This is a genomic window from Vibrio sp. 10N.286.55.E10, assembly GCF_002872555.1.
GTDB lineage: Bacteria > Pseudomonadota > Gammaproteobacteria > Enterobacterales > Vibrionaceae > Vibrio > Vibrio crassostreae.
Genome location: NZ_MCSD01000005.1, coordinates 1 through 51338 on the forward strand (window position 1 = coordinate 1; position 51338 = coordinate 51338).

Annotated in this window: 58 protein-coding genes and 2 tRNA genes; 47 read left to right on the forward strand and 13 right to left on the reverse strand. The window is 44.6% G+C overall.

The genetic code is table 11. The features are described from left to right. Positions 1-8 precede the first annotated feature (8 nt). A tRNA-Met gene (locus tag BCV39_RS04740) sits at positions 9-85 on the forward strand. A gap of 75 nt (positions 86-160) precedes the next feature. Then, a tRNA-Gly gene (locus tag BCV39_RS04745) sits at positions 161-236 on the forward strand. Between the two features lie 632 nt (positions 237-868). On the opposite strand, the gene queG is transcribed toward BCV39_RS04745, so the two are convergent. Then, positions 869-2029, reverse strand: coding sequence for a tRNA epoxyqueuosine(34) reductase QueG (gene queG / locus BCV39_RS04750; RefSeq protein WP_102433509.1), 1161 nt, complete (start codon positions 2027-2029; stop codon positions 869-871). A gap of 240 nt (positions 2030-2269) precedes the next feature. On the opposite strand from queG, the gene tsaE reads away from it, so the two are divergent. From tsaE to hflC, 8 genes are all read left to right on the forward strand, one after another. Next, entirely contained in the window at positions 2270-2734 is a 465-nt protein-coding gene (gene tsaE, locus BCV39_RS04755) for a tRNA (adenosine(37)-N6)-threonylcarbamoyltransferase complex ATPase subunit type 1 TsaE (RefSeq protein WP_004735870.1), read from the forward strand. Next, positions 2728-4443 carry an N-acetylmuramoyl-L-alanine amidase gene (locus BCV39_RS04760; RefSeq protein WP_102433510.1) on the forward strand — a complete coding sequence of 572 codons (1716 nt, stop codon included), beginning with the start codon at positions 2728-2730 and terminating at the stop codon, positions 4441-4443. The genes tsaE and BCV39_RS04760 overlap by 7 nt, the downstream gene beginning before the upstream one ends. 51 nt (positions 4444-4494) lie before the next feature. Continuing rightward, positions 4495-6666 carry a DNA mismatch repair endonuclease MutL gene (gene mutL / locus BCV39_RS04765; RefSeq protein ID WP_102433511.1) on the forward strand — a complete coding sequence of 724 codons (2172 nt, stop codon included), beginning with the start codon at positions 4495-4497 and terminating at the stop codon, positions 6664-6666. A 97-nt stretch (positions 6667-6763) separates the two neighbouring features. Continuing rightward, positions 6764-7696 (forward strand): tRNA (adenosine(37)-N6)-dimethylallyltransferase MiaA, encoded by a 933-nt coding sequence (miaA, locus tag BCV39_RS04770; protein ID WP_048661597.1) that lies wholly within the window; start codon positions 6764-6766, stop codon positions 7694-7696. A 193-nt stretch (positions 7697-7889) separates the two neighbouring features. After that, positions 7890-8153 carry an RNA chaperone Hfq gene (gene hfq, locus BCV39_RS04775; RefSeq protein ID WP_017059927.1) on the forward strand — a complete coding sequence of 88 codons (264 nt, stop codon included), beginning with the start codon at positions 7890-7892 and terminating at the stop codon, positions 8151-8153. 44 nt (positions 8154-8197) lie between these two features. After that, positions 8198-9505 (forward strand): ribosome rescue GTPase HflX, encoded by a 1308-nt coding sequence (gene hflX / locus BCV39_RS04780; RefSeq protein ID WP_017059928.1) that lies wholly within the window; start codon positions 8198-8200, stop codon positions 9503-9505. A 27-nt stretch (positions 9506-9532) separates the two neighbouring features. After that, positions 9533-10735, forward strand: coding sequence for an FtsH protease activity modulator HflK (hflK, locus tag BCV39_RS04785; protein WP_102433512.1), 1203 nt, complete (start codon positions 9533-9535; stop codon positions 10733-10735). A 2-nt stretch (positions 10736-10737) separates the two neighbouring features. After that, positions 10738-11715, forward strand: coding sequence for a protease modulator HflC (gene hflC, locus BCV39_RS04790; RefSeq protein ID WP_055320231.1), 978 nt, complete (start codon positions 10738-10740; stop codon positions 11713-11715). A 158-nt stretch (positions 11716-11873) separates the two neighbouring features. Here hflC and BCV39_RS04795 read toward each other — a convergent pair whose 3' ends face one another. Continuing rightward, a complete protein-coding gene (locus tag BCV39_RS04795) occupies positions 11874-12062 on the reverse strand; it encodes a DUF2065 domain-containing protein (RefSeq protein ID WP_010434105.1) in 189 nt (62 codons plus the stop codon). A gap of 172 nt (positions 12063-12234) precedes the next feature. Here BCV39_RS04795 and BCV39_RS04800 point away from each other — a divergent pair, with 172 nt between their 5' ends. Then, positions 12235-13551: an adenylosuccinate synthase gene (locus tag BCV39_RS04800; RefSeq protein ID WP_010434108.1), complete on the forward strand. Its 1317-nt coding sequence runs from the start codon at positions 12235-12237 to the stop codon at positions 13549-13551. Positions 13552-13608: 57 nt separating this feature from the next. Here BCV39_RS04800 and BCV39_RS23260 read toward each other — a convergent pair whose 3' ends face one another. Continuing rightward, on the reverse strand, positions 13609-13779 hold the full coding sequence (locus tag BCV39_RS23260) for a hypothetical protein (RefSeq protein ID WP_155410753.1): 171 nt from the start codon (positions 13777-13779) through the stop codon (positions 13609-13611). A 73-nt stretch (positions 13780-13852) separates the two neighbouring features. Here BCV39_RS23260 and BCV39_RS04805 point away from each other — a divergent pair, with 73 nt between their 5' ends. Further along, on the forward strand, positions 13853-14488 hold the full coding sequence (locus tag BCV39_RS04805; protein WP_048661600.1) for a tetratricopeptide repeat protein: 636 nt from the start codon (positions 13853-13855) through the stop codon (positions 14486-14488). A 128-nt stretch (positions 14489-14616) separates the two neighbouring features. On the opposite strand, the gene BCV39_RS04810 is transcribed toward BCV39_RS04805, so the two are convergent. Further along, positions 14617-16026, reverse strand: a complete 1410-nt coding sequence (locus tag BCV39_RS04810; protein ID WP_102433513.1) for an amidohydrolase — start codon at positions 16024-16026, stop codon at positions 14617-14619. 247 nt (positions 16027-16273) lie between these two features. Here BCV39_RS04810 and rnr point away from each other — a divergent pair, with 247 nt between their 5' ends. From rnr to rplI, 5 genes are all read left to right on the forward strand, one after another. Continuing rightward, complete coding sequence (gene rnr, locus BCV39_RS04815) at positions 16274-18775, forward strand: ribonuclease R (protein ID WP_050647227.1); 2502 nt, start codon at positions 16274-16276, stop codon at positions 18773-18775. Positions 18776-18947: 172 nt separating this feature from the next. Further along, positions 18948-19688 carry a 23S rRNA (guanosine(2251)-2'-O)-methyltransferase RlmB gene (gene rlmB, locus BCV39_RS04820; RefSeq protein ID WP_017063180.1) on the forward strand — a complete coding sequence of 247 codons (741 nt, stop codon included), beginning with the start codon at positions 18948-18950 and terminating at the stop codon, positions 19686-19688. A gap of 269 nt (positions 19689-19957) precedes the next feature. After that, a complete protein-coding gene (gene rpsF, locus BCV39_RS04825) occupies positions 19958-20347 on the forward strand; it encodes a 30S ribosomal protein S6 (protein ID WP_004741278.1) in 390 nt (129 codons plus the stop codon). A 112-nt stretch (positions 20348-20459) separates the two neighbouring features. Further along, the gene (gene rpsR / locus BCV39_RS04830) at positions 20460-20687 is read left to right on the forward strand and encodes a 30S ribosomal protein S18 (protein WP_000090472.1); all 228 of its coding nucleotides are present in this window, start codon (positions 20460-20462) and stop codon (positions 20685-20687) included. A gap of 38 nt (positions 20688-20725) precedes the next feature. After that, positions 20726-21178 (forward strand): 50S ribosomal protein L9, encoded by a 453-nt coding sequence (gene rplI, locus BCV39_RS04835; protein ID WP_010434182.1) that lies wholly within the window; start codon positions 20726-20728, stop codon positions 21176-21178. A gap of 181 nt (positions 21179-21359) precedes the next feature. On the opposite strand, the gene BCV39_RS04840 is transcribed toward rplI, so the two are convergent. Beyond that, a complete protein-coding gene (locus tag BCV39_RS04840; protein ID WP_102433514.1) occupies positions 21360-22244 on the reverse strand; it encodes a DUF481 domain-containing protein in 885 nt (294 codons plus the stop codon). A gap of 176 nt (positions 22245-22420) precedes the next feature. Between BCV39_RS04840 and BCV39_RS04845 the strand changes: the two genes are divergently transcribed. Genes BCV39_RS04845 through BCV39_RS04855 form a run of 3 tightly spaced genes read left to right on the forward strand, consistent with a single transcriptional unit; the run spans position 22421 to position 26133 of the window. Continuing rightward, the gene (locus BCV39_RS04845; RefSeq protein WP_016767560.1) at positions 22421-23812 is read left to right on the forward strand and encodes a replicative DNA helicase; all 1392 of its coding nucleotides are present in this window, start codon (positions 22421-22423) and stop codon (positions 23810-23812) included. Positions 23813-23818: 6 nt separating this feature from the next. Continuing rightward, complete coding sequence (gene alr / locus BCV39_RS04850) at positions 23819-24904, forward strand: alanine racemase (protein WP_102433515.1); 1086 nt, start codon at positions 23819-23821, stop codon at positions 24902-24904. 23 nt (positions 24905-24927) lie between these two features. After that, positions 24928-26133 (forward strand): BamA/TamA family outer membrane protein, encoded by a 1206-nt coding sequence (locus tag BCV39_RS04855; protein ID WP_102433534.1) that lies wholly within the window; start codon positions 24928-24930, stop codon positions 26131-26133. 117 nt (positions 26134-26250) lie between these two features. Here BCV39_RS04855 and BCV39_RS04860 read toward each other — a convergent pair whose 3' ends face one another. Next, positions 26251-26670 (reverse strand): secondary thiamine-phosphate synthase enzyme YjbQ, encoded by a 420-nt coding sequence (locus tag BCV39_RS04860; RefSeq protein WP_102433516.1) that lies wholly within the window; start codon positions 26668-26670, stop codon positions 26251-26253. A gap of 326 nt (positions 26671-26996) precedes the next feature. On the opposite strand from BCV39_RS04860, the gene pgi reads away from it, so the two are divergent. Next, complete coding sequence (gene pgi, locus BCV39_RS04865) at positions 26997-28649, forward strand: glucose-6-phosphate isomerase (RefSeq protein ID WP_102433517.1); 1653 nt, start codon at positions 26997-26999, stop codon at positions 28647-28649. A 147-nt stretch (positions 28650-28796) separates the two neighbouring features. On the opposite strand, the gene BCV39_RS04870 is transcribed toward pgi, so the two are convergent. The 4 genes from BCV39_RS04870 to BCV39_RS04890 all read right to left on the reverse strand — a co-directional run bounded on the left by BCV39_RS04870 (position 28797) and on the right by BCV39_RS04890 (position 31478). After that, entirely contained in the window at positions 28797-29258 is a 462-nt protein-coding gene (locus tag BCV39_RS04870; protein ID WP_017059940.1) for a chemotaxis protein CheX, read from the reverse strand. A 17-nt stretch (positions 29259-29275) separates the two neighbouring features. Then, positions 29276-29734: a zinc uptake transcriptional repressor Zur gene (gene zur / locus BCV39_RS04875; RefSeq protein ID WP_048661606.1), complete on the reverse strand. Its 459-nt coding sequence runs from the start codon at positions 29732-29734 to the stop codon at positions 29276-29278. A 698-nt stretch (positions 29735-30432) separates the two neighbouring features. Beyond that, the gene (locus BCV39_RS04885; protein WP_017071571.1) at positions 30433-30852 is read right to left on the reverse strand and encodes a type II toxin-antitoxin system PemK/MazF family toxin; all 420 of its coding nucleotides are present in this window, start codon (positions 30850-30852) and stop codon (positions 30433-30435) included. A 20-nt stretch (positions 30853-30872) separates the two neighbouring features. Continuing rightward, the gene (locus tag BCV39_RS04890; protein WP_102433519.1) at positions 30873-31478 is read right to left on the reverse strand and encodes a S24 family peptidase; all 606 of its coding nucleotides are present in this window, start codon (positions 31476-31478) and stop codon (positions 30873-30875) included. A 134-nt stretch (positions 31479-31612) separates the two neighbouring features. Between BCV39_RS04890 and BCV39_RS04895 the strand changes: the two genes are divergently transcribed. The 19 genes from BCV39_RS04895 (at position 31613) to BCV39_RS23120 (ending at position 41107) form a co-directional block, all read left to right on the forward strand. Continuing rightward, on the forward strand, positions 31613-31867 hold the full coding sequence (locus BCV39_RS04895; RefSeq protein WP_016787890.1) for a pyocin activator PrtN family protein: 255 nt from the start codon (positions 31613-31615) through the stop codon (positions 31865-31867). Positions 31868-31876: 9 nt separating this feature from the next. After that, positions 31877-32107: a hypothetical protein gene (locus BCV39_RS04900; protein WP_102433520.1), complete on the forward strand. Its 231-nt coding sequence runs from the start codon at positions 31877-31879 to the stop codon at positions 32105-32107. A 9-nt stretch (positions 32108-32116) separates the two neighbouring features. Then, positions 32117-32311: a hypothetical protein gene (locus BCV39_RS23310; RefSeq protein ID WP_054542926.1), complete on the forward strand. Its 195-nt coding sequence runs from the start codon at positions 32117-32119 to the stop codon at positions 32309-32311. Then, entirely contained in the window at positions 32311-34140 is a 1830-nt protein-coding gene (locus tag BCV39_RS04910; protein WP_102433521.1) for a replication endonuclease, read from the forward strand. The genes BCV39_RS23310 and BCV39_RS04910 overlap by 1 nt, the downstream gene beginning before the upstream one ends. 64 nt (positions 34141-34204) lie before the next feature. After that, on the forward strand, positions 34205-34522 hold the full coding sequence (locus tag BCV39_RS04915; RefSeq protein ID WP_059021666.1) for a hypothetical protein: 318 nt from the start codon (positions 34205-34207) through the stop codon (positions 34520-34522). Further along, positions 34515-35054 (forward strand): hypothetical protein, encoded by a 540-nt coding sequence (locus BCV39_RS04920; RefSeq protein WP_102433522.1) that lies wholly within the window; start codon positions 34515-34517, stop codon positions 35052-35054. The genes BCV39_RS04915 and BCV39_RS04920 overlap by 8 nt, the downstream gene beginning before the upstream one ends. Next, positions 35041-35508, forward strand: coding sequence for a hypothetical protein (locus tag BCV39_RS04925; protein ID WP_102433523.1), 468 nt, complete (start codon positions 35041-35043; stop codon positions 35506-35508). Before BCV39_RS04920 ends, BCV39_RS04925 begins: the two co-directional genes overlap by 14 nt. A 79-nt stretch (positions 35509-35587) precedes the next feature. After that, positions 35588-36232, forward strand: coding sequence for a hypothetical protein (locus tag BCV39_RS04930; protein WP_170960831.1), 645 nt, complete (start codon positions 35588-35590; stop codon positions 36230-36232). A gap of 131 nt (positions 36233-36363) precedes the next feature. Further along, positions 36364-36492 carry a hypothetical protein gene (locus BCV39_RS23415; protein WP_256099348.1) on the forward strand — a complete coding sequence of 43 codons (129 nt, stop codon included), beginning with the start codon at positions 36364-36366 and terminating at the stop codon, positions 36490-36492. A gap of 12 nt (positions 36493-36504) precedes the next feature. Beyond that, positions 36505-37320 carry a major capsid protein P2 gene (locus BCV39_RS04935; protein ID WP_102433525.1) on the forward strand — a complete coding sequence of 272 codons (816 nt, stop codon included), beginning with the start codon at positions 36505-36507 and terminating at the stop codon, positions 37318-37320. A gap of 9 nt (positions 37321-37329) precedes the next feature. Then, positions 37330-37602, forward strand: a complete 273-nt coding sequence (locus BCV39_RS04940) for a hypothetical protein (protein WP_004735826.1) — start codon at positions 37330-37332, stop codon at positions 37600-37602. Between the two features lie 2 nt (positions 37603-37604). Then, entirely contained in the window at positions 37605-37751 is a 147-nt protein-coding gene (locus BCV39_RS23115; protein ID WP_170960258.1) for a hypothetical protein, read from the forward strand. Beyond that, the gene (locus BCV39_RS04945; RefSeq protein WP_004735824.1) at positions 37751-37957 is read left to right on the forward strand and encodes a hypothetical protein; all 207 of its coding nucleotides are present in this window, start codon (positions 37751-37753) and stop codon (positions 37955-37957) included. Before BCV39_RS23115 ends, BCV39_RS04945 begins: the two co-directional genes overlap by 1 nt. Further along, on the forward strand, positions 37938-38861 hold the full coding sequence (locus BCV39_RS04950; RefSeq protein WP_102433526.1) for a hypothetical protein: 924 nt from the start codon (positions 37938-37940) through the stop codon (positions 38859-38861). The genes BCV39_RS04945 and BCV39_RS04950 overlap by 20 nt, the downstream gene beginning before the upstream one ends. Continuing rightward, on the forward strand, positions 38858-39508 hold the full coding sequence (locus tag BCV39_RS04955) for a hypothetical protein (RefSeq protein WP_054542934.1): 651 nt from the start codon (positions 38858-38860) through the stop codon (positions 39506-39508). The genes BCV39_RS04950 and BCV39_RS04955 overlap by 4 nt, the downstream gene beginning before the upstream one ends. Next, on the forward strand, positions 39508-40191 hold the full coding sequence (locus BCV39_RS04960) for a hypothetical protein (RefSeq protein WP_050621042.1): 684 nt from the start codon (positions 39508-39510) through the stop codon (positions 40189-40191). The genes BCV39_RS04955 and BCV39_RS04960 overlap by 1 nt, the downstream gene beginning before the upstream one ends. A 73-nt stretch (positions 40192-40264) precedes the next feature. Beyond that, positions 40265-40693, forward strand: a complete 429-nt coding sequence (locus BCV39_RS04965; RefSeq protein WP_050621050.1) for a M15 family metallopeptidase — start codon at positions 40265-40267, stop codon at positions 40691-40693. A 36-nt stretch (positions 40694-40729) separates the two neighbouring features. After that, positions 40730-40948: a hypothetical protein gene (locus BCV39_RS04970; protein WP_102433527.1), complete on the forward strand. Its 219-nt coding sequence runs from the start codon at positions 40730-40732 to the stop codon at positions 40946-40948. After that, complete coding sequence (locus BCV39_RS23120; protein WP_198591321.1) at positions 40949-41107, forward strand: hypothetical protein; 159 nt, start codon at positions 40949-40951, stop codon at positions 41105-41107. A gap of 23 nt (positions 41108-41130) precedes the next feature. On the opposite strand, the gene BCV39_RS04975 is transcribed toward BCV39_RS23120, so the two are convergent. The 3 genes from BCV39_RS04975 to BCV39_RS04985 all read right to left on the reverse strand — a co-directional run bounded on the left by BCV39_RS04975 (position 41131) and on the right by BCV39_RS04985 (position 43687). Next, positions 41131-41613, reverse strand: a complete 483-nt coding sequence (locus BCV39_RS04975) for a hypothetical protein (protein ID WP_102433528.1) — start codon at positions 41611-41613, stop codon at positions 41131-41133. Beyond that, positions 41606-42535 (reverse strand): endonuclease/exonuclease/phosphatase, encoded by a 930-nt coding sequence (locus BCV39_RS04980; RefSeq protein ID WP_206748274.1) that lies wholly within the window; start codon positions 42533-42535, stop codon positions 41606-41608. Before BCV39_RS04980 ends, BCV39_RS04975 begins: the two co-directional genes overlap by 8 nt. Positions 42536-42619: 84 nt before the next feature. Next, a complete protein-coding gene (locus tag BCV39_RS04985) occupies positions 42620-43687 on the reverse strand; it encodes a site-specific integrase (RefSeq protein WP_102433530.1) in 1068 nt (355 codons plus the stop codon). A 104-nt stretch (positions 43688-43791) separates the two neighbouring features. Here BCV39_RS04985 and dusA point away from each other — a divergent pair, with 104 nt between their 5' ends. The 7 genes from dusA to BCV39_RS05020 all read left to right on the forward strand — a co-directional run bounded on the left by dusA (position 43792) and on the right by BCV39_RS05020 (position 50933). After that, positions 43792-44796, forward strand: coding sequence for a tRNA dihydrouridine(20/20a) synthase DusA (dusA, locus tag BCV39_RS04990; protein ID WP_019822275.1), 1005 nt, complete (start codon positions 43792-43794; stop codon positions 44794-44796). A gap of 206 nt (positions 44797-45002) precedes the next feature. Beyond that, positions 45003-45224, forward strand: a complete 222-nt coding sequence (pspG, locus tag BCV39_RS04995) for an envelope stress response protein PspG (protein ID WP_017059950.1) — start codon at positions 45003-45005, stop codon at positions 45222-45224. A gap of 135 nt (positions 45225-45359) precedes the next feature. Beyond that, complete coding sequence (locus BCV39_RS05000) at positions 45360-46025, forward strand: TIGR04219 family outer membrane beta-barrel protein (protein ID WP_102433535.1); 666 nt, start codon at positions 45360-45362, stop codon at positions 46023-46025. Positions 46026-46217: 192 nt separating this feature from the next. After that, positions 46218-46448: a hypothetical protein gene (locus tag BCV39_RS05005; RefSeq protein ID WP_004735813.1), complete on the forward strand. Its 231-nt coding sequence runs from the start codon at positions 46218-46220 to the stop codon at positions 46446-46448. 123 nt (positions 46449-46571) lie between these two features. After that, positions 46572-48437, forward strand: a complete 1866-nt coding sequence (locus BCV39_RS05010) for an assimilatory sulfite reductase (NADPH) flavoprotein subunit (protein WP_102433531.1) — start codon at positions 46572-46574, stop codon at positions 48435-48437. Beyond that, a complete protein-coding gene (gene cysI, locus BCV39_RS05015; RefSeq protein ID WP_102433532.1) occupies positions 48437-50164 on the forward strand; it encodes an assimilatory sulfite reductase (NADPH) hemoprotein subunit in 1728 nt (575 codons plus the stop codon). The genes BCV39_RS05010 and cysI overlap by 1 nt, the downstream gene beginning before the upstream one ends. Next, a complete protein-coding gene (locus tag BCV39_RS05020; protein ID WP_102433533.1) occupies positions 50157-50933 on the forward strand; it encodes a phosphoadenylyl-sulfate reductase in 777 nt (258 codons plus the stop codon). The genes cysI and BCV39_RS05020 overlap by 8 nt, the downstream gene beginning before the upstream one ends. Positions 50934-51338: the final 405 nt, after the last annotated feature.

The following is a 51338-nucleotide window of genomic DNA, read 5'->3' on the forward strand; positions in this document are numbered from 1 at the left end:
CATCCGGACGCGGGATGGAGCAGTTTGGTAGCTCGTCGGGCTCATAACCCGAAGGTCGTCGGTTCAAATCCGGCTCCCGCAACCACATTACAGTTAAGCGCTATCTGTTGCCCAAGGCGGTAAGAGCTGCCCAAGGCAGTAAGAGCAGCGATTAACTAATGCGATACTAGCTCAGTTGGTAGAGCGCAACCTTGCCAAGGTTGAGGTCATCGGTTCGAACCCGATGTATCGCTCCAGCTTTCTTCTAAAAAGCTATTAAGACTCTTTAAACCACCGTGTTTTTCTTTAGATCACAGAGTTTAAAGGCGACCTTAAAGGTCACGCTCTTTCTTTAATGCTGCGAAGCATAATCTCCCCAAAAAGCAAATAATCCTCCATCATGGTGGATATTTTTTTGTCTTAAATTTTTCTTAGCAACTGGAATGCTAGTAAACATCAGGTCTCTGAAGCAGATACTTGAGGTTTTTCACATCTATAAACAGACTTATCCACAAAATGTTAGGTGTGGATAACTTGGTTGATAAAGTTATTTCAGGCTTAATTCTTTACCTATCCCTAAAAGATCTTTCTTGTTTTCAATATATTAGATGAATTGTGGCGATCGTAACTTATTGTTTTTTATCAAGTTGGATGCTTATCTTGGATTTGATAAAAGATCGTTAACTTGTTGTTTTTTGATCTTAATCATTTATCGGTACTGTGTTTAACTTTGTGCGGGTGTCGGAAGTTTACGAGAGTTCTGAATTTTTTCCACATTGCTAGAATTGAGAACAAGGTCAAACATTGTTCTAAAATTATGTGCAACGAGTTGTCTTAAATGTTGGACTGTTAGTGGGGGCTCGCCTGCCATACATTGGTATATAAAGCGTTAAGCGTCTCTTGGTAGTCCTTTCTCAACAATACGTATCAGTCTGTGCTTTTTGGTGGAGATTTTGCTGTTACTTTTTTGCACACAGTTATCTTGTTGCACGCCGCTAGCGTTAGGTAACTGTTGTAGTTGTTTATTCAAAGCCCACTCAATATGGACATCTAGCATTTCGTTTTTGCCTTGATGGGACTCCAGGGTTTCAACAATGCGTTGTTGAAATGGCGCATTGCCCATCGCAACAAAGATATTGCGCAACCACTGGGTGTGGCCGATACGTCTTATTGCGGAGCCTTCCATTTTCTTTAGGAAGGTCGCTTCGTCCCAACTTGAAAGTGCAACCAGGTCAGCCTCTTGGAAGTCTTCTCTGCGGTGAAAGTCGGTTTGTTCTGTGAGTTCGGCATGACGGTTCCATGGGCAAACTAACTGACAATCATCACAACCGTAGATACGGTTACCAATGGCGTCTCTAAACTCTTCCGGGATCACACCATCATATTCAATGGTTAAGTACGATATACATTTGCGCGCATCCACCACGCCATCATCAATAATGGCACCCGTTGGGCAAGAAGTGATACATGCGGTGCATTTGCCGCACTCATCGACACTGGGTTCATCCGTTGGAAGAGGGATGTTAACTAACAGCTCCCCGAGAAAGAACCAAGAGCCAGCGTCTTTATCAAGAATTAATGAGTGTTTACCTGTCCAACCCAACCCTGCTTTTTGAGCGAGCGGTCTTTCCAAAATAGGCGCTGAATCAACGAAAGGTCGTGAGTCTAAACCTTCGACCTCTTTTTCAATTCTTTGTCCCAGCTTTTTCAACTGGTTACGGAACAATTTGTGATAGTCGCGGCCTAAAGAATAGCGGCTGATGTAGCCTTGAGTAGTATCGCTTAGGTTAGAGGCAAACTGAGCTTCCGGTGGTAGGTAGTTCATTCGAGCGCTGATCACTCGAATTGTACCAGGGTGAAGTTCATCAGGGCGTGCACGCATCATCCCATGCCGAGCCATCCAATCCATTTCGCCGTGGTGACCCGCATCTAGCCATGCTTGAAGGGAGGCTTCGTGTTCACTTAAATCAATATCGCAGATGCCAACTTTTTGAAAGCCTAGCTCTTTTCCCCAGATTTTAATTTTTTCAGCAAGATGGTCTAGATTCATGGCTTAATTCTTATTTTCTCTGTTTTACAATTAGAGATAAGGCTAATTAAAATTAGGTTCGGCAAAAATGGGGGCGGATCTTAACGGATCTTAGTGGTGTTGACCAGAACAGACGCGTTTTGAGCAGTATTTTTCATAGAACTTACACTTGAGTGCTTGTCTCCCAAAAGCATCACGGTTTACTATTCTTGTTCTTTTGATTTTTATATAGTCAACGATCGATTTTTAGAGAACGTATTCATGAGCACGAAACAATTTACTTTGAAAGATGAACAAGCAACGATTCAATTAGGAACGGAGCTTTCTAATCTTTGCTCACAGCAGACGACGATTTATCTGCATGGTGATCTTGGCGCAGGTAAAACGACCTTCAGTCGTGGCTTTGTAAAAGCACTTGGCCATCAAGGAAATGTAAAGAGCCCAACGTATACTCTAGTCGAACCTTATCAACTTGCCGATTGGCAGGTGTACCACTTTGACCTTTATCGCCTAGCCGATCCTGAAGAGTTAGAGTTCATGGGAATTCGTGACTACTTTACTCCGGATGCTATCTGTTTGGTTGAATGGCCTGAGAAAGGTTATGGGATGCTACCAGAAGCCGATTTGGATATTGATATTCGTTACCAAGACGATCACCGTATTGTTTCTTTAACCGCTAATAGTGAATACGGACAGCGCTTACTTAGTCAGTTGGAGTTATGTTGATTTCTAAACGCCTTATTTCAGCAGTGGCCATAATGGCTGCTGTTTTTTCTATACTGTTTTCTTCACTTGTTTCTGCAAACTCACTGAAAAGTTTAAGGGTTTGGCCTTCTCCAGAAGAAACTCGTGTGGTGATCGACTTAAAATCAGAAGCGGACTTTAGCTATTTCACCCTGAGTAGCCCGAGTCGTTTAGTGGTCGATTTAAAGAACACTAATCTTGCGACTAAGTTACCGGTCGTGGTGAAAGATAGCCCTGTTCTATCTAAGATTCGTAAGAGTTCACCGCCAGACAAAAACACCTATCGCTTGGTTTTTGAATTAAAGAAGTCGTCTAAAGCAGAGTTGTTCAAACTGAGCCCGACTCCGGGTGGTCAGTATGGGCACCGTTTGGTGATCGACTTACCTCATGGTGCGGCAAGTAAAGCGACATCGAAGCCAAGTAAGCCAACGGTAAGTAAGAACATTAATCAGGTTAAACGTCAGAAAGACATTTTGATCGTGATTGACCCTGGCCACGGTGGTGAAGATCCTGGCTCAATCGGCCCATCTCGTAAATATGAGAAGAATGCGACTCTGAGTATTTCTAAGAAGTTAGCAGCTCAATTGAATGCGATTCCGGGGATCAAAACCCGTATGACTCGTAATGCTGACTATTTTGTAAACCTGAATCGACGTGTCGCGATTGCTCGTGAAAACGAAGCTCATCTGTTTATCTCTATTCACGCGGATGCCTTTACTACCCCTCAACCAAGAGGTGGTTCGGTGTTTGTGTTGAATACTCGACGCGCAAATACCGAGATCTCTCGATGGATCGAGAACAAAGAGAAGCAGTCTGAATTACTCGGTGGTAGCGGTGCGGCTTTCACTGGCAATATTGATGATAAGAACGTAAATCAAACTCTGCTTGATCTGCAGTTTAGTCACTCTCAAAAAGAGGGTTATAAACTGGCAACGGCGATTCTGTCTGAAATGGGTAAAGTCGCGAAGCTGCATAACAGTAAGCCGATTAACACCAGCTTAGCGGTATTACGCTCACCACAGATTCCATCGGTATTGGTTGAGACAGGCTTTATTTCGAATCCGACGGAAGAGAAGCTGCTCTTCCAACGTTCGCACCAAGACAAGCTGGCCCGTTCTGTGACTAAAGCCGTTGTTAAGTATTTGAAAGCTAACCCGCCAGAAGGGATTATCTTATCGAATGCGACATCATCAACGGGCAGCGTGAGCCAACATAAAGTCTCTCGTGGTGAGTCTTTGTCTGTGATTGCGAGCAAATATGGTACGTCGACACAGACGTTGATGAAGTTCAACAATCTGAAATCGAGTAGCCTAGCTATCGGCCAAATACTTAAGATTCCAGGCAGCGCTTCAAGTTCATCATCAAGCAGTGCTGTTAAAACGAAAACTATCACTCACACGGTTAAGTCTGGAGAGTACCTAGGTAAGATCGCCAGCCGCTATAAAGTGTCGGTGGCTGATATTAAACGTGAGAACCGTTTGAAATCAGAGACGGTGAGAGTGGGCCAAAAGTTACGTATTACGGTTGAAGTAAAAGATGTTCCTCTGCGCAAACACAAAGTTGCAAGGGGCGATTATCTTGGCAAGATTGCGTCGAAATATGGCGTGAGCGTTAACAGCATTCGCCAAGCAAATAAGCTACGATCTGACAGCCTCGCGGTGGGGCAGGTGTTGATTATTCCGCACAAATAAGTTTTTTAACACAGACATGTTTCCATCAATGGCAGTAAGGTAGCTATAAATATGACGATCAAAATACTGCCAGCTCGGCTAGCTAACCAAATCGCAGCGGGTGAGGTGGTAGAAAGACCCGCTTCTGTTGTGAAAGAGTTGGTTGAGAACAGTTTGGATTCCGGCGCGACACGTATCGATATCGATATCGAGAAAGGTGGCGCTAAGATGATCCGCGTTCGTGACAACGGCAAGGGCATCGTTAAAGATGAGCTCGCCTTGGCGCTGAGCCGTCATGCTACCTCTAAGATCCATACCCTTGATGACCTTGAGGCGATCGTCAGCCTCGGTTTCCGTGGTGAAGCGCTCGCGAGTATTAGTTCAGTTGCGCGCTTAACCATGACTTCACGCCCTGCTACTCAAGATCAAGCTTGGGCGGCACACAGTGAAGGCCGTGATATGCAGGTGAAACTGCAGCCTGCAGCGCATCCCATTGGTACTTCGGTTGAGGTGTTGGACCTGTTCTTTAATACGCCAGCACGTCGCAAATTCTTACGCACCGAGAAAACCGAATTCACGCATATTGATGAGTTGCTTAAACGCATCGCATTGAGTCGCTTTGATGTGACGATCAACCTTCGTCATAACGGCAAAATGATTCGTCAGTACCGCGCTGCTAAAACACAAGTTCAAGCAGAAAAGCGCATCGCTGCAGTATGTGGTAATCCTTTTGTTCGCCATATGCTTAAGATCGAACTTGAGCACCAAGGTCTAAAACTTCATGGCTGGATCACCACGCCAGAAGGAGCAAGACAACAAAGCGATCTGCAATACTGCTATGTAAATGGTCGTATGATGCGTGACAAGCTGATCAACCATGCGATTCGTCAAAGCTACGAAACCAGCCTACGCCCAGACCAATTTGCAACTTATGTGTTGTTCATTGAGCTAGACCCGCATCAAGTCGACGTGAATGTTCACCCTGCCAAACATGAAGTACGTTTCCATCAAGCTCGCCTTGTGCATGACTTTATTTACCAAGCATTGAGTGACGGTTTAGCACAGAGCAAGCAGATTGATGCGGCGCCTATTAATCAATCCGCTTTCCACCAATCAGAAGCCCCTAATTATCAACAGGATAGTTCGGTGCCTGAAGTGGAAGAGACGACGAGTTTTAGCGCTCCAGAAAGCGATGCCCCAGCTCATTCGGAACAATCGCAGGTTTCTGAAAGAGTGCGACATGCGATTGAACAGACTCCAGCCTATCCGAGAAAAGCAGAATCTGAACAAGCCTATAACCAGCCTCAACACAGCGTTAATGATGGCGGGCAGCGCTACAGCTCACCAGCCAACCGAAGTTCATCGCCGAGCGGAGGCTCGTCGGCTCGCGAAACCAGTTTTACCGGTTCTCCTCGCCAAGAATGGATAGAGTCTCGACCTGAACCTAAAAAAGAGAAAGAGTCACATCAACATCATGCTGAGCCAGCACCCTCAAAGCGCGAAGTTAAGGCCTATAAAGAGCTTTTAAAAACGCCAGACTTTGATGAGCACACCGTGGATCTCACCCCTCCTCAAGAACAGGTGGCACAAACAGCGCCAACAGAAGCTAAGCCTGCCCAACAGAATCCCGTTAACTCGAAGCTAAGAGCACCTGTAACGGACTTGGGCAAAGCCGTCTCGATTGTGGAACGTCAGTATCTGGTGATGGGTAATAAGAACGGCAGTGTGTTGGTTTCTTTGGCTAAGGCTGAATTGTTGCGTGTTGTTGGTCAGCTTGATACTCGAGGGGGGGCGTTAAAAAGCCAACCACTATTGGTACCCTTATCGATTAAGCTTGGCAGTGAGCTTGTCGAAGTTGCAAAGGCGTTGAACCAAACACTGGCATTATTGGGGATTGAGCTTAAGGCGCGAAACAGCGAGGCGGTAATGGTGATGGGCGTACCTTCTCCTTTAAGGCAGCAAAACTTACAAATTTTGATCCCAGATCTGTTATCTTACACGGCTTCATTAAATGCTCAGATTGTCGATAATCACTCGGCTAATGTTTCCAGTGACCTGTTGCTATCATTGGTTAACTGGATCGGGATTCAAACCGCACAAGTAAAAAGCGACTACACTTTATCTGAAGCGGTTCAACTAGTTGGGGAACTTGAACAACTTTGGCATGGTCTACTTCCATTAGATGATCCTGAGTTTGTTAATCCTATCGACTTTTCAGCGACTATAGCCGCGTTTACGGTTTAATTTTTTCGCGACGACATTTGTCTTTTTAGCTGAATACGTCGCGACACAAAGCCCTTTGCTAAAAAGCGCTAAAACAGAGAAGCAAATACAAAATATCATGACTGAAAAATTACCTTTAGCGTTGTTTTTAATGGGCCCAACGGCGTCAGGAAAAACAGATTTAGCTATCCGCTTACGTCAGAAATACCCAGTAGAGATCATCAGCGTCGATTCGGCACTTATCTACAAAGACATGGATATCGGCACCGCTAAACCGGATGCGCAAGAGCTTGCACTTGCACCTCATCGCTTGATTGATATTTTGGATCCAAGCGAAGCATATTCTGCGGCAGATTTTCGTCGTGATGCGATCAATGAAATGAATAAGATTGTAGCGGAAGGCAAAATTCCGCTACTTGTTGGTGGCACAATGCTTTACTACAAAGCATTGTTGGAAGGTTTATCGCCATTACCCGCAGCGGATCAAGAGATTCGTAAGCAGATTGAAGCTGAATCTATCGAACAAGGTTGGCAGGCATTGCACGATCAATTAAGAGAGATAGATCCCGTATCCGCTGAAAGAATACACCCAAATGATCCACAAAGGCTTTCAAGGGCATTGGAAGTTTACCGAATTTCGGGTAAAACATTAACAGAGCTAACTCAAACGAAAGGCGATAGCCTGCCATTTCGTGTAAAACAATTTGCAATAGCTCCCAAGGAAAGGAAAGAACTCCATCGCCGCATTGAGCTGCGTTTCGAGAAGATGATAGAAGCAGGATTTGAAGAGGAAATGAAGGCGTTGCACGCCAGAGAAGATCTTCATCCTGAACTGCCATCGATCCGATGCGTTGGTTATAGGCAGATGTGGGATTATTTAGACGGTAATTGTGATTTAGACGAAGCGGTTTTCCGTGGTGTTTGTGCAACCCGTCAGTTGGCCAAGCGACAAATCACCTGGTTGCGCAGTTGGGATGATTTAACTTGGTTAGATAGCGAAAACATTGATCAAGCGTTAGAAACTCTTTCAGATGCAATAGCATCTGATTAGTATTGCTGTGTATAATGTGATCGCTTTTGCGTGAATATACTCTGGAAAGGATCCGTTATTGAGGCTTTTAAAAAATCACAGCCTTTCAATAACAACGGAGTTTTTTTATTCATTTAGCTCAGATGCAAAGGCCGCACCTTTTTGTGCACCACTAGCTAAATAATTACAACAAAATACAAATAAGGAAAATAAAATGGCTAAGGGGCAATCGCTACAAGACCCATTCCTAAATGCACTCCGTCGTGAGCGCATTCCAGTCTCTATCTATCTTGTCAACGGCATTAAGCTGCAAGGTCAGATCGAGTCTTTCGATCAATTCGTGATCTTATTGAAGAACACAGTAAACCAAATGGTTTACAAGCATGCGATTTCTACTGTGGTACCTGCACGTGCAGTTAGTCACCACAGCGGCGAGCAACGCACGCCATCTGATCGTCCAGAGAAGACTGAAGATTAATCGTTCAATTGATACAGCTTACGCTGTAATAAGGAGTTGGTTGCTTGTTTGACCGTTATGAATCCGGCGAGCGAGCCGTACTTGTTCATATCAACTTCACGCAAGAGGGAGAGTGGGAAGACCTAAGTGAATGTGAAATGCTGGTCTCCTCAGCGGGGGTAGAAACGCTACAAGTGATTACTGGTAGCCGACAATCCCCACTCCCTAAATACTACGTTGGAGAAGGTAAAGCCCTAGAAATCGCACAAGCTGTTCAGCTAACCGGTGCTGAAATTGTGATTTTTAACCACTCCCTATCTCCTGCCCAAGAGCGAAACCTCGAGCAATTGTGTAAATGTCGTGTGATTGATCGCACGGGTTTGATCTTAGATATCTTTGCACAACGTGCGCGAACTCATGAAGGTAAGCTACAAGTTGAGCTCGCTCAACTTCGTCATATCTCTACCCGATTGATTCGTGGTTGGACTCACCTTGAAAGGCAGAAAGGTGGTATTGGTCTTCGTGGTCCAGGTGAAACTCAACTGGAAACCGATCGACGTTTGTTGCGTGACCGTATAAAGGCAATACTGCGTCGTTTAGCGAAAGTCGCTAAGCAGCGTGAACAAGGACGACGTGCTCGTAATCGAGCTGAAATCCCAACAATTTCTTTGGTTGGTTATACCAACGCAGGGAAATCAACACTTTTCAATCGCATCACAAGTGCGGGTGTTTATGCGGCAGACCAACTGTTTGCAACCTTAGACCCAACACTACGTAAGATTGATTTGGCAGATGTCGGTCCTGCAATTCTCGCAGATACCGTAGGTTTTATCCGTCATCTACCACACGACTTGGTCGCTGCGTTCAAGGCAACATTACAAGAGACGCAGGAAGCTGACATTTTGTTACATGTTGTTGATGCCAGTGATGACCGTTTTCGTGAGAACATTCAGGCTGTTCATGAAGTATTAGAAGAAATCGATGCTCATGAAGTGCCAACCCTTGTAGTCATGAACAAAATTGACTGCATGGAAGACCAAAAACCTCGAATTGAAAGAGACGAAGAGGGCGCACCTCGCGCTGTTTGGGTTTCTGCAATGGAAGGAGAAGGTATTGAACTGCTGTTTGAAGCTTTAACTGAGCGTTTAGCTAGCCAGATGGTTCAATTCCGGTTGTGTATTCCACATCAACATCAGGGCCGTATTCGCAGCTTATTCTTTGAGATGAAATGTATTCAACAAGAAGAGTATGATGAAAATGGTAACTTGTTGATAGATATCCGAATGCAACAAATAGATTGGTCTAAACTTGAAAAAAGAGAAGGGGCGCTCTTAGGTGACTTTATCGTTACCAAAGAGACTGCTACAGTATAACGTCATATCAAATGATGGAGCTTTCTAATGGCGTGGAATGAGCCTGGAAATAATAACAACGGCGATAATAACGGCCGCGATAATGACCCTTGGGGTAATAAAAATAATCGCGGCGGCCGAGATCAAGGACCGCCAGATCTAGACGAAGTGTTTAGTAAACTAAGTCAAAAGTTAGGTGGCAAGTTTGGTAAAAAGGGTGGCAACGGTAACGGGCCATCTATCGGTGGTGGCGGTGCAATTGGCTTTGGTGTCATTGCCGTTATCGCGATTGCTATCTGGTTCTTCGCTGGTTTCTACACCGTTGGCGAAGCAGAAAGAGCAGTAGTACTTCGACTGGGTCAATTCGACCGTATCGAAGAACCTGGTCTTAACTGGCACCCACGCTTCATCGATGAAATCAAAGATGAGCAGCTAGTAAACGTTCAAGCGATTCGTTCTCTACGCGCGTCAGGCACCATGCTGACTAAAGACGAAAACGTTGTGACCGTTGAAATGGGTGTTCAATACCGTGTTTCTGACCCATACAAGTACTTGTATCGTGTAACGAATGCGGATGACAGTTTACGCCAAGCAACCGATTCTGCGCTTCGTGCGGTAATTGGTGACTCACTAATGGATAGTATCCTAACAAGTGGTCGTCAGCAGATTCGTCAAAGCACTCAAGAAACGTTGAACCGTATTATTGATAGCTACGACATGGGTATTCTGATTGTTGACGTGAACTTCCAGTCAGCACGTCCACCTGAGCAAGTGAAAGATGCATTTGATGATGCTATCGCGGCTCGTGAGGATGAAGAGCGTTTTGAACGTGAAGCTGAAGCTTACCGAAATGATATTCTTCCAAAAGCAACAGGTCGTGCTGAGCGTTTGAAGAAAGAAGCGGTGGGTTACTCAGAGCGCACAGTTAATGGTGCTCTAGGTCAAGTAGCTCAGTTCGAGAAACTGCTACCTGAATACCAAGCAGCTCCTGAAGTAACACGTAACCGTATGTATCTAGATACAATGGAAAAAGTGTACTCAAGCACATCGAAAGTCCTGATTGATTCTGAATCAAGCGGTAACTTGCTATACCTACCAATTGATAAGCTAGGCGCACAAGGTGGTTCTCAGTCAGGCACTCGCCCTGCAAAAGCATCATCAACTTACGATCAAATTGAATTAGAAAAACAAGCGGATCCAAAGTCTAGCACTCAAACTCGTTCAGACAGTTCACGTCAAGGGAGATACTAATAATGCGTAAATTAATGATCCCTGTATTAGTTGTGACGATTGCCCTTCTATTGATGTCACTGTTTGTGATTCAAGAAGGCGAGCGTGGCATGGTAATTCGTTTTGGTCGAGTTCTCGATGACAACGGCGTATCACGAATCTATGAACCAGGCCTGCACTTTAAGCTGCCACTGTTTGATCGCGTAAAAGTACTTGATGCTCGTATTCAAACGATGGATGGTCGTTCTGACCGTTTCGTAACGTCAGAGAAAAAAGACGTTCTAATTGATACCTACGCAAAATGGCGTATTGCTGATTTTGGACGTTTTTATCTGAGTACTGGCGGCGGCAATATCATGACGGCAGAAGCACTTCTTGAGCGTAAAGTGACAGATGTTCTTCGTTCTGAAATTGGTTCTCGTGAAATTAAGCAGATCGTGTCAGGTCCTCGTAATAAGGACATCCTGCCAGACTCTGCTGATAGCGAAGTCGTCACAACGGTAGCGGCTGCAGAAGCTCTAGAAGTTGATGGCGAACGCGATAAGATCATGGAAAACGTTTTGTCTGGAACGTCAGAAAGTGCTATGGCTGATTTAGGTGTTGAAGTTGTTGATTTCCGAATGAAGAAGATTAACCTTCCTGACGAAATCAGTGAATCTATCTACCGCCGTATGCGTGCAGAACGTGAATCGGTTGCTCGTAGACACCGTTCTCAAGGTCGTGAGCGTGCTGAAGTTATCCGTGCTCAAGCTGAACTAGAAGTGGCAACAGTTCTTGCTGAAGCTGACCGTACAGCTCGAATCACTCGTGGTGGCGCGGATGCAGAAGCAGCGAAGATTTACTCTGATGCTTTCAGCAAGGATCCTGAGTTCTATGGCTTCATGCGCTCATTGCAAGCTTATGAGACATCATTTAGCGATAAGAGCGACATTCTAGTACTGGATCCGAAGACTGACTTCTTCCAATACATGAATCAAGCAAGCGGCGCTCCAGCAAAGTAAGCTGATGCGTTAGTAAATGCTTAGCTCAATAAGCAAAATACGTTAAAACTTAAAAGGCTCCCATAACGGGAGCCTTTTTGTTTTCTATTGTTTTCAGATCTACGATTGGGGGCGCGAGGGAAGGCGCTCAATAGCGTTCTACTTATAGAAACCTAAACCTAACGGTAGGTCATGAAAGCGATAACCGCTCCTGCCACCACAAGACAACCGCCAATGCGACGCAGTTGTGTGTCCGGTTGTTCGCTCAGTTGCGCGACCATGTTTCTCCAGCCATTGGGTGCAATTAAGGGGCCGAGCCCTTCAACAATAAGTACGAGCCCAATAGCGAGCCAAATTGATTGAGACATGGTTCTGCCTTTTGTCTGTAAAAAAGCAATGATATCAGTATCTTCATACATTCGCCCTCAGTTATCGCTGGTTTATTTTTGTACAGCGTTAACGTTTATGGACAAAAAGTGACTGCAAGAAGTGTGATTCAGTGCTAGAATCCATTTTTAATTAGCAACAGAAATTGGAAAGATGGGAAATAACGTAGTCGTTCTAGGCACCCAATGGGGTGATGAAGGTAAAGGTAAAATCGTTGACCTTTTAACTGAAGATGCAAAATACGTGGTTCGCTACCAAGGCGGTCACAATGCAGGTCACACACTTGTAATTGACGGTGAAAAAACCGTTCTTCACTTAATTCCATCAGGTATCCTACGCAATAACGTTAAATGTGTTATTGGTAACGGTGTAGTATTATCGCCTGACGCACTTCTAAAAGAAATGAAGCCTCTTGAAGATCGCGGTATCCCAGTACGTGAGCGTCTTTTCATCTCTGAAGCTTGTCCTCTAATTCTTCCGTACCACATTGCAATCGACAACGCGCGTGAAATCGCTCGTGGCGCTAAAGCTATCGGTACAACGGGTCGTGGTATCGGTCCAGCTTACGAAGATAAAGTTGCTCGTCGCGGTCTACGCGTTGGCGACCTTTTCGATAAAGAAGCATTTGCTGAGAAGCTAAAAGAAGTTATGGAATTCCACAACTTCCAACTAGAGCACTTCTACAAAGCTGAAACAGTAAGCTACGAAGAAGTTCTTGAGCAAGCGATGAGCTACGCAGACATGTTAACTGCGATGGTTATCGACGTAACTGACGAACTAGACGCAGCACGTAAGCGCGGCGACAAGATCATGTTCGAAGGTGCTCAAGGTACGCTACTAGATATCGACCACGGTACTTACCCATACGTAACTTCTTCTAACACGACTGCTGGTGGTGTTGCTGCAGGTTCTGGTTTCGGTCCTCGTCACATCGGTTACATCCTTGGTATTACTAAGGCTTACTGTACTCGTGTTGGTTCAGGTCCATTCCCAACTGAGCTATACGATGGCCTTGAGAAGCAAGACCCAGTTGGTAAGCACCTAGGCGATGTTGGTCACGAGTTTGGCGCAACAACTGGTCGTCTACGTCGTACTGGTTGGTTCGATGCTGTTGCTATGCGTCGTGCAATCCAAATCAACTCTCTATCTGGTATGTGTCTAACTAAACTAGACGTTCTAGATGGCCTAGAAGAACTAAAAATCTGTACTGGTTACAAGATGAAAGATGGTTCTATCCTAGAAGTTTCTCCAATGGCTGCTGAGTCATTTGAAGAAGCGACGCCAATCTACGAAACAATGCCTGGTTGGTCTGAAAACACATTTGGTGCTAAATCTATCGACGCGCTTCCACAAGCTGCTCTAGATTACATCAAGCGTATCGAAGACCTAACTGGCGTTCCAATTGATATTGTATCAACTGGCCCAGATCGTAACGAAACTATCATCAAGGTTCACCCATACGGCGCGTAATGCCCGCTGAGTGATTATTACCAGGCACTAACCGTGCTCTGATAATGAAATAGTTTTCTAAAAGCCGACTTTATTAAGTCGGCTTTTTTGTACCTGTAATTTGAAAACGAAGCCGTCTTTGGTGATCTTTTGAACGCCATCTGGCAAAATATTGCCCATTAGCGGCAAGTTTTGTCTAAAGCCATCAGGGTTATTGCCGATACAGATATCATGGAAAGTGAAGTTCACCCTATTTTGTGCGTGTAGAAATCCTCTGCACCCCTCAATAGATAACTTTAGCGACAGACAATAGAGTGCAGGTATGAAGCTACGAATTGTAGCAGCTTCATTGATAATGGCGCTGAGCTCATCCTTGAGTCATGCTAATTTGGCTGATGTGGGAGAGCCCGTTCCAATATATACAGAAGCTGAACTGATTAATTTAATCGAAAATAATCAACATCTAGAGCGAGTGAAAGCTGATAAGTGCCAGTTAGTTGAAGATATCGTAGCTCGTGCAACGCGTATTAGCTTGCCTTCTTATGAGTTTTTATACGGCGATATGTTGGCTTGGGGTGTGTGTGTTCCACAAGATGTAGAGCTTGGCCTTTACTATATGGAAAACGCGGCACATCAAGGTTTACCCGCTGCATTAGAGCAGTTAGGTCGTTATTACTCTCGTGGTACTTTGGTACAACAAGACAAAGAGCGGGCGATTCCGTATCTACGTGAAGCGGCTTCGATGGGGAATCTAAGTGCGAGTATTCACTTAGCTGAACTCTTGTTACGTGACTACGGTAGTCCATTGGATTATGAAGATGCTTACCGTTGGTTGTATAACTCGGTAACGGCAGACCAAAGACAACACAGACGTATCACTGTGCTTCGTAGTGGTCTGGAACAGAGAATGCCAGACAATATTATTGCTCGAGCAAAACGTCGAGACGTGTTCTGGTAATACCGAGCAAAAAAACTGTAATGATCTCTGCACTCATTGTTACAGGAAATAAGATTTAAAAAGCCCCGCCTAATTGAATTAGTGCGGGGCTTTTTACGTTTAGATGGTCATGCTATTCGATAGCGAGCTTATTGAACAACCTCACCAGACTCAATGACCGTTTCACGAACAACCTTGGTGAAATCGAGTGCTTCTTGACGAATCTTGTCTTCGTCTACCGTTAGCATGTCGCGGTCTTGCATGATGATCTTGCCATCAACGATGGTGTGGCGAACGTTACCCGAGTTTGCTGAGTACACTAATGCTGAGTATGGGTTGTATACCGGAACCATGTTTGGCGCTTTGGTGTCGATCACTATGATGTCGGCTAGCTTGCCAGCTTCAAGAGAACCAATCTTATCTTCCATATGCAGTGCTTTAGCAGCGCCCATTGTTGCCATGTCGATCACTTTGATCGGAGGCATCGCGGCACGATCTTTATTCACTAGCTTGTGAACTTTAGCGACTTGGTTGAACTCATCAATGGTGCTCAGTGTGTTACCAGACATTGGGCCATCAGTACCTAAACCGATACGTACATTCTCGTCATACATCTTAAGCGCAGGTGATACGCCTTTTGCTGACTTGATGTTAGCACTCATGTTGTGAGCTACGCCCATATCCGATTTCTTCACCAGTTCGATATCATGATCGTCTACTAGGATCATGTGTGCACCCACCAAGTTTTTGTTGAGTGCGCCAATGCTGTCCATGTATTGAACTGGAGATAACCCATCAGAACGCTCTGCGATTTTGTCTTCTTCACGATGTGATTCTGCAAGGTGAATCATTACTGGTACATCTAACTCTAGAGAGAGCTTAGATATTTTCTGCAGGATCTCTGTGGTGTTGGTGTAAGGCGCATGCGGGGCAAACGCTGGTGTGATGCGTGGGTGATCTTTGTATTCTTCAATGAAGTTCAACGCGTACTTAATACCTTCTTCGGCGTTAGCTGCATCGGCTACAGGGAATTTAATCACCGTTTCACCTAGGATGGCACGCATACCAATCTTATCGACGGTTTTTGCGACTTCATCTTCGAAGTAGTACATGTCGGCGTAAGTCGTCACACCGCCTTTGACCATTTCAACGTTACCTAGGTTCGCACCAATGCGTACCATGTCTCGCGATACTAGCTTCTTCTCTAGTGGGAAGATGTAGCGGTGCAGGCGATCTGGCACATCATCGGCCAGTGAACGGAAAACCGTCATTGATACGTGAGTATGAGTATTGATGAGACCTGGCATCACGATATCGCCATCAACGTCTAACACTTGTTTCGCTTGGTACTGCTTCTCTAGCGAAGTATCACCCACCGCAATGATTTTGTTGTCTTTGACGACAACAGTACCGCTTTCATAAACCGTTTTGTCTTGGTTCATGGTTAGAACCATGGCATCGGTAATCATCAGGTCAGCTTTTTCCATTGCCGAACTCGCAAATGGAAATAGAGCTAGGCTTGCCATTGCTGAAGCCAATAAAGTGCGTTTTAGTTTCATATCATACTCAGAACAGGAGTTGGTAAAGTGCGTGGATAATAGTGTATTTCATTCATGGCGCAAACGTTTGTTTTATCGTTTGCTTGAAATTTTGATGATAGTCCACGTCTATGAAGCGATGTTTCACAAAGCGAAGATATGTATCAATCTGAGGTTATTTGAGTGTTTTCTAAAGCATATCTGTAGCTTACCCCTAGCATCAGATATACTAGGGGTATATACCTTCCTTGCTTAAGCAGGCCCGCCTATGTCAAAAAACACACCAACGTCAGAAAACACGACAGCGACAACCACTGTTGATCCTTTTGCCGACCGAGAGTCGAAAAATTACGATAACCCAGTACCAAGCCGAGAGTTCATTATTTCGTTTCTAACAGACGCGAATATTCCGATGAACCGCAACGATCTATTCGAAGCTTTGGGTCTGGCTGGAGAGGAACAATATGAAGGGCTGCGTCGTCGTTTACGTGCAATGGAGCGTGATGGACAGCTTATCTTTACTCGTCGTCAGTGCTACGCATTGCCTGAGAAGATGGAACTGATCAAAGGCTATGTGATTGGTCATAAAGACGGTCATGGTTGGGTTCGCCCAGACGGCAGTGTGGGTAAGGACAATGATATCGTGCTGCCGCATCACCAGATGAAAACCATCATGCACGGTGATTACGTATTGGTTCAGCCGACTGATAACAGTAAGCGCGGTCGTCGTGAAGGTCGCTTGGTTCGTGTGCTTGAAGAGCGTAAAACGCCACTTGTTGGTCGCTTCTTCCTAGAGTACGGCCATTCTTACGTTGTTGCTGATGATTCGCGTATTAGTCACGACATCCAGATCCCTACTGAGCATAAAGGCGGTGCTCGAATGGGTAATGTGGTTGTGATTGAAATTACGGATCGCGGCGGTCGTTCTCGTAACATGATGGGTAAAGTAACCGAAGTTCTTGGTGAAAACATGGCACCGGGTATGGAAACGCAGATCGCGATTCGTACTCACCAGATCCCACAAGAGTGGCCTGAAGCGGTAGATAAGCAAATCGAAAACCTAGGTGAGCATGTTCCTGAAGAAGCAAAAGAAGGACGTGTAGACCTGCGTAAGCTGCCATTGGTTACCATTGATGGTGAAGATGCGCGTGACTTCGATGATGCGGTTTATTGTGAAGCGAAGAAAGGCGGCGGCTGGCGTCTATGGGTAGCGATTGCGGACGTAAGTTACTACGTTCGCCCAGATACGGCGCTAGACAAAGAAGCGATTAACCGTGGTAACTCGGTATACTTCCCGTCACAAGTGGTGCCAATGCTGCCAGAAGTACTTTCTAACGGCTTATGTTCATTGAACCCTCAAGTAGACCGCTTATGTATGGTGTGTGAGATGACTATCTCAGACAAAGGTAAGCTGTCGGGTTACAAGCACTATGAAGCAGTCATGAACTCTCATGCTCGTCTTACTTACAATAAAGTAGGCGCGATCTTAGATGGCAATGAAGAACTTCGTGAGCGTTACGAGCCAGAAGTACCGCATCTAGAAGAACTGCACAAGATGTACAAAGTTCTGAAGAAAACGCGTGATGAGCGTGGTGCGATTGAGTTTGAAACGGTAGAAACCAAATTTATCTTCAATGCGGATCGTAAGATCGACCGTATTGAGCCAGTAATTCGTAACGACGCACACAAGATCATCGAAGAGTGTATGATTCTTGCGAATATCGCATCGGCATCTTACGTAGAAAAAGCGAAAGAGCCTGCTCTGTACCGTGTTCACGAAACTCCGGGCGAAGAGCGCCTAATGGGCTTCAAGAGCTTCTTAAGTGAATTAGGTTTAACACTGGAAGGTGGTCTGTCGCCATCACCAGTAGACTACGCGCAACTGATGCAACAGATTAACGAACGTGAAGACCGTGAATTAATCCAAACCATGCTACTTCGTTCAATGAAGCAAGCGGTCTACAACGCGGATAACGCGGGTCACTTTGGCTTAGCCCTTAAACGCTATGCTCACTTTACCTCGCCGATTCGTCGTTACCCTGACTTGCTATTGCACCGTGCGATTAAGTACCTTATTGCGAAAGAAGGCGGTCGTAACAGCGAACGTTGGACGCCAACCGGTGGTTACCACTACACTTTCGATGATATGGACTTCTACGGCGAGCAGTGTTCAATGACTGAGCGTCGTGCTGATGACGCAACACGTGAAGTGAACGACTGGTTGAAGTGTGAATACATGCAAGACCATGTCGGTGAAGTGATGGATGGTGTAATTGCCAACGTGACTGGCTTCGGCTTCTTTGTTCGTCTAACTGAACTGCACATCGATGGCTTGGTACATATCTCAGCGCTAGCGAATGATTACTACCAATTTGATGCTGTTGGTCAGCGTCTCGTGGGTGAAAGCTCTGGTAATATCTATCGCTTGGGTGATTCGGTTAAAGTGAAGGTTTCTGCGGTTAACTTAGAAACTCGCCAAATCGACTTTGACTTAGAAGACACCGATCGTCAGCCGCGTGGTAAAGGCAAAACAGCCAAGAAGCGTGCTGCTGAAGCGATGAAAAAGGCGAAAAGCAAGAAGCGTTCAGCAGTGAAGAGCAATAAGCCGGGTGTATCAGCGAAGCCTATGGTTGAGCCAACTAAGCGACCTGACGGAAGCAGCGAAGGCCCTGCTAAGAAGAAAAAGCCAGCGAATAAAACCGGTGCTGCTAAAGCTCGTGCTAAGAAAAAGCGCGCAGCAAGCCGTAAGCCAAAGGCTGATAAATCTTAAGGTCAATAAGGCACTAGGCTAATCAGGTTTAGCGCCTAACTGATTTAATACGAAATGACTTTAATGCGAGAGTATCAGGCGCAAGACGCATACTCTCGAAATAAACAATACAGAGATGAATGCGTCGGGTTTGATGTCATTCTTCTCTGAGCAATAAGAGTAAGTTGAGACAATGAGTAACGAATTTATTTACGGTATTCACGCGGTGAAAGCCGTACTAGAAAAAGATCCTGCACGTTTTATCGAAGCGTATGTACTGAAAGGTCGCCAAGACGAGCGTCTTCTTCCATTACTGAACCAACTGCAACAGTTTGGTGTGTCGATTCAACAGATGGGTCGTAAGCCGCTGGATGAAAAAGCACAAGGTGCGAATCACCAAGGCCTTATTGCTAAGGTGAAGCCTGCTAAGCAGCTTAATGAAACTCACCTAGACGATATTCTAGCGCAGCATGAACAGCCTTTGCTGTTGGTTCTAGACGGCGTAACCGACCCTCACAACCTAGGCGCTTGTCTACGTAACGCGGATGCCGCAGGTGTCGCTGCGGTTATCGTACCGAAAGATCGCTCTTCACCGTTAACAGCAACGGTAAGCAAGGTAGCGTGTGGTGCGGCTGAAACAGTTCCTCTCGTGCGTGTAACCAACCTAGCTCGCACAATGCGTGCACTGCAAGAGCAGGGCGTATGGTTTGTGGGTACGGCAGGTGAAGCAACGCATGATATCTACCAAGCGAAACTAACAGGCCCTCTTGCGGTAGTTATGGGTGCAGAAGGTGACGGTATGCGTCGTCTAACGCGTGAAACCTGTGATGATCTGATTAAGATCCCAATGGCAGGTAGCGTGTCGAGCTTAAACGTTTCTGTAGCATCCGGTATCTGTTTATTTGAAGCTGTACGCCAGCGTTTAGCTCAGTAATAGATTGAAAATATTTAAATATTAAACGCTCATTACTTAGGTGGTGGGCGTTTGTTTTATCTGCTCAAATAGGGTGGAAATTGCGATTACTGGATGGCTAGATGGCGAAAGAAAAACTGTTTCATTATTCGCCAAATATCACTTGCCAATACAGGGTTCTTTCTATAATATTTGCCGTCCTTAAAACTCGGTCATTTATCTTTAGTTCCTTGCTTCCTCTGGACGACCGGGCCACTCGTGGAAGCTAATAATCCGTAAGGAGCAACCAAATGCGTCATTACGAAATCGTATTCATGGTTCACCCTGATCAAAGCGAGCAAGTTGCTGGCATGATCGAGCGTTACACTGGTTCTATCACTGAAGCTGGCGGTACTATCCACCGTCTAGAAGACTGGGGTCGTCGTCAAATGGCTTACCCAATCAACAAGCTTCACAAAGCTCACTACGTTCTTATGAACGTTGAAGCTGGTCAAGAAGTGATTGACGAGCTAGAAACTGCTTTCCGTTTCAACGATGCAGTTCTACGTAACATGATCATGCGCACTAAAGGCGCTGTGACTGAGCAATCTATTATGCTTAAGCAAAAAGAAGAGCGTGCAGAGCGTGCTCCTCGTCGCGAAGAGCGTACAGAAGCTAAACCAGAAGCAGCTGCTGAGTAATTCTTTTTTGGCTTAACGCCTTAAAAAATTCTCAACTTGTTTTAGGTCGTTGATAGTTATTTCGATAATTGTGAAAGACCGCTTTACTAAATTTAAGATCAGGAGATAGCCCATGGCTCGTTTCTTCCGTCGTCGTAAATTCTGCCGTTTCACTGCAGAAGGCGTACAAGAGATTGACTACAAAGACGTAGCAACTCTTAAAAACTACATCACTGAAGCTGGTAAAATCGTACCTAGCCGTATCACTGGTACAAGCGCTAAGTACCAGCGTCAACTAGCTCGCGCTATCAAGCGTTCTCGTTACCTAGCTCTACTACCGTACACTGACAAGCATCAGTAATCGGTAATAGTTAATAATAGTTTAAGAGGACTAAGATAATGCAAGTTATTCTACTTGATAAGATCGGTAACCTAGGTGGCCTTGGCGACCAAGTAAACGTTAAATCTGGTTACGCTCGTAACTTCCTTATCCCACAGGGTAAAGCAGTTATGGCAACTAAAGACAACGTTGCTATGTTCGAAACTCGTCGTGCTGAACTAGAAGCTAAAGTTGCTGAGCAACTAGCTGCTGCTGAAGCTCGTGCAGAGAGCGTTAACACTCTAGAAGGCGTTACAATCGCTTCTAAAGCTGGTGACGAAGGTAAACTATTCGGTTCTATCGGTACTCGTGACATCGCTGACGCTATTACAGCGGCAGGTGTTGCAGTAGCTAAGAGCGAAGTACGCCTACCTGAAGGCGCTCTACGTAACATCGGCGAATTCGAAGTAAGCATCCAACTTCACTCTGAAGTTTTTGCTACTGCGAAAATCGCTATCGTTGCAGCTGAGTAATTTCAGTACCAAGACGAATTCTTTCTTTTGAAAGTTTTAAACACCAGCTTCGGCTGGTGTTTTTTTATGTCTGGAATATAGGAAAGTACAAGGAAGGGTTGTGGTAAGTAAAAAGCTTACAGTGGTCCATAAGCTGTTATTGCTGAACTGGTCGTTCTCAAGGTTAGAAGTGATCTTAAGATTAGAATTGGAATAGCAGGTTTATAGATAGAACAGAGTCTTCTTTGCTTAACCCTTCAGGCACTTTATCGTGGTACTGGCGAGAGTGAGCGATCTTCAGCGCGATATTGTCAGTAATATCGTTGATAGCTTCTAACTCAGTATCAAATTTTAGGTTACTGTGACCAGAGACAAGCGTCACGTCGGCCTTGAGCTGTAAATTCTTCAATACCTGCCAAGACGTATTCACGTTGCCACGAAAAATCGCTTCTTCAACAATCTCTGGGAAGATGATGTCATCATCGTCTAGCTCATCGAGATTCGGCTCTTGGTAACGAAAACCCGGACCGACTTCGACTTCCAATACAAACTCTTCTGTATTTGAAAACTGGTAACCCAGACCGCTCGAAACAGTGTAGTCCTTAAAGTAGGCGCTGTATCGTGAATCGACACCTTTGAAACTGCCGTAAAGGTAGGTTTTAGGGCTTAACTTGTAGTCACTTTGAGCCGAGTAAGTCGATTGCCTTTTATCTTCTTCGCCATCTTTGTAGAGGTTGTAGTATTTCCATTCACCACTGGTTCTATGACGGCCAGCCGTGTACTCACCGTTAAGGCGTGCGTTAAGCGATCGTGAATCAGAATTACCAGTATGCGACTGATATCCAAATTCGACTTCCGTTTTTAGCGGGCTCGGCAGCTCTGTATCACTTGTATCACTCGGTGCGATATCCATATCTTTTTCTTCAGGTGCTGGTGCAACGACGATCGGCTCAGCAGTAGGTTCTGGAACTACTATAGAGTCGAGAATTGCATCAACAGAGGCTTTAGCATCATCAGCTAAGGCCAACGGAGCGCTCAGGAGACCAGTGCTTAGAAGACCAGTGCTCAGAGCCAATAATTTGGACACGCATACCTCTAGTTATACAGTGAGTGAATGGCAGGATCGTAATGCTACCCTTGGTTAATTCCGTCAGCAATAGGTAAATTCTTCCTGAAGAATAAAACAAACTCATAGGATCGGATTACAAACGGATGTTCTTGGGTATAATGAACGATCATTATTAGTTATTGAGTGTAGTCATAGTGGATACCAAAAGTCAGAAATCAGCCAACGATCAGGTGGACGCCATCAAGGTCCCGCCACATTCATTAGAAGCTGAGCAATCTGTTATTGGCGGTTTGTTATTGGATAACGAACGCTGGGATACGGTTGCCGAAAAGGTTGTGGCCAAAGACTTTTATAGCCGTCCTCACCGTCTGATCTTTGAAGCGGTAAAGGATATCCTTGAAGAGAGCTCTCCTCTGGATCTTATTACACTCTCTGAACATTTAGAGCTGCGTGAGCAACTTGAAGAAGTGGGTGGCTTTGCTTACCTAGCTGACTTAGCGAAAAACACCCCAAGTGCGGCAAACATCAATGCGTATGCGGATATCGTGGCGCAACGTGCACTCGTTCGTAGCCTGATCGGGGTGGCGAATGAGATTGCGGATTCTGGTTATGACCCACAAGGTCGTACATCGGAAGAGCTGGTTGATCTTGCTGAAAGTAAAGTCTTCGCGATAGCCGAAGGCCGTGCAAGTGAAAACGAAGGTCCGCAAAACGTTGATAGTATTCTAGAAAAGACGCTAGAGCGTATCGAGATCCTATACAAAACGCCACAAGATGGTGTGACAGGTGTCGATACCGGTTTCAACGACCTCAATAAAAAGACTGCTGGCCTACAAGGTTCTGACTTAATTATTGTTGCTGCTCGTCCATCGATGGGTAAAACCACGTTTGCGATGAACTTGTGTGAAAACGCAGCGATGAAGCAAGACAAACCTGTTTTAATCTTCTCGCTAGAGATGCCAGCCGAACAGCTGATGATGCGTATGCTTGCGTCACTTTCTCGCGTAGACCAAACCAAGATTCGTACTGGTCAGTTAGACGATGAAGATTGGGCTCGTATCTCGTCGAGCATGGGTATTCTTATGGATAAGAAGAATATGTATATCGATGACAGCTCGGGTCTAACGCCAACAGAAGTACGTTCTCGTGCTCGACGTATTGCTCGTGAACACGATGGTATCTCTATGATCATGATAGATTACCTTCAATTAATGCGTGTACCTTCGTTATCTGATAACCGTACTCTTGAAATCGCCGAGATTTCTCGCTCATTGAAAGCGCTGGCAAAAGAGCTCAACGTTCCGGTTGTAGCACTTTCTCAGCTTAACCGTTCCCTAGAGCAACGTGCTGATAAGCGCCCAGTAAACTCGGACTTGCGTGAATCAGGTTCGATTGAGCAAGATGCCGATTTGATCATGTTCATCTATCGTGATGAGGTTTATAACCCAGACAGCTCACTGAAAGGTATTGCTGAGATCATCCTTGGTAAGCAGCGTAACGGTCCTATCGGTTCGGTTCGTTTGACATTCCAAGGTCAACACTCCCGATTTGATAACTATGCAGGTCCTGCATTTGATGATGAGTAATCGCTAATGACTTACATGAAAGCGGCGACGGCGAGCATTGATTTAAACGCGCTCGAACATAACCTGAACCAGATAAAGTCGAAGGCTCCTCAGTGCAAGGTAATGTCTGTTGTAAAAGCCAATGGTTACGGACATGGCTTACTGCATATCGCCAAGCATTCAAAAAGCTCTGATGCTTTTGGTGTGGCGCGTATTGAAGAAGCGTTACAACTGCGTGCTGGTGGCATTGTTAAACCTATTTTGTTGCTGGAAGGGTTTTACTCTTCGGGCGATTTACCCATCTTGGTGACCAATAACATTCAAACGGTAGTGCATTGTGAAGAGCAATTAAGCGCGCTAGAGGATGCGGATTTGGAAACCCCCGTTGTGGTATGGCTAAAAGTCGATAGTGGTATGCATCGATTAGGTGTTCGCCCTGAGCAATACCAAAATTTTGTTGAGCGTTTGCATCAATGTGCAAACGTAGCTAAACCTCTGCGTTACATGAGCCATTTCGGTTGTGCTGATGAACTAGATAGAACCACCACCGTTGAACAGACTGAGCTTTTCTTGTCTCTTACCGAAGGTTGTGAAGGCGAGCGTTCACTTGCTGCTTCTGCGGGTTTACTCGCTTGGCCTGACAGCCACCTTGATTGGGTTCGCCCAGGAATCATCTCTTACGGTGTATCTCCGTTTGTGGATAAATCAGCGCAAGAGCTTGGCTTTTTGCCAGTGATGACTTTGACCTCACACCTGATAGCGGTTCGCGATGTGAAAGCCGGTGAAAGTGTTGGTTATGGCGGAAACTGGACCAGTGAACGTGATACCAAGGTTGGAGTTATCGCGATTGGTTACGGTGATGGCTATCCTCGTACAGCACCTAACGGCACACCAGTGTTCGTTAACGGTCGAAAAGTACCGATCGCAGGACGAGTATCCATGGACATGCTAACGGTTGACCTAGGCCCTGATGCGGCTGATAAAGTCGGTGATGAGGCGACGCTATGGGGTAAAGACTTACCTTCAGAAGAAGTGGCGGAACATATTGGCACTATCGCTTACGAGTTGGTCACTAAACTGACTTCGCGTGTTGCGATGGAGTATGTGAAGTAATCATGGTTCTTATAAAGTAAATGATGTTCAAGCGAACGACTCGACACTTAGTGATGTCAGTGATGGCGCTACTTGGTGTCAGCTTTTCTTCCTCTGCTTTGAGTGAAGAAAAAGATTCAGCCTTTGTCCCTTTCTACTTCAGCACCGAAACAATGGGTAACACCTTTGGGGTTGCGGGTGTCGCAAAGGGTGTTTGGCAACCTCAAGCCGCTCTGTTTGGTATGGCACTTTATTCAGATAAAGATAGCTACGTCGGTTTCTTATCAGCCTTTAATTTTGCATTGTCTGAGAGCGTACTGTTTAGCACTCAGATGTATCAAGCTCGCTTCAACGACAACCCGTATTACATTGGCTCTCAAGGCGATAATGATTCATCCATTGATGACAAAACCATTGCCGATGGCTTAGAAGAAAACTATCAGTTTGAGTTTAAGTACCTGCTGCCTTGGGGCAATGTTGCAGAATATGGCTTGTTAGGGGCATTTCAACCGATCAAAGACGTGAGCCTTGCTTCGCCCGTTGAGTCGGGTGTCAGCTCGATTGTCTTTACACCTTTTTATACTTCCCGAGAGTTAGAAGGCTTAAACAATTCTGAAGAGGCGACGGGCTTTAGTTTGGCGTTTGATTGGGATAACCGTAATAGCACACGTAACCCAACCAAGGGCTCTCATACTAACTTAGAATTCACCACCGGAGCAGAAAGCTGGTCTAATGATGACTTGTGGCTCAAGTGGACCTTCCAAAATAGTCAGTACTTTGCTTTAGGTCCTTTAGGGGACTTATTCGATCAACAAGTTTTAGCATTCGATTTCTATACGGCTGACACGCCTACATGGGATAACTGCTCTGGGCAAGATTGTGCTCGTCCACCGGAGACCGAGCAAGCTCGATTAGGTGGCTTGTATCGATTACGAGGTTATACCGGAGGCCGTTATCACGGTCGCTCTGCAGTGCATTACTCTGCAGAGTATCGAGTGCTTCCTGACTGGCAACCTTTGGGCGATATCCCACTGATTAACTACTACGACTTGCCTTGGTGGCAATGGGTAGCGTTTGCTGAAGTAGGGCGTGTTGCCGATGAGTACGACATTAAAACACTGCATACAGACATGAAGTGGAGCTTAGGTGGCGCAGTTCGTTTCCAAGTGGAAGGCATTGTTGTTCGTGCTGAATTAGCGCGAGGTGGTGATGAAGGGACCTTTAGGGTCATGATAAATCAGCCCTTCTAAAGCTTTCGGCCTACAGTAGGCCAAATACTATTTTTATAAGAGTGGTTGTGGAAATGCACCACTCTTTTTTATTAACAAGATATTGTTTTTATTAAGGAGATCTTGTTTTCAAGCAGTCTACTCACCTTGCATCGTAGCAATCACAGTTCGGCTTCCACCACAATCCCGGTGCTCTCCTAAGTAAATGCCCTGCCATGTTCCTAAAGCTAAATGACCATTGCTAATTGGTATTGTCACACTGGTGCCAAGTGTCGATGCTTTAATGTGGGCAGGCATGTCATCATCACCTTCATAGGTGTGTCTGTAGTAGGGCGCTCGCTCTGGGATAAACTTATTGAAGTGCGACTCCATATCGGTACGGACGGTAGGATCTGCGTTTTCATTTAATGTGATGCTGGCAGAGGTATGTTGGATAAAAAGATGTAATAAACCAACAGATAGAGAATTGATATCGTGTATCTGTTGTTCAATTTCATCAGTAATGAGATGAAATCCACGCTTTCGTGCATTTAGGTGTATAGTCTTCTGAATCCACATACGCCATCCTTTATAATGTATTTGGAAAAAAAGTAGTTTAACGCTATCTTTTGAACTTGAATTTATCAGGTCTCGCTCACATTTAATTATGTTAGAGCTAGAGTCTGTACCGATTCTTCTGTCAGGAAATCTAATCCTGATTTATCTCAAGGTACAGCTCTTCATATGCGGCATAATACGTCGTGAAAAAAAATTACAAAGAATCTTTCAGTGGTGGCGCGGTTTGGTCATCACAGAAAAATATAAACTTTCGCCTAATCGGGGGTTCTATTCATCACCTAGGTGACGTTTAGAATAAAACCTACAGTAACATCGGGATAGATACCATGTTGAAAAATATCAACCCAACGCATACACAAGCGTGGAAAGCTCTAACGGCACATTTTGAGTCTGCTCAAGATATGGATATGAAAGAGCTATTTGCTCAAGATGCAAAGCGTTTCGAGAGCTTTTCTACTCGCTTCGGTTCAGACATCTTAGTGGATTACTCTAAAAACCTAATCGACGCTGAGACTATGCAGCACCTATTTGCTCTTGCAAACGAGACTGAAGTTAAGTCTGCAATTGAAGCGATGTTTGGCGGTGATGCAATCAACAAGACTGAAGGTCGTTCAGTACTTCACACTGCTCTACGTAACCGTAGCGACAACCCAGTAATGGTTGATGGCAAAGACGTAATGCCTGCTGTTAACGCTGTACTAGCAAAAATGGAACTGTTCACGCACCGCATCGTTTCTGGTGAGTGGAAAGGTTACACAGGTAAAGAGATCACTGATGTAGTCAACATCGGTATCGGCGGTTCGGACCTTGGTCCATACATGGTGACTGAAGCTCTAACGCCATATAAAACTCGTCTAAACATGCACTTCGTTTCTAACGTAGATGGCACTCACATCGTTGAGACACTTAAGCCTCTGAACCCAGAAACAACGCTATTCTTAGTGGCATCTAAAACATTCACTACTCAAGAAACAATGACTAACGCGCACTCTGCACGTGATTGGTTCTTGGCTGAAGCGGGTGACAACGCACACGTAGCTAAACACTTCGCAGCACTATCAACTAATGCAACTGCAGTTGCTGAGTTTGGTATCGATACTGACAACATGTTCGAATTCTGGGATTGGGTTGGTGGCCGTTACTCACTATGGTCTGCGATCGGTCTTTCTATTTCTCTTTCTGTTGGCTTCGATAACTTCGTTGAGCTACTAGAAGGTGCTCACGAGATGGATAACCACTTTGCCTCAACTGAGTTTGAAAGCAACATTCCAGTCATCCTTGCGCTTATCGGTATTTGGTACAACAACTTCCACGGCGCTGAGTCAGAAGCAATTCTACCTTACGATCAATACATGCACCGTTTTGCTGCTTACTTTCAGCAAGGTAACATGGAATCAAACGGTAAGTTTGTAGACCGTGAAGGTAACCCGGTAGAGTACCAAACTGGTCCTATCATCTGGGGTGAACCTGGTACAAACGGCCAGCACGCTTTCTACCAACTGATTCACCAAGGCACTAAGCTGATCCCATCAGACTTCATCGCGCCTGCTATCAGCCACAACCCAGCATCTGATCACCACCAGAAGCTAATGTCTAACTTCTTTGCTCAAACTGAAGCTCTAGCTTTCGGTAAGACAAAAGAGACTGTAGAAGCTGAATTCCTAGCTGCGGGCAAAACAGCTGAAGAAGTTGCTGAGCTAGTACCTTTCAAAGTGTTTGAAGGTAACCGCCCAACGAACTCAATTCTTGTTAAGCAAATCAACCCTCGCTCTTTAGGTAACCTAATCGCGATGTACGAGCACAAGATCTTTGTTCAAGGTGTTATCTGGAACATCTTCAGCTTCGACCAATGGGGTGTAGAACTTGGTAAGCAACTAGCAAACCAAATTCTTCCAGAGCTTGCTGATGATACTCAAGTAACATCTCACGACAGCTCAACGAACGGTCTAATCAACGCATTTAAAGCGCTTAAAGCTTAATTGAGTCGATAGCATCCAAAAAACGCCAACCTTCGGGTTGGCGTTTTTGTATCTGTAGAGCAAGCAATGGTTAAATCGCAGGTAATAAAAAAGGCTGGCATTATGCCAACCTTCTTTGTACTCAGTACTGCTAGAAATAAACAGCTGTTATTCGAAACAGATCTCGATGAAAGCATTACCCCATTGAGATGAAAAAGGCATGATGATGATTGCCCCATCACACTTGTGACGAATCGTATGACCTTTACCGGAAACCACGATTGGCGTTGCCATATCGAAGTCAAAACCGCTTTCCGCAAGAATACGTTTTGCACCGCCAGTCACCATGTTAGTGATTTCACCCACCATATCGGTCACTTCTTCGTTGAGGCCGTTTGGTCGTTCACCGAGCATGTTTTCCATGATTTCGAGAGCGAGACCTTCATCAAAGGTGATCGACATAGAGCCACGAGATTGTGTACCCACCATACCAATTAGGCCGGATACATCGCCACGAGCGATTTCATCTTTCTTAACTCTCGGTTTTTGTGGCTTCAATTCTAGAGAAGCCATCGTTTTTAGTACGTTCATCAAAGAAGCTAAAAACGGGTTTACAAATTCAGCGCGCATAATGTTCTTCTATAATCTTATTCTTTCATCTCGGAGGAGCAAGATTGGCAAATGCCATGCGATTCAATGACATGATTAGTCAATTGAAAGCTATGCTTCTCAGCGTTACTGGCGAGTAGGGTGACAAGCGCATCGTCTTGCAGTTCTATCACAGTGCCACATTTATCGCAGATCAGTAGTTGGGAGAAATGTTTGTTGGCATTGCAAGAACAGCAGCATATGAAGCTATTGGTTGACTCAACTCGGTGAATGAAACCTTGTTCTAACAAGAAATCTAAAGCGCGATAAACCGTAGGAGGCTTGGCTTGTGGTTCACTGACTTTCAACTGCTCTAACAATTCATAAGCACTGGAGGCTTTTTTATTAGAGAGAATGAGCTCAAACACTCGCTTTCTCTGAGGCGTCAATCTAACGCCTCGCGATGCGCATATCCCTTCAACTTGCTCTATTAATGTGTGGTCCAAATTTTTCACCATTCAATCGGCCATCCCTAATTAAACCCTATTTCTAGGTTACTACGTTTTGGGGGCCAATGATTTCTATTAAAGTCAGGTACAGAGCGTATTGTGACCCACGACTTTGAATAAGACAAGGTAACTCAAAATGACAGTGTGACTCAAGGCATAACTGATTAATGAGGCTGAATTAGAGATCTGGTGAATAGGTTTATAAAAAAGTGTGAGGCAAAGTTCATATAGCACAAACAGGGCATAGCATTTACAATAGCCGACCTTGCTTTTGCTGGGTATTCCAGCATATTTTTTTGACTCGCTACTAGGGTACTTTGCCATGACACATTCATGTAGGCTGTCTGTCGCTCCAATGCTCGATTGGATTGATTAAGCAGCCTTAGCAAGGGCTGAGCTAGTTTGAGGGGTACCATAGGAGTACCACGTAGCGTTCTATGCTATTCCTTAGATACAGAAAACCCCCGCCGAAGCGAGGGTTCTGTAAATCGGCAGCACCAATAGGTTTGTTATCACCTGTCTTTGGGCTGGCTGTAATCCTACGAAAACAGTCTTAGTGCATCTCTTTGAGTTTCCTCAAAGGAGCGGGAACAATTAAATATTACATGTATAGCCTAGAACTGGCAAGTTATTAACCGCGTTCAATATCCTCCAATGACTCTCAATAACCCTCAATGACCTTTAGTTTAGGCAAATAATATTAAGCATTACAGGTGATTACCCAAGTGTCCTAGGTTCATCCCATGTAATACGCAAGTGAAAATACTTTTCATGTTTTCACGGCTAAGTGATTGCTCGAAGTAAACCCTTTTACCATTATCAAACCCTAGCCTGATCAGGTCTAACCGCTCAAAACCCATTGTGTAAATCATGTCGCCTTTCAACCATGTTTCCTTTCCTTCAAAGAATTTATCTCTGGGTAGGTATTTATCATCGATTAACATGTGATAGGCCATTTGCGGTTCTGGGGTGGCAGTACTTAGGCAAGCTACTTGTACTAACTTTGGTCCATAACGAGAAGATTTTATGACGATAACCGGACGTCTTTTTACCATTTCAGGTTCTTTCATTCCTTTGAAATCACACATGAGTATCTGGCCAACTTTTGGTGAGTATTTTAATCCCAAGTTATTCTCCTTTTTCTAAGTTACATTCTCTGCCCTGACCAAACCACTTCACCGATGATCTCGAAATCGGCGCTTTTAATCTCTTCTTTGCCTAGTTCCCATGCTTCATACGCACTATTGTCACTGACTACCTTGATACCGTTTGGTAGGAATTGAAGTCTTTTCACCATTAGTCGATTGTCATATCTAAATACGTAAATTCCGTCAGTAGAAAAACCATCAACTCGGTTCACCATTACGATGCTTTGATTTTTGAGAGTCGGGATCATGCTGTCACCACGAACAGGCATTAAGAAAATGTTGTTTGGGTTAAAACCAAGCTCTTGCCTAATGAATCGCTCACTGAAAACCATTGCGCTAGATTCTTCTTCTTTTTCAACGAGCGTACCTTGTCCAGCACTCACCTCAATATCGAAGAACTTCAATTCCAAATAACCTTTCGGTGCAATTGAGCCTGTTTTTGCGATCTCTTTCGCTTTTAAGAAAATATCTTCGGGGATGTGATCACGGTGTTTCCAGTTGGAAATGGTCTTAGGTGACTTCCCTAAAACCCTTGCTAAATCAACATTCTTAGATGTGTTAGTAAGCTCTTTAAGTTCTTTTAATTGTTCCTCAAAAGTTCCCATTGAAAAATCTCCGTGTACATTTGGGGTTGCTAATTGAAATTAGATCCTCAATAATTCCCCGTGAAATGATTAGGGAGGTTTGAGGGATATTTAAGTTTCCTCGAATGACTTCAAGTGTACTACACGGAGGAACTATGAACACAAAATTTGCACTACTAGCTAGGTTTGAAAATCCAACCGTAGAACTGAAACAAGTTAGCCAAGAGTTCTTTGGTATTACCTCAAGAACAGCTGAACAAAGAGCGAAAGCTTGCGACTTTCCCGTCCCTACCTTTAAGTTGCGCGATTCAGAGCGTAGCCCGACCTTAATCAAAATTGATGACTTAGCTGCCTATATCGACAAGCGATATGAGCAAGCTAAAACCGAATGGCAATCAGTGAATCTTTAAGGGGGACTTATGAAAAATACCAACCAACTCAAACAAGACTTCAAAAGTTTACGGTTAGTTATCAGAGGGAAAGCGTCGGCTTATACAGCTTTTAGTCTTGGTCAGAAATATCCCTATTACTCGACTGTTTATTTTGCTGCGTACGAGGCCGAGTTAAAGAGTGACAAGTTTCCAATGCGATTAAGGCTAGAGCATTTCCGTGAAACGGGACTAGTCGTTGCCGTTCGAAACTTTGCTTAGGGGTTCGTTATGACCGTTTCTGACCCTATCCACCTACCTTGTCCCGATATGCTTGGCATGGTTGACCCAAAACCGGAACTACGCGAACGCTCTATTCATTTGATAGAGCAGTTACGTGAAAAACACGGCTTGTCGAAGCGTTCAAAGCGCAAAGCTAGACCGATGAATTACGTTTGCACAAATAATTCGTGTACGGGGCTGTAATGAACGAACAAGCGATGATAGCCGCATTTGCTAACATGGAAGCTAAAAGTGACGCAGGGGAACTCACTCGTTACTCTGCGTTCACTAAACGCTTCTTTCCTCGCTTGCCTAAAATCGTGCGTAACGATGTGAAGCGCAAAATAGCCAAGCGTAAACAACGCCAAAACCCTACCAAAGAAAATCTGATACTAGCGGCAGAAGATGCCGTTAAATTTGGGCTGAAAAGAGCTCACTTCATTGAAGACAAATTCCCGTTTGTTGATAGTCGCGCTAAGAGCCGAACTCAACCTTTAAGCCACGATATTTTGATGCGTGATGATGCTGTCAGCGAACTAGCAAAAGAGTTCGCTGACAAATGCGCGTTACTGCTTACCGAAGAAAGCCAACCGGAAGTATTCAAAAGCTTTTTAGATGCGATAGAGCATGTTTACCAATTGCAGGAAGCTGAACTAAAAACGATTCATGTTAACGCGCCACAAGTGAACCTTAAAAAGCGCGACAAGAAACCGGAAGAGTTAGAACAAGACCTACAGGTAGCCGTATTAAAGATGCAATCCGAGTCTTGGATTGAGGGACGCTTGTTACACCTCCGAGCACAATACATTGAGTATTCACAAATCACGCTTGAGCGAGTTGGTGAGGGAAAACATCAGTCACCGGTGATCAGTGCGTTGTCATTTGCCAACTGGAAACAGAAACAGCGTGACGCTAAAGCATTCCTTGAAACCATGGCCGTGATGAATAACGAGACGGGTGATTCGTTCAACCTCGAAGATGTGGTCAAACGAACGACTGCGAACCCAGAAAACCGTCGTATTGAAATGATGGTGCGTTCTCGCGGGTTTGAAGAACTAGCTCAAGACTTAGGTTATACCGCGCTTTTCATTACTTGGACGTTGCCGAGTAAATACCACCGAGTATCTAAAAAGTGGAATGGTGCGAGTATCAAAGACGGCCACCAAGTTCTCATGCAGCAATGGGCTTTAGGCCGAGCACTAATAGCCAAAGAAGAGATTCATTATTTTGGTTTTCGAGTAGCTGAACCACACAAAGACGCGACCAGTCACGCTCACTACTTTCTATTTTGTTCGCCTGACGATAAAGACTTCATTATCGAAACCTTAAAATTGTGCGCTATCTCTGAGGATAAGCACGAACTAGGTTCTGATATTTCGCCTCGTTTTGATGTGAAAGAAGCTGATCCTAAAAAAGGCGGGGCGACTGCCTACATTGCTAAATACGTCTCGAAGAACATTAACGGTAAGCACATGCCAGAAAACGAGGGTGAAGAATCAGCCTATCGTGCACGTGCTTGGGCTTCCACTCACCGAATCCGTCAGTTTCAGCAATTTGGTGGTAAGCCCGTTTCCCTTTGGCGAAATCTACGCAGGGCAAAACCGGAACAGACCATGATAGACCCAAAGCTCGAAGAATTGCGCCAAGCGGCAGATTCTTCGAAGTGGTCGCTGTTCTGCCAGCTGGCTGACAGTGCAAAAGTGGCCTACCAAACAAAACAAAACCAATACGGTGAAACAACTAAAAAGGTGATCGGCTTTTCTTGGCTCGGTCGTCTTATCGAAACGTCTAGCGAGTGCTATTCGCTCGTTAAGAAAAAAGACGTGAAGCGTCTTCAAGAGGCGCGGAGCGTCTCACCTTGGAGCACTGAAAATAACTGTAACTCTCCCTTAGTTGAACATCTTCAACGCGTGACCGGATGGAGCGTGGAGGGAGTCCAATGTCTAATCTCACCGCTAATGCGGGGGGCAAAAGTTCAAATAGATAAATACACGAATATCAGTTTCAAAAACAATCGTCTGATTGTGTATTAAACCATTGCCAACGATGTGAATCAGGGGCTAAACACTAAACAACGTCGTGAGACAGAGGATTGAAATGAAAATACTATCGCTTGAAGAGTGCCAGCGAGATTTAGCCGCTTTGGACGCGGCTGACAAACTAACCAGCAACATGAAAGTGGAAATCGACCGCTTTAAAGAAATGGATACCAGCAAGCTCATGAAAAAAGCCATGGGAATGTTGATGGGTGGCAACTTATCACTGGAGGCGTTAGGGCTTCCAGTCAATCTATTTGAGCAATTAGAGCAACTCGAAAAACTCAATGGAGTGGCGCGCAATAAGTACCGCGCTATCGTCGTGGCCAACCAAGAGCAACTTGGTGATGTAGAAAGCATCGAGGTGAACCATGGCTAAATATGAAAACCCTGTTCGTGGGTATATCGCCTGTCCTGTTTGCCAGTCTACCGCCACCACTCACCAAGTGGGTGAGGGTCAATTGATCGCCTCTGGTGAGCCACCAAAAAACAGCCGTAACATTGGACTGATGTATTACCGTTGCCCTGAGTGCGGTAACAGTTCGAATAGCAAAAAGGTTACGGAGTTCATCAAAGCGAATTCCGTTGCTGAGTTAACCGAACTTAAACCGAACCCAACCGAGAAAGGTTCGGTTATTGAGTCGGATTTGATAACCGAGCCTAACCCTATCGATGCAATTGAGTTAACCGAATCGGTGCAAATGGATGAAGTCAGTAAAGACGTGGTTTCCAACCGAGAAGTAACCGAAACGATAGCAGATGAAAAAACAGAAAAGACCCTAAGTAAATTCCCCTTTAAACGAGTAATCAAGGGGTTAGCGTCGGTTATCTTTATCATTTGGGCGGTGTCTCAACTGCTACCGAAAGCCCCAACCGAACAACCGCAAGGGGGCGAACATGGAGCAAGCTAACGAAACCTTACCAGGTGAACAAGTTGAACTGGATGATTGGGGGGATTTTGGCTCCGTTATCCATCAGCTAGAAGAACAAGAGAAAACCGAGAGCGATTTAGTTGGCTTAACCGAGCCAACCGAGACGGTAACCGAAGATAAAACGGAAGCTATGGCGGGCTTGCTGAATATTTTGTTTGCCTTAACCGAGCAAGCGACCTCCATCATTTCGGGAGTTGAATTTGAGTTTGACGGTAAAGGTAAGCAAGCGGTGATGGATGCGGCTGAGCCTGTCTTTGCAAAACACGGTAGTACGCTTATGGGTGTGTTTGGGGATTACATCGAAGAGGCGACCTTATTACTTGCGGTTCTTGGTTTGATTTATGCCTCAAAAAAGCAATTGGTCATGCTGCAACAATCAAAGGAGGTGGACGGTGAAAAAGCCGAAGCCCCTAGCTCTACCGAACCCCGTTAACTCGAACCCGTCACATGATGCCGAGCACACTATTTATGTGGCGGGAACAGGAGGAGGTAAAACCTCAGCCGTTAAGCATTTGGGGCTAGTCCCTAAAACGGCTCAAGCGGTCTTTTTTGACCCCTACACCAACTACGCAGGGAGTAAATTTCAAGGTCAAATGTGCCACGGAACTTCATCACGCTTAACCTTTGTCAAAACGCTCATTATGGCGCGTCGTCGCGGTGGCTCGTTTAAGCTGGCCTACATTCCAGCAAATGGGGCAACTGCCGACGAATTAGAGTTCTTTGCGTCGGTGGTGTGGTCGGTGGGTAACGGTCGGGCTAGCCAGCTCTATACCGTTATCGAAGAATTGGCGTCATGTGTTGAAACCTCGGGCAAGCTTCGAGGTCGTGCGGGTGAGCTTTTGCGCGGAGGTCGTCAATACGGTCTGGTGGTGCATACGGTGTTTCAACGAGGGCAAGAAGTACCAAAAACCGTGACTGAACAATCAAGCGTTTGGTGGGTGGGCGCGGTTAACTCAATGAGTGATGCTCACTGGATAGCGGATAAACGCGGGTTGGATGTGAATATCGTAGCGGGGCTGAAATCTGCCAAGGTCAATAAAGAACGCATTGGTAAACCGATAGCCGAATACTTATTGATTGGTGATGGTATCGGCAATATCGAGCACAAAGCGTTTAACTGTCAGTCAGGCTCTAAGCTCAATTTAAACTACCGTTAATCGACCTTTTTAACCTATAGGTTACCCGTTCAACCTATAGGTTACTTTCCCTTCCTTTTTTTACCTCACTCCTATTTGATAAACGCTCAATTTGATTATTCACAATCCAACGTCGAGAGACAGGGGAACTCATGAAAGCTCAACATAAAAACATGTTGATTGCTGTAGCACTGACCTTACTGGTGATTGCCATCATCAATAACGTATCAACGCTAGAAGCAGTCAAAGAACTCATTAACGGCAAGCGTGGCTGGTTTTAAGGAGATATAAACATGTCAGTAAAACCAATCAAACTTAATTCAATGGTCGGTGCTGCTTGGGGGCAAAAAGGTACGCTACCTATCCCAGTAGGACCTACTTATCAAGAGCTGGTACTAGAGACCAATGCCGAAGCCGCCGATATCGAGCGTTTGTCTATCACGCTTAATGCAGAAGAAATCTATGTCTTAACGGGCAGTGAGATTTTGATGCTTGAGCGTTACAAACAACGTGCTCATACAACAGGCCACTACGTGATCCCATTTAGTGATATTTCCGCACGTACTAAAAATGGTGTTCGTTACACGGGACTGGTGACGGAAGCGGGTGACAACATTCACCTAGATGTTCAGTTCAAAGCGAAAGCCAGTGGTGACCCGCTATCGATTCAAGTCCATGCGTGGGTGACGAATGCGCAACCTGCACGAATCATCGTGCCAATGGTTAAGCGTGAAACCATGCCAGCGAACGCGGCAGGGGTGAACGAATTCACAAGCCTAGTATCAAGCCCGTTGATTAGTTTACGTCGTGCGCACTTCATGCACGCGGGTATCACTAAACTCGAAGTTGAGCGCGACTTTGTTAAAGAGTACGAAGCCAACAAATTTATCAATGAAGCGAACGCCAAGCGTAACGAACGCACACCTCAAGCGGGGTACTTTCACTTCGACCCTATTGTGCGTGGTTTCTCTATCGATGAGCTATTTCCAACACAGCACAGCTCTAACTTGAAGTTCTCAGTAACAACGAGTGACGTAGCAGGCTCAATCCCTATTTTGGTTGAATCGGTGAAAGTGGTTCGCCCTGAAATGCTCGCGGGTCGAAGCTAAGGAGCCGATATGAGCTTTTTTGATGACCTCTTAGAGTTTGGGGGCGGTGCGCTTGATAGCGTGGGTGAAAATGCTGATTGGCTGTTTGGTGATGATGACAATTCATCTAACCCAAACACTACCCAGCAACCTAATGCACCCGTTGTTGATAATAACGGCAACGCTGTTACAACCCCTCAAGGCTCACTTGTAGCGAAAGATAACACCCTGCTTTATATCGGTGGTGGTATTGCTGCGCTGTTAGTGCTGGTTCTGCTTGTTGTCATGCTGAAAGGTAAATAGTTATGCCATTACTTTTCATTGGTTTAGGTGGTCTTGGTCTTGGGTCTGCGCTTGGGTTTGGTGTGAGTCAGGGTATCAATAAGGCTCTGACTGCTACCGCGTTGATTGCCTTGTTATACCTTGCCTACAAATCGGGAGTGTTTCGCTAATGCTAGGTTCATTAACGTCTTTAACGGGTGGCGGTGGCTTGACGGGCGGGTCTTCGGGTCCAGCAAAATCAGGTAACACGTCTAACACCACAAATAACAGTGGCTTTACTGCTGGCGCAATGAATTTTGGCAGCAACAACGGCATACCGTGGTGGGGTATTGCGCTTGTTGCTCTGATTGCGCTGTATGTTCTCACTCGAAAGTAACTTAATTCCTGAAACTTGGGGCAATGCCAAGCCGAGGCTATGTAAAGCCCTTGGTGATTACCTCAAACAAGCAGAAATTGAAGTTCAAGAGGGGCGAGAGTCCCTTTATCGAGTGGAAGATACCTACATGTTACTGCGCGGTGAGCAATCACAATCAGGCTCTAAGGAGTTGGTGGTTGTTGCGTTAGCGGGTGATATGGCAGCGGGTACGCTCAGTGCAATTAATCACGGTAAAGCGAACGGCTTTGACTCCATTCGCGCCCACTTTAGCAAACGCGGAGCCCATCGCTATATTCAGCGTAAATTACGATTGCCTGTTCGAGAGGTTGAAACTCACAAGAATGAGCATGTATTACAGATAAGGTTTGATGATATGGGCGGGAAAAGTAGCTCAAGAAGTGACGCTAAAACCGTCACCACAACCACAAACAAAAGCAATAGCCAAGGTATCGGTGGCGATAACAATGGCTTTGCGCTGTCAGGGATAGAGAACTCTGACATTAATTTAAGCATGACTGACCATGGTGCAATGGCGGTTGCAGGTCGAACGGCAGAAGAAGCGTTTAATTTCGGAACTGACGCATTAGATTTTTCAGCAGACACCGTTGATGCATCTTTGGGATTTGGTGAGAAAGCGTTAGACGGAGCGTTCAGTTTTGGTGAGAGCGCATTGGATGCAAATGCAAATCTTAGCGAGCATGCGATAGATTCCATTAAATCCATGGCAGGCCAACAAACGGAAACGACCAAAGCAGCACTTGCCATAGCAGGGGCAGCAAAAGCGCGAGAGCAAACGGGTGAGAACGAAAGCAATAACGAGTTACTGAAAAATGTGTCGCTTATTGTCGGGATTCTCGTCTCGTTATTAACGATGGCTTATATGTTCGCGGGGCGTAAGCAATGAAGCAACTGCATACTTTAAATACTGGCGAAGCCATCAAATTTAACGCAGGTCAGTCTGGTAAGTACCTCATCATGCGTGAAGCGAGTAATACCGTCATGCTGCGCGGTGATGCTCTGCGACCTGTAGAGATTGAACGCGGTGACACGGTTGATATCACTCGTTTTGACGAGCTTGAACTTTTTAATCACAAAGCGGATGCCGTGACGATTGAATATCAAATCGCAGATGTTCCAATCATCACCAAAGCGCAAAAAATTGATATCAGTAATTCGGTAGCGATTAGCGAGATTTTAACGCCAATTACCGTTGATAAAGTTCTATCCCCGATAAAGGTGGGCGAAGTCCAAACCGAGGTAAAAACACGCATTCAAAATGACGTCCTCAAGGTGGAAAAGCTTGCTGATTTGTACACCTTGCAAAAGGTCGGCAGTGGGTTATTGGATTTAACAAGCGATGAGCAAATTATTGATGGGAAAGCTGGGCGTAAAGGGCTCTTTATTCAGGCTTCTACCGACAATGCCAGTCCCGTGTTGGTGCAAGGCTTAATTGATCTTACAGCTGGCGGTCATACATTAATTCAAACGGATGCCATCGTGACACTGCAAGGTGCCATAGGCGATAGCGTCAAAGTAGGGGAGTTTATCTAATGTTCCAACTTTCAAACCCGCCCCAAGCCTCTTCGAGTTCGGGCTCAGTTGGGGAAGTCGGGGCTAATGTCTTGGCCTGTATTCCTCTAAGTGCTCAAGATGGCGGGAGTGCGTCCGGTTTCGTGACCATCTTAAATAACCTTTATAACGACCCTGAACGTAGTCATAACGCGGCTCTGTATCATCGAAATGAAAGCATTAATGGTGAGTGGGGTCGAAGAATGCAATTAAAGTCAGCAGTCGATTTGATAACGAAAGCGGAGCCTTATGATTCTGTATCGTTAATGATGTCGGTCACGCTCAAAGGGAAGATAAATCTTGATGCGTCAACGGCTGCGAAGGTGAGTGCGTTAGATACTCCTATTTCTTGCGTAATCGGAATTAAGACTCAAGCCGCCCCATCATATAGAGGCGCGTATTGCAGTGTGACAGCTGCGTACTCTTCGAGTGATTCGTCATTGGTCTTTGGTGGTTCGTCTGATGTTGTTCTTAATGTTCAAGCGGGCGATGTAGCCAGTATTGCTGAATCAGAACTTCAAATTTCTTTCGATGTGGAAGATATAACTAATGATGTGATGGTTTACTTGGAAGAGGCACCTGCAACGTTAGAAAACTTGTTTGGGCTTATTCATGTCAAAAAGGCGTGGATTGCTGAGGAAGCTGTTTATCCGGTGCCTGATTAATAAGGGTTTGGTGGTAATGAATATTAAGTATTTGCTAGTACTGCTTTTCCTGATCCTGTTTGGGGGATACCTAATGAAAAAAGACAAGATAATCAAAATAGTGAGTGGCTTTGCTTTATCAGCTAGAAGTGAGATGCGCATGGTGGGCGTACGCGGTGATTTAAAGCGAGTCGTTCGCCGCGCTATTGAGCTAACCCCGTTTGATTTTGGCATTACGTCAGGTAAGCGCACCGCAGAGGAACAGAACGCTCTATTCAAACAAGGAGCAAGCCAGTTAGACGGATACAGCAAAAAAAGCCGTCATCAATCAGGCTGCGCGGTTGATTTTGTGGTGTACGACGAAAACGGCAAAGTGACGTGGGGCTTTAGTTATTACGAACAAGTGAGTTGGGCATTCAAACAGGCAGCGGATGAGTTAGGTATTCCGATTGTATGGGGCGGTGATTGGGTCAGCTTTAAGGATGGTCCTCATATCGAACTCGATAGAGCCCATTACTCATAGTTACATCATCAAGTATTTAAGGAAGAGCAAATTACTATGAAAAGCTTATTAGAAAAAATCGGAATCGACCTTGACCAACCATCCACTAAAAAGGGTTTAGCGTTACTTGGCGCGGGAGCTGCTTTGGTAGTTGGTCACCCTGAACTTATCACCGCGAGCGTATCGACAGACGGTGTTCAATTCGGTGGCATTATTGGCGCAAGTGCTCCAATAGTATTTGGCTTATGGGAAACCCTACGCAACGAGTTCAAGTAAATGGCAGAGTATCAAACACTTATCATCGCAGTTGTCAGCGCTTTATCTAGCGGGGTAGGTGTAGGCATTACACTCAAAACAGATGTTAAGTGGCTGCGCTTGATGATGGAAAAGATGGACGAGCGTTTGACTCGATTGGAAAACAAAAGCCCTCTCTAGGGAGGGCAAAAAAGATCTAAGGACTAGTCTTTTTTCTTTAGTTTCTGTAATTCGTCATGAAAAAATACAGTCGATACCAGATCGCTTAACGCTTCAACTAATTCGCTTTGGTTGTAGCAGAAACGCTCTGATTTCTTATGGGTGATGGTTATAGGGTAACCACTATCTGGTTCTATCGTTTTAAACAAAGTACCCGTTTTAAGCTCGCGGTTTTTGGTAGATAGTGATACTAGCTTATATCCCGTTTTCTTTCGGTTGTTTAGCCCCAAGCCATTTATAGATAATGCAGCAGCAGCTATTCCAGCTGCCGTTGCTGCATACTTAGAACCGACCCCAGAATCAGTAGACTCGTATTCATCACCTTCGTAAAAATTAACATCAAAGCCTAAAAAGGTGCTTATGTTTACAGCTAGCTCTTTGTAGACATCAGAAACTTGTTTTTTATATTCAACAGCTTGATCTCTAGCTTGTGCGCCTTCAAGTAACTTTTCATTGAAATTAAACATTGTTTACCTCTGGTTTAGTAATTTCACAGATAACAGGTAAGTGATCGTATATTGAACCGTTATCTAAAATATTCGTTAAGTATTGGCCGTTGTCGATCACACCAGTTTCACTTTCTTGTAGGTGCCAATTTGTGCTGCCTAAGAAGCCACCAGATACCATAATTTGGTCGAACATATGCCAGTTTGACTGCGGGGCACTTGCATAGTGGTGAGAACCAGAGTGAAACTTATTTTGTTTTTCTGAAAGGTGATTGTAGTTCGATTTAGATACGAGTTTTCGCCAAAATGGGTTGTAAAAAATCTCCATTGGATATTTTCTGGTTGCATCATGACATCTAAGTGCACAGAGGTTGTTTTGTATACTGATGTCATATGGGTTGTCATTGAAGTCACCCATTATCACAGCTAGTTTACCATTGCTCATTTCTTCCGAAGAATCTAAATAGAGAATATCAGCAGCTCTGATCCGTTTACTCTCCCCATCTCCCCTCAGGCGACTAGGCCAGTGACAGAGATATAGTACAAATTCGTCACCGTCTTTTAATTCAATTACCTTTATCTTCTGGGCTGCTTTTATGGTTCGCCCTTGTATTTTGCTAGTCAAATCTTTTAAGTGACTGACATGTATTTTTTTTGAGTCGTAAATGATCGCAGTATCAAATCGTGTACGACCCGTTTTAAAAGTAAGGTCTAAGATTCTATATGGGTGTGGCAACCTTTGTTCTATCTCTTTTACATCTGAGCTGCTTACTTCGCATATAGCTAATAGTGATGCTCGATGAACAGTAAATAGCGCTAAAAGTTCGGTTGTTAAAGTATCAAAATCCACCATGTCAGATTTACTTGCGGCTGCAGGTGAGATACCAATATTCCACCAAGCAAATCTTAAATTGTAGAGGCGAATTAGGTCGCTATTTTGCATAGTATGAAAGTATATGATGTGAAAATCAGGTAGCTTTCGATTATACATGGCAATTTTACTAATACATCAAATGCTTAAGTGAAACTAATTCTTTTTATGTAACTTGTGAGGAAACAATTGAGTATAAACTTGCCACAAAATGTTTAGATTTCTATGCCCAGTTACTTGGGCTACTTCTTCAATTGAGTAGCCCTTTTCAAACAGTCGACTTGCCCCCTCTCTTCGTAGGTCGTGATACCTCAAATCCTCAATACCTAATTCGTTTCTCACTCTTTGAAAGCCTGCACTAACGCTTCGTGAGTTGTACGGGAAAATGAGTGCACCTTTGTTTGGTTGTTTTAGTGCGATCTCGAATGACTCACCAAGTAACGGAACAATCATGTGATTGCCTTCTTTCTTCCTTGGGTCTTTTCTATCTCTAACCAGTATCGTTTTATGCTCTTGATTGAGGTCTTCCCAACGCAGCTTGCAGACTTCACCTATTCGCATACAAGTGAGAATGCTGAATTCAAGAATGTCAGTGAATGGGATTCGAGTTGTGCCGTTTGGTCGGAAAGATTCACGTTGTTCTAATCCAAGCTTTAAGAGTTTCAGTTCTTCAGAAGTTGGGCGACGTGTTCGTTTCTGGCTCTTACCGACTAACCCCATATCAATCAGAACGGGTACGGCTTCATCAAATATCTGGTGATTGGTGTCGATGTTGAAGACTGGCTTAGACTTTTTCATTACAGAACGTAGGTAAGCAATATCATGATAAATCGTTGCGGGTTTGGCTCCTGCGCCTCTTCTATTTTTACAGTGCTCGATTAAGTCGCTAGTTCTTAGCTGATTACTCTCAACTTGGGCGATGTCGCAATCCCTAAGCATCTTAATAACGTAGCGTTTTGTTCGACCTGTATTGTCCCAGAGATCACGCTCAGCCATGAACAAATCGAGGAGTACCGAAAGGGGGACTGTTTTTGGCTGATTGAGTACCCCTTGAGCTTCTAGTTCAGCTACCCTTTTTTTACCGAAAGCTTTAGCGAGTGCTTTCTTTTTTAGAGTTTTGCTTTCCCTGTGTATAATGCGCGAATTCTTTTTAACGATGATTGTTACCTTGAACCTTGGTTCACCGCTTTTTAGCTTTCTGGTCTCGATGGTATAACTTGCCATTGTCCAACTCCTAAAGGGGTACTTGAGGGGTACTACAGGAAGTAATTCCGTTTAATTCTAGGTAATTCACTGTATGTTTGTACAGTATTAATTGAGACTGAATCATGACAAACACTAATAAAACCAGTAAATACGCTAGTAACCGACTTTCTGTTGCACCCATGCTCGATTGGACTGACCGCCACTGTCGTTACTTTCACCGTTTGCTTTCTCAGCAGACTCTTCTGTACACGGAAATGGTAACAACGGGCGCGATCTTACATGGTAAGGGCGACTTTCTAGAATATAACGAGCAAGAGCATCCTCTTGCTCTTCAACTCGGCGGTTCTAATCCGGTTGATCTGGCTGCTTGTGCCAAGCTTGCTGGTGAACGTGGTTATGATGAAGTAAACCTTAACGTCGGTTGTCCTTCAGACCGAGTTCAGAATGGTCGCTTTGGTGCGTGCCTAATGGCTGAGCCTGAGCTGGTGGCAGATTGTGTTTCAGCGATGAAAGAAGTCACTGATATTCCAATTACCGTGAAAACGCGTATCGGTATCGATGACCAAGACTCTTATGAGTTTCTAACTAAGTTTGTTTCGACGGTTTCTGAAAAAGGTGGCTGTGAGCAATTTACTATCCATGCGCGTAAAGCGTGGTTGAGTGGCCTGAGTCCGAAAGAGAACCGTGAGATCCCACCTCTAGATTATGATCGTGCATATCAAATCAAGAAAGATTTCTCTGATCTGGTGATTGCCGTGAATGGTGGCATTACTACTCTTGAGCAAACTAAAGAGCACTTACAACACCTTGATGGCGTGATGATTGGTCGTGAGGCTTACCATAGCCCATTTATCTTGGCTGAAGTCGATCAGCAGATCTTTGGTTTAGACACGCCAATCAAGAAGCGCTCACAAGTGGTTGAAGAAATGTACCCGTACATCGAACGTGAACTTTCAAATGGCGCAAGCTTAGGACATATCTCTCGTCATATGCTTGGTTTGTTCCAAAGCATGCCTGGTGCAAGACAATGGCGTCGCTACATCAGTGAAAACGCACATAAGAAAGGTGCAGGTATCGAAGTGATGCAAACAGCATTGGCTAAGATCCCTAAAGAGCTAAATGTTTAAGCTCCCTCTAAGTTAAAAGCTTAAGGTTAAATTCGCCATTAGAGGCTAAATTTACCACCACAAGTTTCCGAAAAGCCATGCATGAAGATGTGTGGCTTTTTATTTATCTGATAAATAAGGATTTTATTGGGTTGGCATACTTGGTATGGAAGCTGCAATGTTAGAAAGTAGGAAAGATAGGTCATTAACTCATTAGGGAGACCATTATGTTTGAATTAATCTTTGTTCTTATTTTCGTCGCAACTCTGCTTGTCACAGGTATCACGTTTATGACGGTATTGGCTGCAACCGGAGTAGCGTTATTAGTCATGTTGGTCTTAGGTATGATGGGCGTTGTGTTTAAGTTACTGCCTTGGTTGATCGTGATTGCAATCGGTGTGTGGTTTTTCAAAAACTTTGTACACAGTTCTAACCAGAGACGTTACTAAGGTCATAGTGCCGTCAAATCTTTACTCGTCAGCGGTTTATCGTTTTAGAATTTAAGATGTGTGGTAGAATTTTCCCCAATAATCTATGAATGTGCATACAATTAGCACTACGATATGGAATTGGAGCTATCTCAAATGAATAAAATGCCATTAATTGCTTTAGTGGGAATGCTATCTTTAAGTTCAGCAGTGTCTGCTGCTGAAGAGTTTTCTTACACGGCTAAAGTCGGTGCTGATATGTGGTGGGGAAGTACAAAGTTAAACGAAGTTAGACAAGATGACGATTCTAACTCTCCTTCGTTGTATTTCGCATTTGAGCATAATGCCCCGATGCTACCAAACGCTAGTTTTCGCTATACTTCTGTCGATGCGGATTCATTGGCCTTCGATAAGTACGACTACACCTTCTATTACACATTGTTAGATCACAAGCTGATGAACTTTGATGCAGGTGTGACGTTCACTCAGTACTCAAACTCTAACTACATTGAGCCTAAAACGAGTACTCAAGCAACCTTTGATGAATTTACGTGGAGCTTCTACGGTAACGCAGAGATAAATGTTCCTGACACCAACTTCGATATCATCGGTACGATGGAGTTCGGTGATAGCAGTGGCATTAAGAGCACTGACTTGATGGCGGGTGTTCAGTACCGAATTCCAGTATCAGAATCTGAAATTGCCCTGCGTGGTGGTTACCGTGTTATCGACCTAGATTCGGATGAGTTCTTTAGCTCGGAACTAGGTAAGAGCTTTGTCATGGTCGATGGTTGGTTTGCTGGTGCTGAAGTGCGCTTCTAGGCCATATAAAGCAAATTTAGAACGAATTTTAAGAACGCCACTTTATTAAGTGGCGTTTTTTTATATCTATTGATTATATCTTTCTGGAATTAGTTAGCACATTCATCACTTTCGACCATCCTTAATACAAAGAGCTAATTAGCGTCTATTCTTAGAAGGTCTATGTTGTGAGGTCAAAGCAAGGGATGGAATATGACACTCAATGAATTACGAAATTTATATAGAGAAAACTTGTTAGTTGAAGCCATCATAGAGCCCTCAATTCAAGAAGGGTCTTGGGTTGTGGAGTTTCGCCATATGGGAGGTGGCTTTGTTCTGCTTACTGATGTTCATGGTGAAGAATGTCATTACGCGGATTTAGACCTAGCATCTAAGTCAGCAATGGCGGTTGGCTTTCAGCAAGTACGCATTGAAAACCAGTAAGGCAATTTACGTTTCAATCGGTTTTTACTTCCAAAAAGTTATAAAACATACTTTTCTATTCTTTCTTGTTATTAAAAGGAGTGGTTAATCTATCGTCACGCAATGATTAGGGATGTCGTGACCATGTCTTTAAATAAGAAAGAGTCTTCACAAAATAATAATGCACAGTCTGGGGTTAATGAGTTACCTGGGCTAGCAGCACCACTTAATGACCAACAATTGGGTCATCTTCAGCAAACTGTTTCTGAACTGTCTTCACAGCAACTGGCGTGGGTCAGTGGTTATCTTTGGGGAGTGAGCCAAGCTCAGCCTGTCGGTGCTGCTGCGCCAATCGCTCAAGCGGCCGCTGCGGTAGCGGCTAAGCCTGCGGGTAAGCTCAGCATTATCTTCGCTTCTCAAACGGGTAATGCAAAAGGCGTCGCGGAATCGCTAGAGGCAGAAGCCAAAGCCTTAGGAATCGCGGTCGAGCTTTTCGATGCGAGTGATTATAAAGGTAAGAACTTAGCCAAAGAGACACACGTCATTTTCGTCGCTTCAACCAATGGTGAGGGCGAAGCCCCTGATAACGCTATTGAGTTGCATGAATTCCTTCAATCGAAGAAAGCGCCAAAATTATCGAATCTACAATACGGTGTGATTGGTTTAGGTGACTCCAGCTATGAGTTCTTCTGCCAAACGGCTAAAGATTTCGATAACTTCCTCGCTAAGCTTGGTGCTAAATCGTTTGTCGATCGCCTTGATTGTGATGTTGATTACGAAGAGTCAGCAACGGAATGGCGCGCTAAAGCATTAGAGCAAGTAAAAGAGACGCTATCGACAGGCACTGAAGCCGATGTGGTTCAATTACCTGTAGGTCAAGCGGCTGCTGGTCATTCGCAATACACCAAACAAACCCCATACACAGCGACACTATTAACCAGCCAAAAGATCACGGGTCGTGACTCGGGTAAAGATGTTCGTCATATCGAGATTGATCTTGATGAGTCGGGTATTACTTACCAACCGGGTGATGCACTGGGTGTGTGGTATGAAAACAGTTCAGAACTCGCGAATCAGATCCTTTCTAAGGTTGGGTTATCTGGCATCGAAAGTGTCGATGTCGATGGTGACAATCTATCTATCCATAGTGCGCTAGTGAGTAAATTTGAGATTACCACTTCAAACCCTCAGCTTGTGACCAAGTTTGCTGAGTTATCTGGCAGCAAGAAGTTAATCAAGTTGGTGGAAGATAAAGACAAGCTTCGTGAATACGCGGGCAATACTCAGATCGTTGACGTACTAGCAGAGAAGAAAACCAAGCTATCGGCTGATGAGTTAATTGGCCTGTTACGTAAGCTGACTCCGCGCCTCTATTCTATTGCATCAAGCCAAGCGGAAGTGGATGAAGAAGTTCACTTAACGGTTGGTCTGGTTGAATACCAAAAAGGTGAAGAGTCTCGTTTAGGTGGAGCATCAAGCTTCTTGGCTCAGCGCCTTGAAGAAGGTGGCGAAGTGAAGGTGTTTGTAGAGAACAACAATAACTTCAAGCTACCACAAGACGACAATACACCAATCATCATGGTCGGCCCGGGTACAGGTATCGCTCCTTTCCGCAGTTTCGTTCAAGAGCGTGAAAACAATGATGCTGAAGGCAAAAGCTGGTTGTTCTTCGGTGACCGTACCTTTACTCAAGATTTCTTATACCAAGTTGAATGGCAGAAGTACCTTAAGTCTGGCGCGCTAACTAAGCTAGATGTTGCCTTTAGCCGTGACCAAAAAGAAAAGGTTTATGTTCAGGATCGTTTAATCGAACAAGCAGAGCAGGTTTGGCAATGGCTCCAAGAGGGCGCGTACCTTTATGTTTGTGGCGATGCGACTCGAATGGCGAAAGATGTCCATGAAGCGTTAGTTACTATTGCGGAAAAACATGGCAATCAGAGCCGCGAACAAGCTGAACAATATATTAATGATTTACGTAAAGCGAAACGTTACCAAAGGGATGTCTACTAATGAGCAAGCAAGTAATAGAGCAAGAAGTGCTAGGTCAAGTACTTGGACCTTTGGCTGACAATGAACGTCTTAAGCGTGAAAGTAATAACCTACGCGGTACGATTGAACAAGATCTCCAAGATCGAATAACTGGTGGCTTTACTGCTGATAACTTTCAGTTGATTCGTTTCCACGGTATGTATCAACAAGACGACCGTGATATTCGCAACGAACGTACCAAGCAAAAGCTCGAACCGTTACATAACGTAATGCTGCGTGCTCGTATGCCTGGTGGCATCATTACCCCTAAGCAGTGGTTGGCGATTGATAAGTTCGCAGACGAAAGTACCTCTTACGGTTCAATTCGTCTAACAACTCGTCAAACGTTTCAGTTCCACGGTGTCTTGAAGCCGAACATTAAGTTGATGCACCAAACGCTAAATAACATTGGAATTGATTCAATTGCGACAGCGGGTGATGTAAACCGAAATGTTCTGTGTACGACAAACCCGGTTGAGTCTGAGCTTCACCAAGAAGCTTATGAGTGGGCGAAAAAGATCAGTGAACATCTATTACCGAAGACTCGTGCTTATGCAGAAATCTGGTTAGATGGTGAAAAACTAGAAACAACGGATGAAGAACCTATCCTTGGTAGCAACTACCTACCGCGTAAGTTCAAGACGACGGTTGTCATTCCTCCGCAAAATGATGTGGACGTCCATGCTAACGATCTTAACTTTGTTGCTATTGCTGAAGACGGAAAGTTGGTGGGCTTTAACGTGTTAGTCGGTGGCGGTCTTGCTATGACACATGGTGATACCTCTACTTATGCACGTAAAGCTGACGACTTTGGTTTTGTGCCATTAGATAAAACGTTAGATGTAGCAGCGGCGGTGGTAACGACTCAGCGTGACTGGGGTAACCGTTCAAACCGTAAGAATGCAAAAACCAAATACACGCTAGACCGTGTTGGTATTGATGTATTCAAAGCAGAAGTAGAAAAGCGTGCAGGCGTAGAATTTTCTGAAAGCCGACCTTATGAGTTTACTGGCCGTGGTGATCGCATTGGTTGGGCGGAAGGCATTGATGGTAAGCACCACTTGGCGTTATTCATCGAGAATGGTCGTTTACTTGATTTTCCGGGTAAAGCTCTGAAAACAGGTGTTGCTGAAATAGCGAAGATCCACAAAGGTGACTTCCGCATGACTGCAAACCAAAACCTAATTGTTGCGGGTGTGTCGACGAGTCAAAAGGCCAAGATTGAAAAACTGGCGCGTCAATATGGCTTGATGGACGATGCTGTTTCAGAGCAACGTAAAAACTCAATGGCGTGTGTGGCTTTCCCAACATGTCCTTTAGCAATGGCAGAAGCTGAGCGTTTTCTTCCTGAGTTTGTAACGGATGTTGAAGACATTCTGAAAAAACATGGATTACCAGAAGAAGATAACATCATCCTTCGAATCACAGGTTGTCCAAACGGTTGTGGTCGTGCAATGTTGGCTGAACTTGGTTTAGTGGGTAAGGCTCCGGGGCGTTACAACATGCACCTAGGTGGCAACAAGGCCGGAACTCGTATCCCTAAGATGTATAAAGAGAACATCACATCAGCTCAGACCTTAGAAGAGATTGATGCGCTGGTGGGACGTTGGGCTACAGAACGCAACGACAATGAAGGGTTCGGTGATTTTACAATCCGAGCTGGCATCATCGAAGAGGTGATCATTTCCAAGAGGGATCTGCATGCATAATTCTGTCGCTTCAAAATTGAAGTTAGCAGAGCTACTCGCATTGACTAAGACGGAGCAAATACTTCGTCTTGGGCAAATTAATGCTGAGTTAGAACAGCTAACAGCATTAGAAAGAGTTAAATGGGCATTAGAAAACTTGGAAGGATCACATGTTGTGTCTTCAAGTTTCGGCATTCAAGCCGCGTTAATGCTGCACTTAGTGACTCAAGCAAAACCAGATATTCCGGTTATTCTGACGGACACAGGGTATCTATTTCCTGAAACATATCGCTTTATCGATGAGTTAAGTAAGAAGTTGACTCTAAACCTTCAAGTCTTTCGTGCCCAACAGAGCCCTAATTGGCAAGAAGCGCAATATGGAAAACTTTGGGAGCAAGGTATAGAAGGGATAGAGAAGTACAACAAGCTTAATAAAGTTGAACCGATGAGAAGAGCGTTAGATGAGCTCGAGGCTGGGACATGGTTTTCCGGTTTAAGAAGAGAGCAATCTCAATCGCGTGCAAACTTGCCAATCTTATCTATTCAAAATGGTGTGTTTAAATTTTTGCCGGTAATCGATTGGACGAATAAAGATGTTCACTATTACCTAGAAGAGCATGGTCTCGGTTATCACCCGCTTCGAGAGCAGGGTTACCTTTCTGTTGGAGATACACATACAACTAAGAAGTGGGAACCGGGTATGACTGAAGAAGAAACTCGTTTTAATGGGCTGAAACGCGAATGTGGTCTCCATGAAGATGATGGAGAGCAATATGGTTCTGGGATTTAGACTCATTGCTATTTAAAAAGCTGCCATAAGGCAGCTTTTTTTAGTTTCTAGGGGATAAAATTAAAGCGATTGTGGATAAGTCTGTGGTTATTGTGTAGTTACTTTGTAGTTAAAGTTGCATAAATAAGGCTTTGAGTGTTTATTCGTCATGTAATCGTTATTTTTGCATTTTTCTTTAATAAACACTTGCCAATGTGATGAACATCTCTATAATGCCGCCTCACTGACACGGCAGACGCCACAAGGCTTCAGCGCAGAATGTTAGTTAGGCAACTAGCTTTAAGCGATTATTCGCTCCTACTTTTAGAAAGTAGAAATTAATTTTCAAAAGTGTTTGACACTGAGAATTAAATCGCTAGAATGGCCGCCTCTTCCGAAGTGATGTAAGTCACAACGAAGAGAAGC

Bases quoted from the DNA above. Each gene is read 5' to 3' on its own strand.
- queG (WP_102433509.1), bottom strand. From the start codon at position 2,029: ATGAATCTAGACCATCTTGCTGAAAAAATTAAAATCTGGGGAAAAGAG.
- tsaE (WP_004735870.1), top strand. From the start codon at position 2,270: ATGAGCACGAAACAATTTACTTTGAAAGATGAACAAGCAACGATTCAA.
- BCV39_RS04760 (WP_102433510.1), top strand. From the start codon at position 2,728: ATGTTGATTTCTAAACGCCTTATTTCAGCAGTGGCCATAATGGCTGCT.
- mutL (WP_102433511.1), top strand. From the start codon at position 4,495: ATGACGATCAAAATACTGCCAGCTCGGCTAGCTAACCAAATCGCAGCG.
- miaA (WP_048661597.1), top strand. From the start codon at position 6,764: ATGACTGAAAAATTACCTTTAGCGTTGTTTTTAATGGGCCCAACGGCG.
- hfq (WP_017059927.1), top strand. From the start codon at position 7,890: ATGGCTAAGGGGCAATCGCTACAAGACCCATTCCTAAATGCACTCCGT.
- hflK (WP_102433512.1), top strand. From the start codon at position 9,533: ATGGCGTGGAATGAGCCTGGAAATAATAACAACGGCGATAATAACGGC.
- hflC (WP_055320231.1), top strand. From the start codon at position 10,738: ATGCGTAAATTAATGATCCCTGTATTAGTTGTGACGATTGCCCTTCTA.
- BCV39_RS04795 (WP_010434105.1), bottom strand. From the start codon at position 12,062: ATGTCTCAATCAATTTGGCTCGCTATTGGGCTCGTACTTATTGTTGAA.
- BCV39_RS04800 (WP_010434108.1), top strand. From the start codon at position 12,235: ATGGGAAATAACGTAGTCGTTCTAGGCACCCAATGGGGTGATGAAGGT.
- BCV39_RS04805 (WP_048661600.1), top strand. From the start codon at position 13,853: ATGAAGCTACGAATTGTAGCAGCTTCATTGATAATGGCGCTGAGCTCA.
- BCV39_RS04810 (WP_102433513.1), bottom strand. From the start codon at position 16,026: ATGAAACTAAAACGCACTTTATTGGCTTCAGCAATGGCAAGCCTAGCT.
- rnr (WP_050647227.1), top strand. From the start codon at position 16,274: ATGTCAAAAAACACACCAACGTCAGAAAACACGACAGCGACAACCACT.
- rlmB (WP_017063180.1), top strand. From the start codon at position 18,948: ATGAGTAACGAATTTATTTACGGTATTCACGCGGTGAAAGCCGTACTA.
- rpsF (WP_004741278.1), top strand. From the start codon at position 19,958: ATGCGTCATTACGAAATCGTATTCATGGTTCACCCTGATCAAAGCGAG.
- rpsR (WP_000090472.1), top strand. From the start codon at position 20,460: ATGGCTCGTTTCTTCCGTCGTCGTAAATTCTGCCGTTTCACTGCAGAA.
- rplI (WP_010434182.1), top strand. From the start codon at position 20,726: ATGCAAGTTATTCTACTTGATAAGATCGGTAACCTAGGTGGCCTTGGC.
- alr (WP_102433515.1), top strand. From the start codon at position 23,819: ATGACTTACATGAAAGCGGCGACGGCGAGCATTGATTTAAACGCGCTC.
- BCV39_RS04855 (WP_102433534.1), top strand. From the start codon at position 24,928: ATGTTCAAGCGAACGACTCGACACTTAGTGATGTCAGTGATGGCGCTA.
- BCV39_RS04860 (WP_102433516.1), bottom strand. From the start codon at position 26,670: ATGTGGATTCAGAAGACTATACACCTAAATGCACGAAAGCGTGGATTT.
- pgi (WP_102433517.1), top strand. From the start codon at position 26,997: ATGTTGAAAAATATCAACCCAACGCATACACAAGCGTGGAAAGCTCTA.
- BCV39_RS04870 (WP_017059940.1), bottom strand. From the start codon at position 29,258: ATGCGCGCTGAATTTGTAAACCCGTTTTTAGCTTCTTTGATGAACGTA.
- zur (WP_048661606.1), bottom strand. From the start codon at position 29,734: ATGGTGAAAAATTTGGACCACACATTAATAGAGCAAGTTGAAGGGATA.
- BCV39_RS04890 (WP_102433519.1), bottom strand. From the start codon at position 31,478: ATGGGAACTTTTGAGGAACAATTAAAAGAACTTAAAGAGCTTACTAAC.
- BCV39_RS04895 (WP_016787890.1), top strand. From the start codon at position 31,613: ATGAACACAAAATTTGCACTACTAGCTAGGTTTGAAAATCCAACCGTA.
- BCV39_RS04900 (WP_102433520.1), top strand. From the start codon at position 31,877: ATGAAAAATACCAACCAACTCAAACAAGACTTCAAAAGTTTACGGTTA.
- BCV39_RS23310 (WP_054542926.1), top strand. From the start codon at position 32,117: ATGACCGTTTCTGACCCTATCCACCTACCTTGTCCCGATATGCTTGGC.
- BCV39_RS04910 (WP_102433521.1), top strand. From the start codon at position 32,311: ATGAACGAACAAGCGATGATAGCCGCATTTGCTAACATGGAAGCTAAA.
- BCV39_RS04915 (WP_059021666.1), top strand. From the start codon at position 34,205: ATGAAAATACTATCGCTTGAAGAGTGCCAGCGAGATTTAGCCGCTTTG.
- BCV39_RS04920 (WP_102433522.1), top strand. From the start codon at position 34,515: ATGGCTAAATATGAAAACCCTGTTCGTGGGTATATCGCCTGTCCTGTT.
- BCV39_RS04925 (WP_102433523.1), top strand. From the start codon at position 35,041: ATGGAGCAAGCTAACGAAACCTTACCAGGTGAACAAGTTGAACTGGAT.
- BCV39_RS23415 (WP_256099348.1), top strand. From the start codon at position 36,364: ATGAAAGCTCAACATAAAAACATGTTGATTGCTGTAGCACTGACCTTA.
- BCV39_RS04935 (WP_102433525.1), top strand. From the start codon at position 36,505: ATGTCAGTAAAACCAATCAAACTTAATTCAATGGTCGGTGCTGCTTGG.
- BCV39_RS04940 (WP_004735826.1), top strand. From the start codon at position 37,330: ATGAGCTTTTTTGATGACCTCTTAGAGTTTGGGGGCGGTGCGCTTGAT.
- BCV39_RS23115 (WP_170960258.1), top strand. From the start codon at position 37,605: ATGCCATTACTTTTCATTGGTTTAGGTGGTCTTGGTCTTGGGTCTGCG.
- BCV39_RS04945 (WP_004735824.1), top strand. From the start codon at position 37,751: ATGCTAGGTTCATTAACGTCTTTAACGGGTGGCGGTGGCTTGACGGGC.
- BCV39_RS04950 (WP_102433526.1), top strand. From the start codon at position 37,938: ATGTTCTCACTCGAAAGTAACTTAATTCCTGAAACTTGGGGCAATGCC.
- BCV39_RS04955 (WP_054542934.1), top strand. From the start codon at position 38,858: ATGAAGCAACTGCATACTTTAAATACTGGCGAAGCCATCAAATTTAAC.
- BCV39_RS04960 (WP_050621042.1), top strand. From the start codon at position 39,508: ATGTTCCAACTTTCAAACCCGCCCCAAGCCTCTTCGAGTTCGGGCTCA.
- BCV39_RS04965 (WP_050621050.1), top strand. From the start codon at position 40,265: ATGAAAAAAGACAAGATAATCAAAATAGTGAGTGGCTTTGCTTTATCA.
- BCV39_RS04970 (WP_102433527.1), top strand. From the start codon at position 40,730: ATGAAAAGCTTATTAGAAAAAATCGGAATCGACCTTGACCAACCATCC.
- BCV39_RS23120 (WP_198591321.1), top strand. From the start codon at position 40,949: ATGGCAGAGTATCAAACACTTATCATCGCAGTTGTCAGCGCTTTATCT.
- BCV39_RS04975 (WP_102433528.1), bottom strand. From the start codon at position 41,613: ATGTTTAATTTCAATGAAAAGTTACTTGAAGGCGCACAAGCTAGAGAT.
- BCV39_RS04980 (WP_206748274.1), bottom strand. From the start codon at position 42,535: ATGCAAAATAGCGACCTAATTCGCCTCTACAATTTAAGATTTGCTTGG.
- BCV39_RS04985 (WP_102433530.1), bottom strand. From the start codon at position 43,687: ATGGCAAGTTATACCATCGAGACCAGAAAGCTAAAAAGCGGTGAACCA.
- dusA (WP_019822275.1), top strand. From the start codon at position 43,792: ATGACAAACACTAATAAAACCAGTAAATACGCTAGTAACCGACTTTCT.
- pspG (WP_017059950.1), top strand. From the start codon at position 45,003: ATGTTTGAATTAATCTTTGTTCTTATTTTCGTCGCAACTCTGCTTGTC.
- BCV39_RS05000 (WP_102433535.1), top strand. From the start codon at position 45,360: ATGAATAAAATGCCATTAATTGCTTTAGTGGGAATGCTATCTTTAAGT.
- BCV39_RS05005 (WP_004735813.1), top strand. From the start codon at position 46,218: ATGACACTCAATGAATTACGAAATTTATATAGAGAAAACTTGTTAGTT.
- BCV39_RS05010 (WP_102433531.1), top strand. From the start codon at position 46,572: ATGTCTTTAAATAAGAAAGAGTCTTCACAAAATAATAATGCACAGTCT.
- cysI (WP_102433532.1), top strand. From the start codon at position 48,437: ATGAGCAAGCAAGTAATAGAGCAAGAAGTGCTAGGTCAAGTACTTGGA.
- BCV39_RS05020 (WP_102433533.1), top strand. From the start codon at position 50,157: ATGCATAATTCTGTCGCTTCAAAATTGAAGTTAGCAGAGCTACTCGCA.